Origin of the sequence: Morganella sp. Je.2.23, assembly GCF_051129855.1 — a bacterium.
In the GTDB taxonomy this organism is placed as follows: Bacteria; Pseudomonadota; Gammaproteobacteria; order Enterobacterales; family Enterobacteriaceae; genus Morganella; species Morganella sibonii.
Genome location: NZ_JBCPSQ010000004.1, coordinates 230,371 through 288,041 on the forward strand (window position 1 = coordinate 230,371; position 57,671 = coordinate 288,041).

Annotated in this window: 48 protein-coding genes, 1 tRNA gene and 7 pseudogenes (2 of these 56 only partly in view); 30 read left to right on the forward strand and 26 right to left on the reverse strand. The window is 46.9% G+C overall.

The window, feature by feature from the left end; genetic code table 11:
• The 8 genes from dam to AAZR23_RS15025 all read right to left on the reverse strand — a co-directional run.
• A protein-coding gene (dam, locus tag AAZR23_RS14990; RefSeq protein ID WP_107680157.1) for an adenine-specific DNA-methyltransferase crosses the window boundary here: on the reverse strand, positions 1-543 show its 5' portion. It extends 276 nt beyond the left edge of the window; the window shows 543 of its 819 coding nt (coding positions 1-543); its start codon is at positions 541-543; the stop codon falls past the left edge of the window.
• A gap of 87 nt (positions 544-630) precedes the next feature.
• Positions 631-1,584 (reverse strand): SPOR domain-containing protein, encoded by a 954-nt coding sequence (locus AAZR23_RS14995; protein WP_434693483.1) that lies wholly within the window; start codon positions 1,582-1,584, stop codon positions 631-633.
• A 148-nt stretch (positions 1,585-1,732) separates the two neighbouring features.
• On the reverse strand, positions 1,733-2,815 hold the full coding sequence (gene aroB / locus AAZR23_RS15000) for a 3-dehydroquinate synthase (protein WP_434693485.1): 1,083 nt from the start codon (positions 2,813-2,815) through the stop codon (positions 1,733-1,735).
• Between the two features lie 31 nt (positions 2,816-2,846).
• Complete coding sequence (aroK, locus tag AAZR23_RS15005) at positions 2,847-3,371, reverse strand: shikimate kinase AroK (protein WP_004237896.1); 525 nt, start codon at positions 3,369-3,371, stop codon at positions 2,847-2,849.
• A 515-nt stretch (positions 3,372-3,886) separates the two neighbouring features.
• A complete protein-coding gene (locus AAZR23_RS15010) occupies positions 3,887-4,945 on the reverse strand; it encodes a secretin N-terminal domain-containing protein (protein WP_434693488.1) in 1,059 nt (352 codons plus the stop codon).
• Positions 4,938-5,450 carry a hypothetical protein gene (locus AAZR23_RS15015; protein ID WP_434693491.1) on the reverse strand — a complete coding sequence of 171 codons (513 nt, stop codon included), beginning with the start codon at positions 5,448-5,450 and terminating at the stop codon, positions 4,938-4,940. Before AAZR23_RS15015 ends, AAZR23_RS15010 begins: the two co-directional genes overlap by 8 nt.
• The gene (locus AAZR23_RS15020) at positions 5,447-6,007 is read right to left on the reverse strand and encodes a hypothetical protein (RefSeq protein ID WP_434693493.1); all 561 of its coding nucleotides are present in this window, start codon (positions 6,005-6,007) and stop codon (positions 5,447-5,449) included. The genes AAZR23_RS15015 and AAZR23_RS15020 overlap by 4 nt, the downstream gene beginning before the upstream one ends.
• Complete coding sequence (locus AAZR23_RS15025) at positions 6,004-6,813, reverse strand: hypothetical protein (protein WP_434693496.1); 810 nt, start codon at positions 6,811-6,813, stop codon at positions 6,004-6,006. The genes AAZR23_RS15020 and AAZR23_RS15025 overlap by 4 nt, the downstream gene beginning before the upstream one ends.
• Before the next feature lie 150 nt (positions 6,814-6,963).
• Between AAZR23_RS15025 and mrcA the strand changes: the two genes are divergently transcribed.
• Positions 6,964-9,489, forward strand: a complete 2,526-nt coding sequence (gene mrcA / locus AAZR23_RS15030; protein ID WP_052927145.1) for a peptidoglycan glycosyltransferase/peptidoglycan DD-transpeptidase MrcA — start codon at positions 6,964-6,966, stop codon at positions 9,487-9,489.
• Between the two features lie 121 nt (positions 9,490-9,610).
• Here the strand turns inward: mrcA and nudE are convergent, their stop codons facing one another.
• Positions 9,611-10,165, reverse strand: coding sequence for an ADP compounds hydrolase NudE (gene nudE / locus AAZR23_RS15035; RefSeq protein ID WP_046895329.1), 555 nt, complete (start codon positions 10,163-10,165; stop codon positions 9,611-9,613).
• A 342-nt stretch (positions 10,166-10,507) separates the two neighbouring features.
• On the opposite strand from nudE, the gene AAZR23_RS15040 reads away from it, so the two are divergent.
• The 4 genes from AAZR23_RS15040 (at position 10,508) to pckA (ending at position 15,814) form a co-directional block, all read left to right on the forward strand.
• Entirely contained in the window at positions 10,508-12,631 is a 2,124-nt protein-coding gene (locus tag AAZR23_RS15040; protein ID WP_166706780.1) for an IgaA/UmoB family intracellular growth attenuator, read from the forward strand.
• Between the two features lie 28 nt (positions 12,632-12,659).
• Positions 12,660-13,076 (forward strand): ribosome-associated heat shock protein Hsp15, encoded by a 417-nt coding sequence (hslR, locus tag AAZR23_RS15045; RefSeq protein ID WP_052927143.1) that lies wholly within the window; start codon positions 12,660-12,662, stop codon positions 13,074-13,076.
• A gap of 25 nt (positions 13,077-13,101) precedes the next feature.
• Positions 13,102-13,992 carry an Hsp33 family molecular chaperone HslO gene (gene hslO, locus AAZR23_RS15050; protein WP_434693499.1) on the forward strand — a complete coding sequence of 297 codons (891 nt, stop codon included), beginning with the start codon at positions 13,102-13,104 and terminating at the stop codon, positions 13,990-13,992.
• A 202-nt stretch (positions 13,993-14,194) separates the two neighbouring features.
• Positions 14,195-15,814, forward strand: coding sequence for a phosphoenolpyruvate carboxykinase (ATP) (gene pckA / locus AAZR23_RS15055; RefSeq protein ID WP_218427110.1), 1,620 nt, complete (start codon positions 14,195-14,197; stop codon positions 15,812-15,814).
• Between the two features lie 68 nt (positions 15,815-15,882).
• Here the strand turns inward: pckA and AAZR23_RS15060 are convergent, their stop codons facing one another.
• Complete coding sequence (locus AAZR23_RS15060; RefSeq protein WP_434693501.1) at positions 15,883-16,581, reverse strand: pirin family protein; 699 nt, start codon at positions 16,579-16,581, stop codon at positions 15,883-15,885.
• A 687-nt stretch (positions 16,582-17,268) separates the two neighbouring features.
• The gene (locus AAZR23_RS15065; protein ID WP_434693503.1) at positions 17,269-18,471 is read right to left on the reverse strand and encodes an NAD(P)/FAD-dependent oxidoreductase; all 1,203 of its coding nucleotides are present in this window, start codon (positions 18,469-18,471) and stop codon (positions 17,269-17,271) included.
• Between the two features lie 253 nt (positions 18,472-18,724).
• On the opposite strand from AAZR23_RS15065, the gene pitA reads away from it, so the two are divergent.
• On the forward strand, positions 18,725-20,215 hold the full coding sequence (gene pitA, locus AAZR23_RS15070; protein WP_046895323.1) for an inorganic phosphate transporter PitA: 1,491 nt from the start codon (positions 18,725-18,727) through the stop codon (positions 20,213-20,215).
• Between the two features lie 73 nt (positions 20,216-20,288).
• Here the strand turns inward: pitA and uspB are convergent, their stop codons facing one another.
• Positions 20,289-20,624, reverse strand: coding sequence for a universal stress protein UspB (gene uspB, locus AAZR23_RS15075; protein WP_166706776.1), 336 nt, complete (start codon positions 20,622-20,624; stop codon positions 20,289-20,291).
• Between the two features lie 348 nt (positions 20,625-20,972).
• Here uspB and uspA point away from each other — a divergent pair, with 348 nt between their 5' ends.
• Both uspA and gdhA read left to right on the forward strand, forming a co-directional pair.
• Positions 20,973-21,410, forward strand: coding sequence for a universal stress protein UspA (gene uspA / locus AAZR23_RS15080; RefSeq protein WP_004904570.1), 438 nt, complete (start codon positions 20,973-20,975; stop codon positions 21,408-21,410).
• 368 nt (positions 21,411-21,778) lie between these two features.
• Complete coding sequence (gdhA, locus tag AAZR23_RS15085; RefSeq protein ID WP_166706775.1) at positions 21,779-23,119, forward strand: NADP-specific glutamate dehydrogenase; 1,341 nt, start codon at positions 21,779-21,781, stop codon at positions 23,117-23,119.
• Positions 23,120-23,242: 123 nt separating this feature from the next.
• On the opposite strand, the gene rsmJ is transcribed toward gdhA, so the two are convergent.
• The gene (rsmJ, locus tag AAZR23_RS15090; protein ID WP_046895320.1) at positions 23,243-24,001 is read right to left on the reverse strand and encodes a 16S rRNA (guanine(1516)-N(2))-methyltransferase RsmJ; all 759 of its coding nucleotides are present in this window, start codon (positions 23,999-24,001) and stop codon (positions 23,243-23,245) included.
• Between the two features lie 3 nt (positions 24,002-24,004).
• Positions 24,005-26,053: an oligopeptidase A gene (prlC, locus tag AAZR23_RS15095; RefSeq protein WP_283623283.1), complete on the reverse strand. Its 2,049-nt coding sequence runs from the start codon at positions 26,051-26,053 to the stop codon at positions 24,005-24,007.
• A gap of 241 nt (positions 26,054-26,294) precedes the next feature.
• Here prlC and AAZR23_RS15100 point away from each other — a divergent pair.
• Both AAZR23_RS15100 and AAZR23_RS15105 read left to right on the forward strand, forming a co-directional pair.
• Positions 26,295-26,389: transfer RNA gene (locus AAZR23_RS15100), tRNA-Sec, on the forward strand.
• A 164-nt stretch (positions 26,390-26,553) separates the two neighbouring features.
• Positions 26,554-27,762 carry a tyrosine-type recombinase/integrase gene (locus tag AAZR23_RS15105; RefSeq protein ID WP_243828359.1) on the forward strand — a complete coding sequence of 403 codons (1,209 nt, stop codon included), beginning with the start codon at positions 26,554-26,556 and terminating at the stop codon, positions 27,760-27,762.
• A 398-nt stretch (positions 27,763-28,160) separates the two neighbouring features.
• Here AAZR23_RS15105 and AAZR23_RS15110 read toward each other — a convergent pair whose 3' ends face one another.
• Positions 28,161-28,505: a hypothetical protein gene (locus AAZR23_RS15110; protein WP_434693508.1), complete on the reverse strand. Its 345-nt coding sequence runs from the start codon at positions 28,503-28,505 to the stop codon at positions 28,161-28,163.
• A gap of 464 nt (positions 28,506-28,969) precedes the next feature.
• Here AAZR23_RS15110 and AAZR23_RS15115 point away from each other — a divergent pair, with 464 nt between their 5' ends.
• From AAZR23_RS15115 to AAZR23_RS15130, 4 genes and pseudogenes are all read left to right on the forward strand, one after another.
• The gene (locus AAZR23_RS15115; protein ID WP_434693510.1) at positions 28,970-30,136 is read left to right on the forward strand and encodes a trans-sulfuration enzyme family protein; all 1,167 of its coding nucleotides are present in this window, start codon (positions 28,970-28,972) and stop codon (positions 30,134-30,136) included.
• 26 nt (positions 30,137-30,162) lie between these two features.
• Positions 30,163-31,425, forward strand: coding sequence for an aromatic amino acid transport family protein (locus AAZR23_RS15120; RefSeq protein ID WP_434693511.1), 1,263 nt, complete (start codon positions 30,163-30,165; stop codon positions 31,423-31,425).
• 258 nt (positions 31,426-31,683) lie between these two features.
• Positions 31,684-32,775: pseudogene (thrA, locus tag AAZR23_RS15125) on the forward strand (bifunctional aspartate kinase/homoserine dehydrogenase I); the annotation flags it as partial.
• Positions 32,776-33,024: 249 nt separating this feature from the next.
• Positions 33,025-34,245 (forward strand): helix-turn-helix domain-containing protein, encoded by a 1,221-nt coding sequence (locus AAZR23_RS15130; protein WP_434693513.1) that lies wholly within the window; start codon positions 33,025-33,027, stop codon positions 34,243-34,245.
• A gap of 511 nt (positions 34,246-34,756) precedes the next feature.
• On the opposite strand, the gene AAZR23_RS15135 is transcribed toward AAZR23_RS15130, so the two are convergent.
• From AAZR23_RS15135 to AAZR23_RS15145, 3 genes are all read right to left on the reverse strand, one after another.
• Positions 34,757-35,107, reverse strand: a complete 351-nt coding sequence (locus AAZR23_RS15135) for a DMT family transporter (protein WP_434693515.1) — start codon at positions 35,105-35,107, stop codon at positions 34,757-34,759.
• Between the two features lie 47 nt (positions 35,108-35,154).
• The gene (locus AAZR23_RS15140) at positions 35,155-35,466 is read right to left on the reverse strand and encodes a DMT family transporter (protein ID WP_434693517.1); all 312 of its coding nucleotides are present in this window, start codon (positions 35,464-35,466) and stop codon (positions 35,155-35,157) included.
• A gap of 419 nt (positions 35,467-35,885) precedes the next feature.
• Positions 35,886-36,572, reverse strand: a complete 687-nt coding sequence (locus AAZR23_RS15145; protein WP_434693519.1) for a B3/B4 domain-containing protein — start codon at positions 36,570-36,572, stop codon at positions 35,886-35,888.
• Between the two features lie 44 nt (positions 36,573-36,616).
• Here AAZR23_RS15145 and AAZR23_RS15150 point away from each other — a divergent pair, with 44 nt between their 5' ends.
• The gene (locus AAZR23_RS15150; RefSeq protein WP_434693521.1) at positions 36,617-37,219 is read left to right on the forward strand and encodes a helix-turn-helix domain-containing protein; all 603 of its coding nucleotides are present in this window, start codon (positions 36,617-36,619) and stop codon (positions 37,217-37,219) included.
• A 238-nt stretch (positions 37,220-37,457) separates the two neighbouring features.
• Here the strand turns inward: AAZR23_RS15150 and AAZR23_RS15155 are convergent.
• Positions 37,458-38,450, reverse strand: a pseudogene (locus tag AAZR23_RS15155) (IS3 family transposase); the annotation flags it as partial.
• Between the two features lie 66 nt (positions 38,451-38,516).
• On the opposite strand from AAZR23_RS15155, the pseudogene AAZR23_RS15160 reads away from it, so the two are divergent.
• Positions 38,517-39,232, forward strand: a pseudogene (locus AAZR23_RS15160) (IS110 family transposase); the annotation flags it as partial.
• A 219-nt stretch (positions 39,233-39,451) separates the two neighbouring features.
• A pseudogene (locus tag AAZR23_RS15165) lies at positions 39,452-39,666 on the forward strand (IS3 family transposase); the annotation flags it as partial.
• Positions 39,667-39,810: 144 nt separating this feature from the next.
• Here AAZR23_RS15165 and AAZR23_RS15170 read toward each other — a convergent pair.
• Positions 39,811-41,220 carry a hypothetical protein gene (locus tag AAZR23_RS15170; protein WP_434693522.1) on the reverse strand — a complete coding sequence of 470 codons (1,410 nt, stop codon included), beginning with the start codon at positions 41,218-41,220 and terminating at the stop codon, positions 39,811-39,813.
• Positions 41,221-42,049: 829 nt separating this feature from the next.
• The gene (locus AAZR23_RS15175; RefSeq protein ID WP_434693524.1) at positions 42,050-42,553 is read right to left on the reverse strand and encodes a DinB family protein; all 504 of its coding nucleotides are present in this window, start codon (positions 42,551-42,553) and stop codon (positions 42,050-42,052) included.
• Between the two features lie 676 nt (positions 42,554-43,229).
• On the opposite strand from AAZR23_RS15175, the gene AAZR23_RS15180 reads away from it, so the two are divergent.
• From AAZR23_RS15180 to AAZR23_RS15190, 3 genes are all read left to right on the forward strand, one after another.
• Positions 43,230-43,922 (forward strand): B3/B4 domain-containing protein, encoded by a 693-nt coding sequence (locus AAZR23_RS15180; RefSeq protein ID WP_434693526.1) that lies wholly within the window; start codon positions 43,230-43,232, stop codon positions 43,920-43,922.
• A 23-nt stretch (positions 43,923-43,945) separates the two neighbouring features.
• The gene (locus AAZR23_RS15185; protein ID WP_434693528.1) at positions 43,946-44,839 is read left to right on the forward strand and encodes a dihydrodipicolinate synthase family protein; all 894 of its coding nucleotides are present in this window, start codon (positions 43,946-43,948) and stop codon (positions 44,837-44,839) included.
• A gap of 126 nt (positions 44,840-44,965) precedes the next feature.
• The gene (locus tag AAZR23_RS15190) at positions 44,966-46,111 is read left to right on the forward strand and encodes an MFS transporter (RefSeq protein ID WP_434693530.1); all 1,146 of its coding nucleotides are present in this window, start codon (positions 44,966-44,968) and stop codon (positions 46,109-46,111) included.
• Positions 46,112-46,375: 264 nt separating this feature from the next.
• On the opposite strand, the pseudogene AAZR23_RS15195 reads toward AAZR23_RS15190, so the two are convergent.
• The 3 genes and pseudogenes from AAZR23_RS15195 to AAZR23_RS15205 all read right to left on the reverse strand — a co-directional run.
• Positions 46,376-47,065 (reverse strand): annotated as a pseudogene (locus tag AAZR23_RS15195) (tyrosine-type recombinase/integrase); the annotation flags it as partial.
• Between the two features lie 325 nt (positions 47,066-47,390).
• A complete protein-coding gene (locus tag AAZR23_RS15200) occupies positions 47,391-47,555 on the reverse strand; it encodes a helix-turn-helix transcriptional regulator (RefSeq protein WP_243828368.1) in 165 nt (54 codons plus the stop codon).
• A 273-nt stretch (positions 47,556-47,828) separates the two neighbouring features.
• Positions 47,829-48,848 (reverse strand): YagK/YfjJ domain-containing protein, encoded by a 1,020-nt coding sequence (locus tag AAZR23_RS15205; protein WP_243828489.1) that lies wholly within the window; start codon positions 48,846-48,848, stop codon positions 47,829-47,831.
• Positions 48,849-49,575: 727 nt separating this feature from the next.
• Between AAZR23_RS15205 and AAZR23_RS15210 the strand changes: the two genes are divergently transcribed.
• The 9 genes and pseudogenes from AAZR23_RS15210 to AAZR23_RS15250 all read left to right on the forward strand — a co-directional run.
• A complete protein-coding gene (locus tag AAZR23_RS15210) occupies positions 49,576-50,577 on the forward strand; it encodes a hypothetical protein (RefSeq protein WP_262862399.1) in 1,002 nt (333 codons plus the stop codon).
• A 203-nt stretch (positions 50,578-50,780) separates the two neighbouring features.
• Positions 50,781-51,509, forward strand: a complete 729-nt coding sequence (locus AAZR23_RS15215; RefSeq protein ID WP_243828488.1) for a DUF3944 domain-containing protein — start codon at positions 50,781-50,783, stop codon at positions 51,507-51,509.
• Positions 51,510-51,563: 54 nt separating this feature from the next.
• A complete protein-coding gene (locus AAZR23_RS15220) occupies positions 51,564-52,235 on the forward strand; it encodes a helix-turn-helix transcriptional regulator (RefSeq protein ID WP_243828487.1) in 672 nt (223 codons plus the stop codon).
• 13 nt (positions 52,236-52,248) lie between these two features.
• Positions 52,249-52,698: a hypothetical protein gene (locus AAZR23_RS15225; protein ID WP_214232846.1), complete on the forward strand. Its 450-nt coding sequence runs from the start codon at positions 52,249-52,251 to the stop codon at positions 52,696-52,698.
• A 26-nt stretch (positions 52,699-52,724) separates the two neighbouring features.
• Positions 52,725-52,937, forward strand: a complete 213-nt coding sequence (locus AAZR23_RS15230) for a hypothetical protein (protein ID WP_036410584.1) — start codon at positions 52,725-52,727, stop codon at positions 52,935-52,937.
• Between the two features lie 125 nt (positions 52,938-53,062).
• Entirely contained in the window at positions 53,063-53,503 is a 441-nt protein-coding gene (locus tag AAZR23_RS15235; protein ID WP_368889682.1) for an antirestriction protein, read from the forward strand.
• A gap of 14 nt (positions 53,504-53,517) precedes the next feature.
• The gene (locus AAZR23_RS15240) at positions 53,518-53,829 is read left to right on the forward strand and encodes a TA system toxin CbtA family protein (RefSeq protein WP_036408788.1); all 312 of its coding nucleotides are present in this window, start codon (positions 53,518-53,520) and stop codon (positions 53,827-53,829) included.
• A gap of 102 nt (positions 53,830-53,931) precedes the next feature.
• Complete coding sequence (locus AAZR23_RS15245; protein ID WP_243828484.1) at positions 53,932-54,768, forward strand: DUF932 domain-containing protein; 837 nt, start codon at positions 53,932-53,934, stop codon at positions 54,766-54,768.
• 200 nt (positions 54,769-54,968) lie between these two features.
• A pseudogene (locus AAZR23_RS15250) lies at positions 54,969-55,567 on the forward strand (integrase core domain-containing protein); the annotation flags it as partial.
• Positions 55,568-55,924: 357 nt separating this feature from the next.
• Here the strand turns inward: AAZR23_RS15250 and rlmF are convergent.
• Positions 55,925-56,890 (reverse strand): 23S rRNA (adenine(1618)-N(6))-methyltransferase RlmF, encoded by a 966-nt coding sequence (gene rlmF / locus AAZR23_RS15255; protein WP_434693535.1) that lies wholly within the window; start codon positions 56,888-56,890, stop codon positions 55,925-55,927.
• 77 nt (positions 56,891-56,967) lie between these two features.
• On the opposite strand from rlmF, the pseudogene AAZR23_RS15260 reads away from it, so the two are divergent.
• Positions 56,968-57,087 (forward strand): annotated as a pseudogene (locus tag AAZR23_RS15260) (transposase); the annotation flags it as partial.
• Between the two features lie 47 nt (positions 57,088-57,134).
• Here AAZR23_RS15260 and fhuB read toward each other — a convergent pair.
• A protein-coding gene (fhuB, locus tag AAZR23_RS15265) for a Fe(3+)-hydroxamate ABC transporter permease FhuB (protein ID WP_434693537.1) crosses the window boundary here: on the reverse strand, positions 57,135-57,671 show its 3' end. It continues 1,437 nt past the right edge of the window; 537 of the gene's 1,974 nt are visible here — the last part of the coding sequence; its start codon lies off the right edge, out of view; its stop codon occupies positions 57,135-57,137.

The window sequence follows — 57,671 nt, forward strand, 5'->3', positions numbered from 1 at the left end:
ATCACAATAGACAATATCCCCGGCGCCTGCATTTTCCATGCTGGTCACATAAGACTGGCAGACAAACGTGGCGTTGCGGGATTTTTCCGCGAACCATAACAGTTCGGCTTCCGGGAAATAGGGCTTGCGGTAGCGCCCGAAGGGCACATTAAACCGGCCTTTGGAATTGTAACGGCATAAACCGTTATAACAATGGCGGTTCAGATACAGGAACAGAATACTGCGCTCGAAATGATCCGTGCTCTGATTAAACTGTTCCCGCAGGGCATAGTATTGTAATTCATCATTAAATTGCGGCGTAAACAGCTTACGGGACTCATCGATAAATTCCTGAGTCCGCAATTTTACCACCGTGTAGAGGTGGATCAGATCACTGTTGATATCCGCCAGCACATAGCGCGGATAATCGGTATTGAGAAACACTGACCCCGCGCCGACAAAGGGCTCTATAAGACAATCACCCTCCGGCAGATGCCGTTTTATTTCATCTGCCAGAGTGTATTTTCCGCCGGCCCACTTCAAAAATGCGCGTTGTTTCTTCATGCTGTCTGTAATCATTGCTCAAAAAGGCCAGAGCCGCCGATTCTGCTCTGTTTCAGACAGCAAATCAGCACCTGACGGAATCCGTGTTTATTTTTTCATGTCCTGATGCACTTGCTGCATCTTTCTGACCCACGGCTTTTTCCCCTGAATTTCAGCAGGCAGACGCTCAACTTCCCGTTTTGCATCCCCGACTGTCGGGAAATTACCGTATACCAGGACATACCACGATTTTCCGTTACGTGTTGTTTCATAAACCTGATAGTTGGATAAACCGTGCTTCTGTGCAAACGCTTTCAGCGTATCCGCACGGCTCGCACTGCTCAGCTGCAGGGTATAGCTCCCGGCAGGGGCTTTGGCGATCGCAGTACTGCTTTTTGCCGGTGCGGCTGCAGCCGGTTTGGTGGTTTCACGCGGTTTAGCCGGAGTAGCTGTGGTGGTTTTCACCGGCTGCGGTTTCACCTGCTGTACCGGTTTCTTCGGCTCTTCCTGCGGAGTAACCACCGGCGGCAGATTATTCATATTCTGCTGCGCTGCATTATTGATACCGGTCTGTGTGCTTCCCTGATTCAGGGCATCGTTAATATCCCCCGGGATATCCACGCGCTGACCGGTGCCGCCTGTCTGTGACGGCTGTTGTGCCTGTGTCGGCAGGTTATTGATAGCCGGAAGATTCACGCCGGTCTGCCCGCCCTGTGACAGAACCGGTTCGGACGGCTGTAACGGTGTTGCCCCGTCATTACTGCCGGTGCCGAGCGTAATCGGGCGTTCGCCGTTTTGTGCCTGCTGTGGTGCTTCCGGTTCTGACGGCGATTTCAGCGCAGAGCTTATCGCAATAATCAGTAATACCAGGACCACAACCGCCACGCCAATCATCATCTGCTGGCGGGAGACGGCAAACTTAGGCCGTGACTGCGGCGGGCGCGGACGCGGATTACGGCGTTCCGGGCGCTCCGGCCTGTCAGATGCGTCCGGACGGATAGATTCATCATCCGGCTGGCTGAAAATCTGTGGTTCTTGCTTTTCGGGTTTAAAGCCGTCCATTTTGCCCTCCCATCAGAGCAGAAACTGTGTCTTTGGATATAACAGAAGAGAACTGACGCCCGGTACGCGCGTCATAATGCGTAGTGTAACCATTTTCCCGGCACTCAGCGAGACAGATATAAAAAAACATTCTGCCGCGCGTCTCCCGTTAAACGGACTGAATGGCAGCCAGCACCTTGTCATGCGGAATATCCGCACGGACAACCGACCGGCCGATAGTTTCCGGAACAATCAGATGCAGTTTACCGCCCTGCACTTTTTTATCCCGCATCATATGCGGCAGATAGGCTTCCGCCGGCATAGATTCCGGTCCGCGCACCGGCAGTCCGGCACGGGTAAGCAGCGCAATGACCCGCTCAGTCTCTTCCGGGCGGAAGGTACCGAGCAGTTCAGCGGTACGTGCCGCCATTACCATCCCTGCGGCGACGGCCTCGCCGTGCAGCCAGACACCGTAGCCCATTTCCGCCTCGATAGCATGGCCGAATGTGTGGCCGAGATTCAGCAGCGCACGCAGCCCGCTGGTCTCTTTTTCATCCGCAGCCACTACCTGAGCTTTCAGTTCACAGCAGCGGCGGATGCAGTACGCCATCGCCTGCGGCTCAAGTGCCAGCAGGCGGTCGATATTCTCTTCCAGCCAGAGGAAGAAATCGCGATCCAGAATAATGCCGTATTTGATGACTTCCGCCAGCCCTGAAGCCAGTTCACGGCGCGGCAGAGTGTTCAGGCAACCGAGGTCAATCACCACACTGACCGGCTGCCAGAAGGCACCGATCATGTTTTTGCCCAGCGGATGGTTCACACCGGTTTTGCCGCCGACAGAAGAATCCACCTGAGACAGAAGCGTGGTCGGCACCTGAATAAAACGGACGCCGCGCTGGTAAGAAGCCGCTGCAAAACCGGTCAGATCCCCGATAACACCGCCGCCCAGCGCAATCAGCGTGGTATCACGCCCGTGATTGTGCTCCAGCAGCGCCGTAAAAATACGATCAAGGGTAGTCAGGGATTTGTACTGCTCGCCGTCCGGCAAAATCACGGAATCCGCCTGCACACCGGCGTGCGCAAGGTTATCGGTCAGTGTCTGAAGGTACAGCGGGGCAAGGGTTTCGTTGGTGACGATCATTGCACGCTGACCGGCGGTCAGCGGCGCAAAGGTGCCGGAAAGGGAAAAGAGACCCGGAGCAATTGAAATAGGATAAGCACGCTCACCCAAAGTCACAGTCACTTTTTCCATGGCACCTCCGCATGTTGCCGGTAATATAAAATTAACTGTTGGTTTCTAACAGTTCAATGATTTGATTTGCAACCACTTTTGCACTCTGATCATCGGTGTGGATAGTGATATCCGCGATCTCTTCATACATCGGATTGCGTTCATCGGCCAGTTTGACCAGGACTTCCCGGACCGGCTCATCGACCTGTAACAACGGACGCTTTTTATCGCGCTGTGTCCGGGCCAGTTGTTTTTCAATATTGGTCTCAAGGTATACAACCACACCCCGCGCAGACAGGCGGTTGCGGGTTTCCCGTGACTTGACGGAACCCCCGCCGGTAGCCAGGACGATACCCTGCTTTTCAGTCAGTTCATTGATGATTTTTTCTTCACGCAGGCGAAAACCTTCTTCACCTTCGACATCAAACACCCAGCCCACATCGGCTCCGGTGCGGCGTTCAATTTCCTGGTCGGAATCAAAAAATTCCATATTTAATTGCTGAGCCAGCTGACGACCAATAGTACTTTTGCCGGCACCCATCGGGCCGACAAGAAAGATATTGCGTTTCTCTGCCATGTTTTTGGTATAACTAAGAATATTCGTTAATGATAACCCGCCCCGCTCACCCGATCAGCGGCGGGACCTCAAATGAAACCTCATGAGTGAATCTGCGTGAGTAACCTGAAATTATCTCCGCACATTCCGCCCGATTGCAACCATACCGGCACAAAACCGGAAAGATACCTCAGGTGCTGCTGTGTGATGCCTGTCGCAATCCGGCCTCTGAACATCCGCACATACTATCATAACGCCTGCGAAAAACCGCGCCTTATATTTCCGTGAATCCTCCTGCAAACAGGAGCTGCACAGAAACATAAGGCGCGATCTGAAAATCAGGACGTTGTCCGTCAACGAATTAACGGTCTGTTTTACGGCGGCAGTGATTTCATACCTGCTAAATTTGCTAACTCTTGTATGCTAAATCGTTGCAATCGTCAAATGTATAACACCGCAGAACCGGTAAAAAAACCCGCTATCCTGCGTATATTATCCGTGAATTATGATACAACATGCTGATATTGATACAGTTACTAAATATCGATCAACTGCGGTGTAATGAATATCACTAATTCACGGCGGCTGAGTTTATCGTATTGATGAGTAAAAAGCTTTCCCATCAATGGGATCGACGACAAATAGGGCACACCGGTTACCTGTCTGCCCTTATCCTGCTGAAAAATACCGCCGAGGATCAGGGTTTCCCCGTTGCGGACAACCACCTGTGTGGTGATCTCCTGTTTATCGATAGCGTACTGCTCGCTGCCGTTCTGTATCAGTGCCGCACCGGGTGCATTACGGCTGATATGCAGGGTCAGACGCACCTTGTTATCTCTCAGGATCTGCGGTGTGACCTCCATTCCCAGTACCGCCTCGCGGAACTGTACCTGTGAGCCGGATTCATGGTTTTGTGTGGTATAAGGAATTTCCGATCCCTGCTTGATACTGGCCGGGTGCTCATGGGCTGTGGTCAGACGCGGGCTGGCGATAATATCCAGTTGCTGCTCCTGCTCCAGTGCGCTCAGTTCCATCTCCAGCAGATGCCCGCCGAGACGGGCGATATTAAACGTAAACGTGTTGTTTCCCCGTGCCTGATGCAGTTGCAGGCGGTTGCCGGACTCCGGTGACGGCAATACCGTTCCCCACTGAAGCCCCAGCTCATGCAGCCCCTCACGGGAGCCGGACACAATATGTGCCGTAATCTGCACCTGCTGCTGCGGCTGATCCATCTGAGTCAGCCAGGCTTCCGTCCGCGACAGCACGTCCGGCGCTGCCTCTATAAAGAGGGAATTAGTCAGCCGGTCAGCTTCCGGCATCCTGTTACCGGCAAACCATTGCGCATGATGTTGTTTCAGCATAACCAGCATCTCTGCCGCATCCGCATATTGCAGGGAAAACGTGCGGCTTTGCCGGCTCTCAGCTGTCAGTGGCGGGGAATATACCGCAGGAGATTCTGTCAGTGCGGTCTGCGCTTCATTTATGATCACCGGCTGAAAAAGATCCCTCGGATGCGGCCCGCCACACGCCGCTGCCGCAAACAGCAGAGCGCAGCCGGTGATCAGTCCGGCTGCGGATTTTACGTTGTTAATCATCGCGCCATTCCTTATCTGAGTCCGGTAAATCAGAACCCGGTAATGCAAGATGCAGCGTCATCTGTAACAGCGGCGGCGATGCGGATGTTCCGGAGGTCAGCGGATGAAGCGAGAGCCGGGTAACCGGCAACTGAGTCAGCTCCCCGCAGAGGGTATCCAGCAGATCCGCCAGCGCCGGATAATGCGCCTCAAAGGTCAGTACCCAGCGCTCCGGCTGTTCCGGCGGTTCCTGCTGCCAGCCGGTCAGCAGCGGCAGCGCATTTTCGGGCAGCAGGGTAAATAACGGCGGAATGTCCGGTGCCGGTAATGTAATCACTTCCGGCACCGCCTGTTCTGACCGTGCGGTCAGCTGTTGCAGCTGCCGGAGCTGCATATCGGTTTCCCCGGCCGCCGGTTGCAGATAAAAACACCAGAACATCACACCGGCCGATAACCAGATCCCGGAAATCACACCCCACTGCACACGCCGGTACTGCACAAAATGCCACACAGTATTCAGGTTCATGGCAGTCTCCCCCCGGTCACCAATACGAACTGCCGGACATTGGCGGTTTTGTGATGATGCAGGCTGATCAGCCTGAGCGGTATCAGCCCCGGCGGTGCATGGTGTAATAAAGGATGGGACGGGGCGATCACCTGACGGCGGTTGATCGCCAGAGCATGGCGTACGGTACTTTCTTTATCATGCTGTTGCCGCTCAGCCTGATAGCGTGCCAGCCAGGCATCTTCCGGCAATTGCCTCTGCAAAAAAGACAGTAACTCCCGGTAACGGCAGTTTTCCCGGCCGGTTTGCTGCTGCCGCAGTTTATCTGCCTCCGCCTGCTGCTGTACGGCAAGCAGGCGGGTAAATTCAGCCCGCTGAAGCACCAGGCGGGCTTCCCGTTCATCAGAAACCGCCAGCAACAGCGCCAGATGCTGCACAGAGAGGGAATGAAGCAGATAAACCGGCAGCAACGCGGATAACATCACCCAGCCCGCCGCCAGAAACCGGACTGCTATCCCGCGGCAGATCTGCCGTTTCAGCCGGGAACGCCATGCGGTCAGATTCACCCGGAGTGTCATAACCGATCCTCCCCGCAGAACACCAGGCCTGCCGCCGCCGCATAGCCCGGCGGCACATCATCCGTCTCTGCATTCTCATAACACAGGCATTCCGCCTGCCATGCTTCCGGCAGGCTGCTGAGATCGTGCAGACAACGCAGTGCGGCCCGGGTATCATCAAAGCCCTGCTTTTTCAGTTCTGCCGGTAACGACGAAAGTGTCAGATCCACCCGTCCGCTCAGTACCGGCTGAGTTTCACCGGCAGTCCAGCAGACACTGTTACCCTGACGGAAAACCAGCCAGTCCTCTGCTGTCACGCCCCGGGTCCGGGCGAAACGGCGCAGTGCGCAGGGAATAATACTCAGCATCGTCAGCTCCGCCCGAAGCGCTGCCGCCAGCGCCAGCCACTGATCCCTGACAGCGCGGTGCAGCGCTGTCAGGATGATATCGCTGGAAAAGAGCCGGTAATCATAGATAAGATCCTGATGACGCCCCGGAAACGTGCGCGCCAGCCAGGTATCAATCAGCGGAACCACCGCAGATTGAGCGACACGGCTCTCCGGCAGGCGTATCTGCTGCTGAAGACAGAGTGACACCGGCAACGCCGCCCGGCATACCGGACACCCCCGGATACGCCGCCGCCATTTCCCCAGCGCAGCCGCAGCCACAGACAAACCGGGTACACCGTTTTCTGCTGATTCCGCTTCCGGCAGCGTCAGCGTGATAAAATCCTCAAAATCCCACCCCCGGCGCTTACGCCGCGCCAGAGCTATCCTTAATTCCCCGTCCTGAAGGGAAATTCCCGCCATCCGTGAAGCAATCTGCATAAATAATCCCTGAATTATTAATATAAAAAATAATCTTTTCTTTTAATTTTCCGATAGTTATAAAATACGTATTCAAGAAACGTATGAAGCTTTATACTACAGGGTCGCTGTTTATAAACTGTCCACCACACGGCTAACGGAAATTTTCAGGTGAAGTTCTTAAAGTATTTATTGATCTTTGTTGTCTGTTGCATTTTTCTTGGAGCAGCATCGATATATGGCATGTACAAATATGTCGAGGCCGATCTGCCCGATGTCGCCACACTGAAAGATGTCAAATTACAGACACCAATGCAGGTCTACAGTGCAGATGGTGAACTGATTGCACAATTCGGTGAAAAACGCCGTATTCCGCTGACACTCAGCCAGATCCCGCCGATGGTAAGAAATGCCTTTATCGCGACGGAAGACAGCCGTTTCTATGAGCACCACGGAATCGACCCGATCGGGATTTTCCGTGCCGCATCGGTTGCCATGACCTCCGGACGGGCATCACAGGGTGCCAGTACCATCACACAGCAGCTTGCCCGTAACTTCTTCCTCAGCCCGGAAAAAACCGTTATCCGTAAAGTAAAGGAAGCGTTCCTGGCCATCCGTATTGAACAGTTACTGACCAAAGACGAGATCCTTGAGCTGTACCTGAACAAAATTTACCTCGGCCAGCGCGCTTACGGCGTGGGTGCGGCGGCGTATGTCTATTTCGGTAAGAACCTTGATCAGCTGACACTCAGTGAGATTGCGGTGATTGCCGGTCTGCCGAAAGCACCGTCCACCTTTAACCCGCTTTACTCCAAATCCCGTGCCCTGGCCCGCCGTAATGTGGTGCTGACGCGGATGCTGGAAGAGAATTACATTACCCGCGCACAATATGATGAAGCGCGCAGTGAACCTATCGAGGCCCGTTATCACGCTCCGGAAATCGATTTTTCCGCGCCGTATCTGGCGGAAATGGTTCGTATGGCCATGATTGAAAAGTACGGTGAAAATGCCTATACCGATGGTTATAAGGTCTACACCACCGTCAAACGCAAAGATCAGCTCAGCGCCGAAGAGGCCGTTCATAACGGTATTATCGATTATGATATGCGCCACGGTTACCGCGGGGCTCAGCAGGTATTGTGGCCGCAGAACGGAATGCCGTGGGATACTGAACAGATCCTGAGCAAACTGAAGACATTACAGGTTTACGGCCCGCTGAATCCGGGTGTGGTACTCAGTTCAGATGCCGGGCGCGCGCAGGTGATGCTCAAAGACGGTTCCACTATCGACCTGACCATGGACAGCATGCGCTGGGCACGTAAATTTATCTCTGACCGCGCCATGGGCCCGGCTCCGCGGGCGGTAAACGGCGTGGTTCATGCCGGTGAGCAGATCTGGGTGCGTCAAAATAAAGACCGCTGGATGCTGTCACAAATTCCTGACGTCAACTCCGCCCTGGTGGCACTCAATCCGGCAGACGGTGCGGTGATCGCACTGGTCGGCGGGTTTGATTTTGAACTGAGCAAATTCAACCGTGTCACCCAGTCCCTGCGCCAGGTCGGTTCCAGCATCAAACCATTGCTGTACACCGCCGCGCTGGATAAAGGCCTGACACTCTCCTCCCTGCTCAATGACCTGCCGATTGTCCGTGCGGACGGCGCAGGCCCGGACTGGCGGCCGAAAAACTCACCACCGCGTTATGACGGCCCGATCCGTCTGCGCCAGGGGCTGGGACAATCCAAAAACGTGGTCATGGTTCGTGCCATGCGGGCTATGGGCGTGAACTATGCCGCTGATTACCTGCTGCGCTTCGGCTTCCCGGACAGCAACATTGTCCGGACTGAATCCATGGCCCTCGGCTCTTCCTCCTTCACACCGATGCAGATGGTGCGGGGTTATGCGGTCATGACCAACGGCGGTTATCTGATTGATCCGTATTTTATCAGCCGGATTGACAGCGCGGACGGCAAAGCGCTGTTCACCGCAGAGCCGAAAATAGCCTGTCCGCAGTGCACCAATATCCCGGTGATTTACGGCGAGGGTTCACATGACCTGGAAAGCAGTCTGAACAAAGACGCACTGGAAACGGATGTGGCGCAATCAGACAACCAGCCGCAGGAGAATGACCAGCCGGCAGCACCGGAAGCCGATCTGGAAAAAGCACCGCTGGCGGGCAGTGATTCCCCGTATGCTCCGCATGTGGTCAGCACTCAGGTCGCTTTCCTGATCAAAGATGCCATGAACTCCAATATCTACGGCGAACCGGGCTGGAGCGGAACCGGCTGGCGGGCAATGCGGGATATCAAACGCCGCGACCTCGGCGGTAAAACCGGGACCACCAACAGCTCAAAAGATGCCTGGTTTGTCGGCTACGGCCCGGACATTGTGGCGGCGGTCTGGATTGGTTTTGATGAAAACGCCCGTGATCTCGGCCGTGGAGAGGCAGGTGCGAAAAGCGCCCAGCCAATCTGGAACGACTTTATGAAAGTTGCGCTGGAGGGTGTGCCGGAGCGTAAAGATCCGCCGCCGCCGGGAATTATCTCCGTTCAGATCAACCGCAGTACCGGTAAACTGGGCTCCGGGGCCAACTCCCGTTCCGAATACTTTATTAAAGGCACCGAACCGACAGATTACGGTGTGTCTGAAGTGGGAACGACGATTATTCAGCAGGACGGCGGTTCCGAAGAGCTGTTCTGATTAAGCGGATAGAAACAGAAGGGCTGCCTGAGGGCAGCCCTTTTTTTCAATCGCCGTTACTTAACACAAATGTATGTCTTTTTTCGATGATTAACACAAATCAATTTGTGTTAAAAATAGTTCACTGACCGGTACGCTGTAAAAATTTCTGTGCCAGGAACAGCGCGGTAATATTGCGGGCTTCGTTAAAATCCGGGTGCGTCAGCAGATCCATCATCTTACTGACCGGCCAGCGCTCCTGAACCAGCGGTTCCGGCTCATCGCCCTCCAGCTTTTCAGGATACAGTCCTTCCGCCAGCAGAATATTCATCTGCCCGGAGAAATAGGACGGAGACATCGTGACGCGGCGCAGCGGTGTCAGAGTCCGGGCACCAAAGCCGATTTCTTCTTTCAGCTCGCGGTTGGCGGCAGTCAGCATATCCTCACCGGGATCGACCGCGCCTTTCGGGAAACCCAGCTCATAGCTGTCCACCCCGGCCGCGTATTCCCGGATCAGGATAAGTTCGTTATTAATGACAGGAACAATCAGGACAGATTCACGGGTTGCAGGACGCATACGCTCATAGATCCGTTCCGCACCATTACTGAATTTCAGTGCAACAGACTGGACAGTAAACAGACGGGATTGGGCAACAGTCTCGATGCGGATAATTTTCGGTTTTTGTAATTCAGCCATGTATGCCTCAGTACGTAATATAAAAACGCAGTACAACCATACAGCGTAAAACTGTACAGCATCAAACAGTACCGCTTTGCGAATAAGTAAAAACCGGGGTAAATTCCCTGGTTCACTCACTTATTGCTCTGCTTCATATTACCCGTTCCTGAGACAAAGAAAAGCGCCGGACGGGATGAATGAATAACAATAACCTACAGCATAATCAACAGGTGAATGTAAAAATAACCAGTTATAACAGACTGTTATTTAAAATGATTTTTTTTGCATAATCAGAAAAGGCCGATTTTTTAACAGCTTCTTTCACTGTTATGCTGCACAGGCAATTGCAACGGGGAAAAAATGAATATTACCCTCATTATAGCGGCCGCTCTGGTGATCGGTTGTCTTATAATGGTTTCGGTTATCAGCCGCCGGCGGAAACAGCACCGTGCGGGTTATGTCTTACCTTCACTGGCAAGTCTGACACATCACCGGCCGGGTACCGATGAAATTCAGGCTATTGAGTACCATCTGACCCGTGCGGCCCGGCAGGCCGTCAGTGATGATCTGCATTTTACATTACCGGCTTTCCCCGGAAAAAATGATCACGTCTATCGCCTGTGTAACCGCATCAACCGTTATGCTATCCCGGAAAAAAACGGACAGCAGTGGCATTACTACATTGAGGGCAACGAAGTTTATCTGCCCGCGGTTCTGGATGAATTCATTCAGGCCACGAATGTTATTGATGTCATGTTTACCGCCCGGGTGCCGATGATTGTCGGGCTGAACGGCCATGATTTACGTGAGTTTACGGATGACTACCCGCTGACAGGACTAATGACAAAAAATAATAACGTACCGGTACAGGCCGCGATACTGACTAACAGCAATGCTGATATTGAGTTTCTCGGCACACGCAGGGAGAGCAGGCAGGAATATAACCTGCAGCACAGTCACGGATTTATCAGCGGAACGCTGATTATCTGCGGCGTGCTGACGGCACTTACTGCTGTCTTTATGCCGCCGTTTTTATTTTACTGGATGATAGCGGCCGGCGCCGGATTGTTACTGCCGGGGATTATATTATCCCTGATCCCGATCCGTAACCGCCGCCGTCTGCGGGATATCCAGTGCTACCGGGGGATCCCGAAACGCTGGGGTCTGTTCGGCGATTTTGATCACAGCCAGAAACACAGCATTTCCCTCGGCGGTATTGACCTGATTTATCCGCGTCACTGGGAACCCTGGCTGCATCAGGATCTGGGCTCGGTTACTCAGATTGAAATGTATGAAGATCAGCAGGTTGTCCGCCAGGGGAAATACCTTTCCCTGCGTGAGGAATCCATCCTGTTTCCCTATCGCCGTTACGGAAAAAATCTGCTGATCACCCTGACCAGCGCCTTTGCCCTGCTGGTTCTGGCCTGTAATCAGCCGGTCAATCTGCCGCTCAAACTGGCCCTGAACTGGCTGACCGGCACAGACACCAAAGTCACCACAAACTTCAGTGAGCTCCAGAGTATGCCGCTCTATGTGGGGGATTTTCTGGAAGCCAAAGGTGTGGGGATGTGCTATATGCCGCCGAACCTCTCCGCCCAGGACAAACCCAATTTCCGGGCATTTGACTGCTCAGGGATTTACTGGAACAACACCTCTCCGCTCCCGGTTCCGGAATCCGAACAGGTTGATCGCGCCGCCGCACTGCTTACCGAACTGAATAACCAGCTGCATCCCGATGCCGGGTCCCGTAAAGTGAATGACAGTCTGCGCAATGTTATCACCCGCTCCGGGATGAGCCTGCTGGACGATTTCTCCTCACTGGTTCTGAAAACCCAGGCGTTATGTGAATTTGAAAACAGCGACTGCGTCCGGCTGAAAAACGCCCTCGTCAATCTGGGGAATTCCCCGAACTGGGAAAATTTATTAGCCCGCGCCAGAGCCGGTAAACTGGAGCAATCAAATGTTTTATTGCGTCCGGCAAGCGCCGAGGCCTTGGAAAAGCTGGTTATCGCCACCACATCTACTGCTATAAACAAAGAAGTGGAAAATGCGGCGATGCGGCTGAACAGTCCGCCGCCGGGTGGTGTGCTGCTGATCAGTGATGAAGGCAAATCGCTGGTGGAAAACGTCCCGGTCAATGAACAGACCGAGGAAATGACACCGCTGGCGCACTGGCAGTCCCTGCAGAAGCTCTCCAATATGCTGCTGCACACCCCGTTTGAGGTTCAGGGCATCATCACGGATGTGTCTGTGGATGCCAACGGCACCCGTCATATCCTGCTGCACTTCCAGCCGGATAATGTCATGCTGGCGCGCTTTATCGGCAGCTGTGTTTTACTGGTCGTCTTTTCCCTTCTGGTTATTATCAACGGTATATATACGTTTATCCGCTGGCGTCAGCGCCGCCGCCGGATGGCTGATATCCGCCGTTATTACGACAACTGTTTCCGGCACGACTACCCTTCTTCTGAGGTGCAGCCGTAACGGCTGCACTGTCTGTCACGGAGTAACCATGCAACAGGCTTTACAGGTCACAGAACCTGTCCGCCTCGATAAATGGCTCTGGGCGGCCCGGTTTTACAAAACCCGCTCCATCGCCAGAACCATGATTGACGGCGGCAAGGTTCATTATAACGGGCAGCGGACCAAGCCCGGCAAACTGGTCGAAAACGGTGCGGTTATCGTCCTGCGTCAGGGAAATGATGAACGGACAATCCGCGTGCTGGGCGTCACTGATAAACGCCTGAGCGCACCGCTGGCACAAAAACTCTGGGAAGAAACCCCGGAGAGCATCGAAAAACGTGAAAAAACCGCACTTGCACGTAAAATGAATGCCCTGACGATGCCGCACCCGGAACGACGTCCTGATAAAAAGGAACGACGGACATTGTTAAAATTTAAACACAGTAATTCAGATACCGCGGAATAACCGGCGGTTAAGACGAGAGAAAATTATGTCTGCACGACAAGATACATTACACCGGTTCCTGTTTAACAAAAGCGATGTCCGGGGAGAACTGGTCAATGCTTCCGGCACATTACAGCAAATCCTGGATAACCATCATTATCCGGAACCTGTCCGCCGCCTGCTCGGCGAACTGCTGGTCTGCACCAGCCTGCTGACCGCGACCCTGAAATTTGAAGGGGATATTACCGTTCAGATCCAGGGCGACGGCCCGGTCCGTCTCGCTGTTATCAACGGCAACGACCGCCAGCAGATGCGCGGGATCGCCCGTATGAACGGCGATGTTCCTGCCGGTGCCGGTTTCCACGATATGATCGGTAAAGGCTTTATGGTGATCACCATTACGCCGCGTCAGGGTGAACGCTATCAGGGTATTGTAGCTCTCGAGGGAGATACCCTTGAAGCATGCCTGGATGCCTATTTCCGCCAGTCTGAACAGCTGCCGACCAGCCTGTTTGTCCGCGTTGCGGAACACGACGGTAAAATGCAGGCCGCCGGGATGCTGTTACAGGCACTGCCGTCATCGGCAGAAGCCCGTACCCCGGAAGAAACACAGAATATGTTCAGTCACCTGATGCAGCTAACCGCGACTATTTCGTCTGATGAGCTCTTTACCCTGGATGCCGAGACCATTCTGTACCGCCTCTATCACGAAGAAGACGTTATGCTGTATGAACCGGCACCGGTAGCATTTCATTGCGGTTGTTCCCGCGAACGATGCGCTGATACACTGGTAACGCTGCCGGAAGACGATGTTAATCATATTTTGCAGGAAGATGGCAAAATTGATATGGAGTGTGAATATTGCGGTGCTCACCATATCTTTAGTGAACAGGATATCCGTGAAATCCGCAGTGAGAAAAACGCCTCTCTGCACTGATTCGTTTTAGCTGACGCAACACCAGGCCGCGCCGGGCTTCCCGGGCGCGGCCTTTTTGTTTATTTTTTCTTATGGTATCGAGTCAGCTCACAAAATAAAGTCAAATAAATTCCGGATTTTCATTTATTTGATAGCAATCGCTGTTAACCAGTCGTAAATAATTATGATATATGGAGATATTCCGACAACCCGGAGGCTTTGGATGAGCGTAAAAACAATGGCTGTGAATGAACTGGAGCAGTATGGTATCCGCGATGCCGCAGAAATAATCTATAACCCGAGTTATGACTTACTTTTTGATGAAGAAACCCGTCCCGGCCTGACCGGTTATGAACACGGCGTTGTCACCACCAGCGGCGCAGTCGCGGTGGACACCGGTATTTTTACCGGCCGCTCTCCGAAAGATAAATACCTGGTCAGAGATGATCTCACCCGCGATACGGTCTGGTGGGCAGATCAGGGAAAAGGTAAAAACGACAACAAACCCCTGTCACAAGAGACCTGGAACGCCCTGAAAAACCTGATCACCCGTCAGCTGTCCGGCAAGCGTTTGTTTGTGGTGGATGCGTTCTGCGGCGCCAATGCCGATACCCGCCTGAAAGTCCGCTTTATTACCGAAGTTGCCTGGCAGGCACATTTTGTCAAAAACATGTTTATCCGCCCGGATGAAAATGAACTGCATAATTTTGAACCGGATTTCATTGTGATGAACGGTGCGAAATGTGTGAACCCTGACTGGCAGGCACAGGGGCTGAATTCAGAAAACTTTGTGGCATTTAACCTGAGCGAGCGCATCCAGCTTATCGGCGGTACCTGGTACGGCGGTGAGATGAAAAAAGGCATGTTCTCCATCATGAACTACCTGCTGCCGTTACAGGGCATTGCCTCAATGCACTGTTCGGCAAACGTGGGGGAAAAAGGTGATGTGGCTGTTTTCTTCGGCCTGTCCGGTACCGGTAAAACCACGCTGTCCACTGATCCGAAACGTAAACTGATCGGCGATGATGAACACGGCTGGGATGATGACGGCGTCTTCAATTTTGAAGGCGGCTGCTACGCCAAAACGATTAATTTATCAGAGGAAGCAGAGCCGGATATCTATCACGCCATCAGCCGTGATGCGCTGCTGGAAAACGTGGTTGTCCGTCCGGACGGCAGTGTGGATTTTAACGACGGCAGTAAAACCGAAAATACCCGGGTTTCCTACCCTATCTACCATATTGAAAACATTGTTAAACCTGTCTCCAAAGCAGGACACGCCAATAATGTGATTTTCCTGACTGCCGATGCTTTTGGTGTGCTGCCGCCGGTGGCGGAACTGACACCGGAGCAGATGCAGTATCATTTCTTATCCGGCTTCACCGCCAAGCTGGCTGGTACCGAGCGCGGCGTCACAGAGCCGACCCCGACCTTCTCCGCCTGCTTCGGTGCGGCATTCCTGACATTGCACCCGACACAGTATGCAGATGTGCTGGTTAAACGGATGAAAGCGGCGGGAGCAAAAGCGTATTTAGTGAACACCGGGTGGAACGGAACCGGAAAACGCATTTCAATTAAGAATACACGTGCTATCATAGACGCCATTCTTAGTGGGGATATTGATAAAGCAGCGAAACATACGCTGCCGGTCTTTAATCTGGCCATTCCCCGCGAGCTGCCGGGTGTCGACAGTCATATACTCGACCCGCGCAACACATACGATAATGTGGCGCAGTGGCAGGAAAAAGCGGAAGATCTTGCGGGACGGTTTATAACTAATTTCGATAAATATACCGACACCCCGTCAGGTCAGGCTCTGGTCAGTGCAGGGCCTTCGCTGTAAACGGATAACAAGAAAAGTAGTGTGAGCAACACAGTAGCCCCGGGTCAGATGATCCGGGGCTTTCTGTTTTATTGTGCCGGCGGCAGGTCAAACAGCAGAATTTCACTGTCTTCCGCGGCTTTCAGGCTGATTAACGACTCATCCCATACGGCCACACCGTCACTGGTTTTTACCGTCTGACCATTCACAGTCAGTTCACCTTTTACCACCTGGAGCCAGATCATTCGTCCGCTCTGAGGCTGGTAGTCACCCTCTTCACCGGCAGCCAGTGTCCAGCGCAACAGTGTCATGTCCTGAAAGACTTTCAGCGAACCGTCACGGGCATCAGGAGACAGCACCAGCTGGCGTCCGTTCGCCGCATCAAACCGGCGCTGCTCATAGCGCGGGGTCAGACCGGTTTTTTCCGGGATAATCCAGATCTGGTACAGATGCAGCGGATTGTCATTACTCGGGTTGTATTCCGAGTGGCGAATTCCGGTTCCGGCGCTCATAATCTGGAACTCACCGGCAGGTACCTGTTCTTTATTCCCCATGCTGTCCTGATGCTCAACCGCACCACCCAGCACATAGGTCAGAATTTCCATATCTTTATGCGGATGGGTGCCGAACCCCTGGCCTTCCGCGATAAAGTCTTCGTTAATGACCCGCAGGGCGGAAAAGCCCATAAAATCCCGGTCATAGTAATCGGCAAACGAAAAAGTGTGCCAACTGTCCAGCCAGCCGTGGTTGGCATGGCCGCGTTCATTTGCAGGACGTACATAGATCATAATTTTTCTCCTCAATCTGATGAGGTTAAGTTTACGTCCTGCCGGTAATTTCACCAGTAGCCGGGTTTAACGCAAGGATTCAAAAAATTTGAATAAGTGCAGTATCAAACCATCTTCTTCCGGACCCGGGCGGCGGGATAACCGGCAAAGCGTAAAGACGCTGACACATCCCTGCCGCTTCACACTTTCCTTTTTTGCCGATTAATCCCTTATGTACTTCAACTCTGTCAAAAACAGAAAAACAGAAAAACAGGAAAACAGGAAAACAGGAAAATGAATCTGCTAAATCATCCGGTTTGTGGCAAGGCGGCGAAGTGAGGATATCCCCGGGAGCATACATCAGTATGTGACCGGGGTAGCCGAACAAAGCCAACACAGCCACAGGCCGGAGGATGACGCAGAAAAGCCAACGCACCTGCGGCGCGAATGGCCCCGGGGAAAAAGGGAAAAAAAAAAGCCAGCACTGGGCTGGCTAAATAAACACTGGAAGCAATGTGAGCAATGTCGTTCTTTCATCTGAACCCTGAAGGTGGTCATCTGAAAGTGATTTGATGATAATGGTTCTCAGTATCATTTGTAAAGCACTTTTTGCTCAATATTTCATATAATCACTGATGTTTTCTGTTAACCCACTGATACCGTGATTTATTTTAATAAAATTAAATAATTCCATAGGGTTATCATGGATTAAGCATCCGGCGAAAACGGCAGTGCCTGCGCACATGCCCACGCTGAACTCCATGCCCACTGGAAGTTATAACCACCAAGCCAGCCGGTGACATCGGTCACTTCACCGATAAAATAAAGACCGGGCACATCACGGGCTTCCATGGTTTTGGAGGAGAGCACCTGTGTATCCACGCCGCCGAGCGTCACTTCCGCTGTCCGGTAGCCTTCTGTACCGTTCGGCTGCACCTGCCAGTTCTGCAATTTTTCGGTGATCTCCTGCTGTGCGGCTTTGGATAACTGATTCAGGGTGATATCCGGCAGATCCCCGGTTGCCTGTAAGCACTCCGCCAGCCGTTTTGGTAACAGCTTCGCCAGCGCATTACGCAGGCTCAGATTCGGGTGTTTTTCCCGCTGCACGGTGAAGAACTCCGCCAGATCAGTGCCCGGAAGTAAGTTAATACTCACATACTCCCCGGGATGCCAGTAACTGGAAATCTGAAGAATTGCAGGGCCTGACAAGCCACGATGGGTAAACAAGATATTTTCAGCGAAACGGGTGCCGTCCTGTGCGGTAACGGTAGCAGGTACTGCCACACCGGACAGTGTCTGTAAGGCTTCCAGCAGCGGTTTATGCAGCGTGAAAGGCACCAGCGCGGCACGGGTCGGCAATACCGGCAGGCCGAACTGCTCCGCGAGACGGTAACCCAGCGGAGTCGCACCCAGTCCCGGCATCGATAATCCGCCGCTGGCCACCACAAGTGAGTGAGCACTCACAACTTTTCCGTTCACCGTCACACAGAAGTCGTTGCCCTGTTTCTGCACGTCCGTCACTTCACTGCGCAGGCGGATAACCACGTTCCCTTGTTCACACTCCGCCAGCAGGAGATCAACGATCTGCTGTGCGGAATCATCACAGAAAAGCTGACCGAGGGTTTTTTCGTGATACGCAATCTGATATTTCTGCACCAGGGCAATAAAATCCCACTGTGTGTAGCGGGCAAGCGCTGACTTACAGAAATGCGGGTTTTTGCTCAGATACGCCGCCGGTTCGGTATAAAGATTGGTAAAATTACAGCGCCCGCCCCCGGACATCAGGATTTTCCGCCCGGCTTTTTTGCCGTTATCCAGCACCAGCACCCGCAGTCCGCGCTGCCCTGCCTGCGCGGCACAGAACAGCCCGGCGGCACCCGCACCTATTACAATCGCGTCAAACTTTTCCAAAATAGTGTTCTCTGTGTCTTAAAATGTGGAGAAATTCCGATAAATGTCTTAAATTTGTCATGATGATTAAATCGGGCCTGAAATTTATTATTTCCAATAAAGGAGACTAATCCGATGATATACAAGGATTAATAATTCCTTAAGCTGATTTGATAAAGGTATCAAATCAAAAAAAGGCCATATTTCACTTCCCCGTGACGCATTTGTCGCTGATAATGCGCCGCGTTCATGTCCAACAACTGGCTTAACGTCTATGCTACATCTATTTACAGGCCTGGAATTTCACACCGGCCTTTTATTAGTACTGGCACTAATCTTTGTGCTGTTTTACGAAGCCATTAACGGCTTCCATGATACCGCAAACGCGGTAGCAACTGTTATCTATACCCGTGCAATGCGCGCGCAGCTTGCTGTCGTCATGGCGGGTGTGTTTAACTTCCTCGGGGTACTGCTCGGCGGTCTGAGCGTGGCGTATGCGATCGTGCATCTTCTGCCCACGGACTTACTGCTGAACGTCAGTTCGGCCCATGGTCTTGCCATGGTCTTTTCCCTGCTTCTCGCCGCTATCATCTGGAACCTGGGCACCTGGTACTTCGGTATCCCGGCCTCAAGTTCTCATACCCTGATCGGCGCCATTATCGGGATCGGCCTGACCAACGCGATTGTGACCAACAGTTCCGTGGTTGATGCGCTGAATATTCCGAAAATGATCAGTATTTTCCTTTCTCTGATTCTGTCACCGCTGGTCGGCCTGGTCATTGCCGGATTAATGATCTGGTTCCTGCGCCGCTACTGGAGCGGCACGAAGAAACGCCGCCGTATCCACTTAACACCGGCAGAACGTGAGAAAAAAGACGGCAAACGCAAACCGCCTTTCTGGACGCGTACCGCCCTTATCCTTTCCGCAGTCGGCGTCAGTTTCTCACACGGCGCAAACGACGGGCAGAAAGGTATCGGTCTGATTATGCTTGTTCTGATTGGTGTGGCACCTGCCGGCTTTATGGTGAATATGAATTCCAGTGATTATGAGATCGCCCGTACGCGCGATGCCGTGGTCAACCTGGAGCAGTATTACACCACCCACAGGGAAGCACTGGCGCACGCCATTGAGCTGACACCGGCACTGAACACTGAGAATACCGTTCTCAATGAGCAGTTCCACTGTGACAGCTCGCGTACCGGTATCGTATTGAGACAGGCTCAGGATCTGCTCGGTAATATTCATACCTATGATGACTTATTACCGGAACAGCGCAGCCAGATGCGCCGTCTGCTGATGTGTATTTCGGATACCGCCGCAGAAGTGGCGAAATTACCGGAAACCAAACCGGAAGATGCGCGTTTCCTGAAACGTCTGTCCAATGACCTTCTGAATACTGTTGAGTATGCCCCTATCTGGATCATCATTTCTGTCGCACTGGCACTCTCTCTGGGTACTATGTTCGGCTGGAAACGTGTTGCAGTGACTATCGGTGAGAAAATCGGTAAGAAAGGCATGACGTACGCCCAGGGCGTGTCTGCACAGGTCACCGCGGCTGTCTCCATCGGTGTGGCAAGTTATACCGGGATGCCGGTGTCCACCACCCAGGTGCTCTCCTCTGCGGTGGCAGGTACGATGATTGTTGACGGTGGTGGTGTTCAGACCAAAACCATCAAAAACATCATGCTGGCCTGGATTCTGACACTGCCGGTGTCTATCGTGCTGTCCGGCGTACTTTACTGGATCTCTCTGCAAATCATCTGACCGCAGATTGCCATCCTCTGAAACTGAAAAGCCTGACACATGTGTCAGGCTTTTTTTCGTATCCGGTTATCCCTTACGGCCAGATAATCATCATCAGCAGTGAAGCAATGACAATGCCGCATATCGCACTGATCATGGTGAACTGACGACGGATGCGTTCACAGCGTAAAACCACTTCAGGATCATGATGAGTGAGATATTCCCGCTGGTTGATATAGCGGATAAGGCGCAGCTGTTTCTGCCACTGAGTGTGGTCAGTGAACGCATGATTACCGCCGACAGCATGATACAGCAGCGGGTCGCTGTCACGCAGGACAGAAAGCAATGCCCGGGTGGATGAATAAAACCGGATCATGTTAATCAGACAGAGAAAACATAACGCCCAGAACAGTGTAAGTATACTGAACATAATCCACTCCTTAGACTATCTGCGGAGAAAGGACCGGTGATATCAGTGTCTATCACATCATACTGACAGTATTTTATGTATTCAGTATGGACAATGCTGTGAAGTTCCACAAACTCTCGTATTCTTTCACGATAATCTCCTGAAAATATCCGTTTTGCCACTCTCATCCTTGTGAGAAGTGTGCAGACTGGTATATCTTATAAATCAGACATTCTCTGCTGCTGATAAAAGCATTGAGTTGTGATCCGCATTACACTCTTTAATGATATTAAGCAGTTATAGTATTCATAAAGGATAGCGGCGCAAGCCCTGCCAACCCCTTAACCCTTTGAACGGAAGGAGTTTCTTATGGCATATAAACATATTCTGGTCGCAGTCGATCTTTCGCCTGAAAGTGAAGTGCTGGTAAGCAAAGCAGTTTCCATGGCAAAACCTTACAACGCCAAAGTTTCTCTGATCCACGTTGATGTCAATTATTCTGACTTATACACCGGACTTATCGATGTAAACCTGGGTGATATGCAGCAGCGTATTACTGAAGAAACCAGTAATTCACTGAAGAATCTGGCAAAAAATTCCGGTTACGAGATTCAGGAAATGCTCAGCGGCAGCGGTGATCTCGGCCAGGTATTAGTCGATGCCATCAGAAAATATGATATGGATCTGGTTGTCTGCGGACACCACCAGGATTTCTGGAGCAAACTGATGTCTTCCGCCCGTCAGCTGATTAACACCGTTCATGTCGATATGTTAATTGTTCCGCTGCGGGATGATGATAACGCATAATCATCTGCTGAAAAATTATTCATCTGAAATGCCTGCTTATGCAGGCATTTTTTTTGGCTGAAAATGCGGCAGCCGGATCAGTGAAAAAGGCCGTCAATGAATTTTTTTTGTTATATATGAAAAAAACAGCTTGAAAACAGGATATAAACAAGAGATAAATTCAAGTGGTAAATGCAAACACATCTCACATTATTCGAAAAATAAAACAAAAATGTTCGGGATACCTCACAAAGTAACGTAACCCGATATCATTCGTGTCACAGATATGCCGTACGCAGAAATATTCCGGAGAACCTGCCCCGGGAGACAAGTGTGGCCTGCATAACTGCTGCATGAAATGAGAAGGGCATGACAGACAGGAAATCAACATGAGTAACTTTATCTCTTTGGAATCGTTTCTGGAAAGTGTTCAGCGCCGTGACCCGTCACAGCCGGAATTCCTCCAGGCCGTGCGCGAAGTCTTCTCCACACTGTGGCCGTTTCTTGAAAAAAATCCGCAGTACCGTGATCAGAATCTGCTCGCCCGCTTTGTTGAGCCGGAGCGTGTGATTCAGTTCCGCGTGACCTGGGTTGATGATCAGGGTCAGGTGCAGGTAAACCGCGCATGGCGTGTGCAGTTCAGCTCAGCCATCGGCCCGTTTAAGGGTGGCATGCGCTTCCATCCGTCCGTGAACCTCTCCATCCTTAAATTCCTCGGCTTTGAACAGACACTGAAAAATGCCCTGACCACACTGCCGATGGGCGGCGGGAAAGGCGGCTCTGATTTTGATCCGAAAGGCAAAAGTCAGGGTGAAGTGATGCGTTTCTGCCAGGCACTGATGACCGAACTGTACCGTCATCTGGGTGCGGATACCGATGTACCTGCGGGTGATATCGGCGTCGGCGGCCGTGAAGTCGGCTACATGGCGGGGATGATGAAAAAACTGTCCAACAACACCGCGTGTGTGTTTACCGGCAAAGGTCTTTCCTTCGGCGGCAGTCTGATCCGTCCGGAAGCCACCGGTTACGGGCTGGTTTACTTCACTCAGGCCATGCTGGAACGTCACGGTATGAGCTTCGGTGGTATGCGTGTTGCGGTTTCCGGCTCCGGTAACGTGGCACAGTACACTATCGAAAAATGTCTGTCGCTGGGTGCGAAAGTGATCACCGCATCTGACTCCTCCGGTACTGTCGTCGATGAAGACGGTTTCACCGCCGAAAAACTGGCGCGTCTGACCGAAATCAAAGATCGTTACGGCCGTGTGGAAGAGTATGCAAAAGAGTTCGGACTGGTGTATCTGAAAGGTCAGACTCCGTGGGCTGTACCGGTGGATATCGCCCTGCCGTGCGCCACTCAGAATGAGCTGGATCTGGCAGATGCGGAAGTGCTGATCAAAAACGGTGTTAAAGCCGTGGCGGAAGGCGCAAACATGCCGACGACTATCCCGGCAACCGATGCCTTCCTGGCCGCAAATGTGCTGTTTGCACCGGGCAAAGCCGCGAATGCGGGCGGCGTGGCAACATCCGGCCTGGAAATGTCACAGAACTCCGTCCGTCTCGGCTGGAAACGTGACGTGGTGGATGAGCGTCTGCATCACATCATGCTGGATATCCACAATGCGTGCGTTGAGTACGGCAGTGAGGAAAAACAGACCAACTATGTGCAGGGTGCGAATATCGCCGGCTTTGTAAAAGTCGCTGATGCCATGCTGGCGCAGGGTGTGCTGTAAGTCTGTAAACTGTTACTGAACAATGTCACAGTGCCGAAGGGGGTATGACAAGCGGGAAGTCTCACTTGTTACCCCTTCGCGAAACGGGAACTGCCCTGTCCCCTTTTCAGATATTATTCAGTGTTATCCCTCTGCTTTCACGCAGGGATAGATATCAAAACGATGATTTTTTGTCTCAACCGCCGCCGCAGCTTTCTGCCCGGCTAACGGCTCCGCATAATCCGGCCGTTTCACCACCACACGACGGGTTGCCAGCGCCAGTGCAGGCGCCAGCAGAAGATCAGCATCCTCATCCGCGCCCACCAGCGACTGAAACACCCGCATTTCTTTCTTCACCAGCGCGCTTTTCTGCCGGTGCGGATACATCGGGTCAAGATAGACCACATCCGGCGGTGGTGTGATATCCGCCAGCGCATCAATCCCGGACGCATGGATAAGGATCATCCGCTCCTGCATCCATTCACCGATTTCACTGTCCCGGTAAGCCCGCTGTAAACCATCATCCAGCAGTGCCGCAACGACCGGATGGCGTTCAATCATCCGTACCCGGCAGCCCAGCGACGCCAGAACAAACGCATCACGTCCCAGACCGGCTGTTGCGTCCACCACCGACGGAAGATACGATTTTTTAATCCCGGCAGCCTTTGCCACCGCTTCACCGCGCCCGCCGCCGAAGCGGCGCCGGTGTGCCATCGTTCCTCCGGCAAAATCCACACGGATCCCGCCGAGCTTCGGTTCATCACACTTACGCAGCTCCAGCCCTTCCGCCGTCAGCACCAGCGCCATCAGCGCGGTATCGTCATGTTCCAGACCCCACCGCGCCGCCAATACATCAAGGGCGCAGCTGTCTGCGCCCTGTTCACACTGTAAACGAATCTTCACGTATTACCCGTTGATTCCGTAGCCTTTTAACATCGCATCCAGTTCCGGCTTACGGCCGCGGAAGCGCTCAAACAGGACCATCGGCTCTTCCGAGCCACCCCGGCTGAGAACGTTATCCAGGAAAGACTGCCCGGTCACCGGGTTGAAAATGCCTTCCTCACTGAAGCGGGAGAATGCATCCGCTGCCAGCACGTCCGCCCACAGGTAGCTGTAGTAACCGGCTGCATAACCCCCGGCAAAGATATGACTGAAGGCATGCGGGAAGCGGTTCCACGGCGCAGCAGGCACCACAGAGACTTTCTCTTTCACAGACAGCAGTGTCGGCATTACCTGCGCACCGGTTGCCGGGTCATATTCCGCGTGCAGACGGAAATCAAACAGCCCGAACTCCAGCTGGCGCAGAATAAACATCGCAGACTGATAATTCTTCGCCGCCAGCATATTATCGAGCAGTGACTGCGGCAGCGGCTCACCGGTTTCATAGTGACCGGAGATAAAGGCCAGTGCCTCCGGCTCCCAGCACCAGTTTTCCATAAACTGGCTCGGCAGTTCGACCGCATCCCACGGCACACCATTGATACCGGAGACATCCGCCACATCAATCTGTGTCAGCATATGATGCAGGCCGTGTCCGAACTCATGGAACAGTGTCAGCACTTCATCATGGGTAAACAGCGCCGGTTTGCCGCCGACCGGTTTGTTAAAGTTACAGGTCAGATACGCGACCGGTTTTTGCAGTGAATTATCTTTATGGCGCATACGACCGATGCAGTCATCCATCCACGCCCCGCCACGTTTGTGCTCGCGGGCATACAGATCCAGATAGAAACTGCCGCGTAATTCACCGTTCTTATCAAATAAATCAAAGAAACGAACATCCGGATGCCAGGTTTCCACCCCGAAACGCTCTTTGGCGGTGATCCCGTAGATCCGGCGGATCACTTCAAACAACCCGCTGATCGCTTTCTCTTCCGGGAAATACGGACGCAACTGCTCATCACTGACCGAGAACAGATGCTGTTTCTGTTTGTCGGCAAAATAGGCCATATCCCACGGCTCGAGTTTATCAACGCCGTAATGTTCTTTGGCAAAGGCCGCCAGCTGAGCGACTTCCTGCTCACCCTGATGATGAGCGCGTTCCGCCAGATCATTCAGGAAATCCAGCACCTGCTGCGGGTTTTCCGCCATTTTGGTGGCAAGGGATTTTTCCGCGTAGTTTTTAAAGCCGAGTAACTGTGCCAGTTCATGACGCAGCGCCAGGATCTCCGCCATCACACTGCTGTTATCCCACTTGCCGCCGTTCGGCCCCAGCTCGGAAGCACGGGTGCCGTAGGCTTCGCTCATCTCTTTGCGCAGTTCGCGGTTATCCGCGTAAGTCATCACCGGCAGATAGCTCGGCATATCCAGGGTAAACAGCCAGCCCTTCTCACCTTTGGACTCTGCCAGTGCCTGTGCAGCAGCAACCGCACTCTCCGGCAGACCGGCCAGCATGCTTTCATCAGTAATGAGCTTGCTCCAGCCCATAGTTGCATCCAGCACATTATTGCCGAACAGCGAACCCAGCTCAGACAGACGGGCCGAAATCTCACCGTAGCGCTTCTGTTTCTCCGGTGGCAGACCAATACCGGATAACTCAAAATCACGCAGGGAATTTTCCACTGACTTGCGCTGTGCCTGAGATAATGATGCAAACGCAGGGCTGTTTTTCAGTGATTTATACGCGTTATACAGCCCCTCATGCTGACCCATCCAGGTACTGAACTCAGACAGCAGAGGCAGACACTGCTCATAGGCTTCGCGCAGTTCGGGGCTGTTTTTGACCGAATTCAGATGACCGACCGGCGACCAGACACGGGATAATTTATCGCCGGCTTCCGCCAGCGGAACACACACATTTTCCCATGTAAAATCAGGTGCATGACTCACCACCTGCTCTACCGTCTGACGATAATTATCCAGCGTTTCTTTCACCGCAGGCACAATACATTCCGGATTGATGGCAGAAAATGCCGGTAACTGATTCTGGGTCGGGGTAAGCAAAGGGTTCATCATAAACCATCCTGTTGGCTGCTGGTGCACGTCCGCCGCGGCGCACATACACATGAAAAATGAATACTGAAACTCTCTATAAGATGGGGACACACACCGGCAAGTTCAATGATTTTTCGTGTTATTAAGCTGATTAAAAATCATTCCCGTAAAAAATCGCACGATACTGATGTACCTCAAAGGAAAAAACGAGAGAGAACTTTTGAATCCCTGCCGGAAAGCGTATACTGTGCAACCTCAAAACGGAAGATCATCGTCCCCGGTGGGGCGGCCGGACTTCAAATCCGGTTGGGGCCGCCAGCGGTCCCGGGCAGGTTCGACTCCTGTGATCTTCCGCCAATCAAGTTCAATATACCTCCACAAAGCTCAAGTAATCCCTTATAATACCTAATATTAATACACTCACCAGTCTCCTGATGTCAACCAAGGTCAACCTACATCAATAGGTTTTTGGGGGCATATCAGGGGGCACTAAAAATTAACCCCAAAATGAGGTGCCCCCAATGACATTAACCGCCCGTCAGGTAGAGACTGCAAAGCCTAAAGAGAAGTCATATAAACTCTTTGATGGTGGCGGTTTATACCTTGAAGTTACCGCTAAAGGCTCACGCTACTGGAGAATGAAGTATCGCTTTGGTGGTAAAGAAAAAAGATTAGCTTTTGGTGTTTTTCCTACCGTGACACTTGCTGAAGCACGTGAAATGAGAAACCAAGCAAAAAAGGTACTCGCTGCTGGTGGAGATCCGGGAGAAGTCAAAAAAGAAGAGAAGGCGATTCAAAAGCTCAGTACAGGAAATACTTTTGAAGCCATTGCCCGTGAATGGCATAAATCGAAAGCCGATCGCTGGTCACTGCGTTATCGAGACGAAATCATTGATACCTTTGAAAAGGATATCTTTCCTTATATTGGTAAACGCCCAATAGCGGAAATCAAGCCGTTAGAGCTGCTGGAAACGCTGCGTAGGATGGAGAAGCGCGGTGCCTTAGAGAAGATGCGTAAAGTCCGTCAGCGCTGCGGAGAGGTTTACCGATACGCGATTATCACGGGCAGAGCTGAATATAATCCCGCCCCAGATCTGGCAACAGCGCTTACTCCACCGAAGAAACAACATTTTCCATTCTTAACCGCTGAAGAGTTACCTTATTTTCTGAAGGATTTAGCTGGGTATACAGGCAGTATAATCACCAAAACGGCGACTAAAATTATTTTGCTGACAGCGGTACGGACACAAGAACTCCGTTTTGCTCGTTGGCAGGATATCGATTTAGAAAAAGGGATTTGGGAAATTCCGGCTGAAGTGATGAAGATGAAGCGACCGCATGTTGTGCCATTATCAAAACAGGTGATCAAGCTGTTTAACTCACTCAAACCACTATCAGGGCATTATGAGCTTGTCTTCATAGGTCGTAATGACCACAGAAAGCCGATCAGTAAGGAAAGCGTAAATCAGGTTATTGAGTTGTTGGGATATAAAGGTCGGCTAACAGGGCACGGCTTCCGCCACACGATGAGTACGATTTTGCATGAGAAAGGATATAACTCGGCATGGATTGAGACTCAGCTTGCACATATCGATAAGAATGCGATCCGTGGCACGTATAATCATGCTCAGTATATGGATGGACGCAGAGAAATGATGCAGTGGTATGCAGACTACATGGATGAGTTGGAGAGCAGTTTGGATAATGTTGTTAATGTGAATTTTAAGTAATATTTAATAGCCATCTTTACGCCTGAACGTAAAGATGGCTATTCCTGTATATTTTAATTTTTTATAAAAAATATATAAGATATCTAAGTAATATGAATGAAGATCTCTGGAAATAAATGTGACCTTTTGTTGGGATATTTATAATACCACTCAAAAATAATTTATTATTTTTCAACTATACTTTAAGTTCAATATAAATGTGGCAGCCTTTGCCTGATAACATTATGTTGCAGCAAACCAGTACCCCCTTGTTGCAAAGGAAATCAGACCACTGTTGCAGGTAAGCGGATTATTTCTGTATCAGTACAATGATGGCTAAAGGATTTCAGCATCTATGTACCTCTTGCTGAGTCACTACCCCCGTTATATAAAGATTAATTTAGTATTAGATACATATCTTAATTTTCTCCTTTTATGTATGCAATATAATTTTTGGACAGTGGATGTGAAAGATTGTGATTTTGTGCACCAATGATTTCAGCTATGATCGTCTGATAACCAGCTATCCATGCCTTATCGGTGGATTTAGCCTTTTGATGGTTGAGATTAAACATCAATTGCTCCATAGCTTCTTTATTTTCCCAATAATAATTGTTAATGAGCCGTCCAGAATTCTTATCTGTGTAACTTTCCATCCCAGCAAAACCAGGTAGCAAAACTGCAAAGTCTTCAATTTTCTTATCCAAGATATAAAATTCATCATCATATTGATTTTTCTCAAAAATAAAACTTGTTAAAAACATAGCACCTCCAGTTTATATGCTTATTTATTCATATCCAGCTCAGCTTTAGCCATTCCATATAAACATAATTACAAAATAAATATTCCTTCGGTTCATTTCAATGAGCTTGGTCAAATATTTCACTAAATAACCACTGAGTATATTATATATATAATACACATAAACAAAAAAAGAAATATATATAGAGAAATAAATATTACATAATAATTCTAATTAAATATTTTTATAAAAAAATCAATTCGTTACTCAAAGTAAATAATAAAAATTATGTTTATATAATGAAATGTGTTTTATACCAGATTTAAAAACTTGAGCCATATCTTAAAAAACAAAAATTCAAATCAAAAATGTTATTTTAAAACAAAAATGTTATTTATTATGACTGTACTTAATGTAATTATTAGGTATCCATTATCAGGATATAATGACGTAATAAAAAACACTAATATCAATTGCGAGGATTTATGAAAATTAATACTATTTGTGTCCATTCAGGAAATAAAGATGATGATACATATGGTGCTTTGCACACCCCAATTTACTTAACAAGTAACTACCGGATACCAACTGATGGAACACCAGTGGACTGGAGTGGTGTTCATTCAAATATTTATGCCCGAAACAGAAATGTGAACCAATCTGTTTTAGAGGATAAATTAAAAGAAATTGAAGGAGCGGAAGATTGTGTCACACTGGCAAGTGGTGTTGCTGCATTACATTCTGTGTTTGCAACACATTTAAAACATGGTGACCATGTCATCTGCTCTCAGGTCTGTTATAGTGCAGTTAATATTCTGTTTCGTGACATCTTACCTGAACAGGTAGGTGTTGAAGTCAGTATGGTTGATACTCGGGATATTGAAATAATCAGAGCAAGTATAAAGTCTAACACAAAATTAATTCATATTGAAACTCCGGGGAACCCTACAACTGGAATTAGTGATATAGCAGAAATTTCTAAATTAGCAAAAGAAAATAATATATTATTATCTGTTGATAATACATTTGCATCTCCTTTATATCAAAAACCATTATCTTTAGGTGCTGATTTAGTGGTACACAGCATGACAAAATATATTAATGGTCATGGTGATGCACTGGGTGGTTGCGTATTAGGTAGCCATGAGTTGATAGAAGATATTAAATTAAAAGCTATGGTTAATTTTGGTGGTATCATTAGTCCATTCAATGCCTATTTAATTAATAGAGGCTTGGTGACACTTCCTCTCCGTATGAAGCAACATTCCGAAACTGCAATGAAAGTTGCTGAATTTTTATCAACACTGCCATTTGTGAAATTTGTTTACTACCCAGGGTTAAAATCTCATCCGCAACATGATATTGCCTGTAAACAAATGACAGGTTTTTCAGGTATGATAAGTTTTGCATTACATACTACTGAAGAAAAGGTTAATTATACATTCCTTGATAATCTATCTCTTATTTCACATGCAGTTTCACTAGGTGATGGTGAAACATTGATCGTGTATAATGATAAATCATCAGAAAAACTGCCGTACTACCCAATTGAATTTCATGATGGATTTTTCCGCCTTAGCATTGGATTAGAAGATGCGGATGATTTAATTAATGATTTTAATAATGCATTTATTAAATGTAATTTAAAATAACATATATAATATATAGGGCCATTTAAATGATTAATAAATATAACTCTAATGATTTAGTTTGGTCACTAGGATGTTTTGGTACAGCTATTGGTGCCGGAGTTTTGTTTTTTCCAATTACAGCGGGTATAGCGGGAGCTATACCTTTTTTAATTATGATTGTAATTGCATTTCCAATAGCATACCTATGTCATAGTGCCTTAATTAAGTTTATTACTGCAGGAAACCGTGACGGAGTTAATGATATAACTAATGTTGCCACTATATACTTTGGTAAAAATGGAGGAAAAATAGTTACGTTACTATATTTTTGTGTTATCTGCCCTTTGTTGTGGATGTATGGAGTTGCATTTACTAATACTATTATTAATTTCCTTGAACATCAAGTGCAGATATCATCCCCATCACGAGCAATTATATCTCTTATGGGCATTATATTCTTGAGTATTATAATTCAATATGGTCGTGATTTAATTGTAAAAGTAGTCAGCTTTATTGTTTATCCATTTATTCTATGTTTGATAATAGTATCATTATCCTTGATTCCTTATTGGGATGGTGGTATTTTTCAGGGCGGATTTAAAAATAATATTAATTTTATAGATATACTGACAGGGGTATTTTTTGGTATTAGTGTAATGGTTTTCTCATTTAATCACTCCCCTATTATTTCATCAATGTGTGTTGCTTATAAAGAAAAATATCCTGATGAAGAGAATGATAAACTGATAAGTAAAATTCAGAAAACAGAAAAAATAGCTTCTATATTGATGACATTTGTAGTTATATTTTTTGCAATAAGTTGTGTGTTGACTCTTTCTAAAAATGATTTAGCTCTAGCTAAAGAACAAAATGTAACAATTTTGACATACCTGGCTAATTCATTTTCAAGTTCAAATGAAAATGAATTGATCCTATCATCTATTTTAATGTGGGCCGCACCGATAATTGCAATAATTTCAATTTTTAAATCATTTTTCGGTCATTACCTTGGTGCTTTGGAGGGATTAAATGGTTTAATAAAAGGAGTATTTAAAAATAATAAATTCACAAATTACTTTTCTCTTATTATTATTATGGGATCCACATGGGCGATAGCATGGATAGACCCTGGCATTCTTGATATGATAAATATTGTATCAGCTCCTCTGATTGCTATGCTTCTTTGTATTATGCCTGTTTATGGCATATTTAAAACAGAACGATTAAAAAAATATAATGGACTTTCTACATACTGGGTTGGTTTTATTGGTTTGGTAACATTGGTTACCAGTATAATTAACATGATTTAGTTTTAATAATCCAACAGTCATCACCATTGTGGAATGGTGATGACTATATTTATATGCCGTTAATTATAATAATAATTATCAATTTAAAACACCAAGTAAAATTAAAAATAAGTACTAATATCTTATATATTAAAATCACTTAATACAGTATTTTTAGCTATAAAACAATTAATGTCCAATATATTATTCACTCTATTAACAATATTTATTAATTCTTTATAGAATAATTATCCTAAGGTTTTTAATATGTATTTCTGTCACCAAAAATTATATGATACAGACTGTATTGTTGAGGTATTTGTGGTGGGTACCGGCGGGGTCGGTAGTGCACTATTAGAGCAAATCTGCCGCCAGCAGGCATGGCTAAAAGCCCGGAGTATCGATCTGCGGGTGTGTGGTATCGCCAATTCAAAAGCCATGCTGACCAATATACACGGTATTGATTTACAAAATTGGCGTCAGTTGCTATCTCAGGCAAAAGAGCCATTCAGCCTCAGCCGTCTGATCCGTCTGGAAAAAGAGCATCACTTCCTCAACCCAGTAATTGTGGATTGTACGTCGAATGAAGAGATCACCCTGCAATATGTAGATTTTCTGAAAGACGGCTTCAATGTGGTAACGCCGAACAAAAAAGCAAATACCCTGCCGATGGCGTATTACCATGAGCTGCGTAGTGTGGCAGCAGCATCGAAACGTCAGTTTCGTTATGACACCAACGTCGGTGCCGGTCTGCCGGTGATTGAAAACCTGCAAAACCTGCTAAATGCGGGAGATGAGCTGGTGCAGTTCAACGGAATTTTGTCAGGTTCGCTCTCCTTTATTTTCGGTATGCTGGATGAAGGAATGTCACTGTCCGAAGCAACGGAGGCAGCAAAAACCAAAGGTTTTACTGAGCCGGATCCACGTGATGATCTCTCTGGAATAGATGTGGCGCGCAAACTGCTAATCCTCGCCCGTGAAGCAGGACTATCCCTTGAATTATCAGATATTGAGGTGGATTCCGTGCTGCCGCCGGAGTTTGATGCCTCCGGAGATGTGAACACTTTTATGGCGAATCTGCTGTCACTGGATGTGGCCTTTACTGCACGTGTGGCGAAAGCCGCAGAAGCAGGTCATGTTTTGCGTTATGTTGGCATCATTGACCATGGCCGCTGTCAGGTGAAGATCACGAAGGTGGACGGCAATGATCCTCTATATAACGTGAAAAACGGTGAAAATGTCCTAGCATTTTATACCCGCTACTATCAGCCGATCCCGCTGGTACTTCGTGGTTACGGTGCGGGGAATGATGTAACAGCAGCAGGGGTATTTGCGGATATACTACGAATAAAAACCAGAAAAATTGTGTAAAATGTGGCATAGTATAGTGGAAACTGTTTCATTAATATTTTTAATTGATATTAAAACATCTAACTTTCTCTTTCTGATTATATGAATCTAATTTAATTTTAGTAAAGATAAAAAATGTATAAAGACATATACAAATACAGGAAAAAATTTTTTATATGTTAACTTATTATATTTATAGTGATTAATTTAGAATACTACACCATAGATTTATTAATTTTTTTAATAATTTTGCAAGAGTACAATATAACTATGAAAAAAATTACTAATGAAACAGAAGTTAACCTCAATTGCTGTGGGTATTCATTAGGCGTTAACTTAATAGCTAGTAGCTTTTACTCAATAGATACATCTTCGTGTATGTCATTTATTTTAAAAAAAGGGTATAGAGTTTTTTTTATCCTAAAAGGGACATGCACTTTTAGCTTGTTTGGAAAGAAACATTTTTGTCAACAAAATGATATTTTGATTCAGTTCCAGGATAGAAAATTAACGTTAGATATTAATGATGATATTGAATTTTATTATATTGATATTTCAGGAGAGTTCATTCATGAGGTAATAAATAACTTAATGATAAATAAGGAACACCCAATGATCCATGGTTTGGTTGACTCGAGAATAAAAGAATTATTTCAGTTTATATTATCCCACCATAATATTAACACATCAACTACAGATAAATCTGATATATTATTTTCAGTTGTTAAAATAATAGCTATATTAATTGAATCAAACCAATACCAATCATGGCAAAAAGTATTATTTTCTGATCCCAGAATTCTCTATACTGGTCACTGGGTTTCATGGCCCACCAGAGAAAAAGTTACAGCAGAAGAGTTTTATACAGCAAATAAATCATCTTATGTAGAATATAATTTTTATGGCTCAGGAATAAAATGGGTTGGAACCATAAATTTTGATTGTGGCTTAGCTGATATTATCATTGATGGGAATTATATAACAACTATTGATACTTACAATAGTGTAAGAGTTACAAAGCAAGTTTTATATATAAATACCAATTTAGATAAGGGACATCATATTATAAAAATATTTTGTACAGGTAATAAAAACCAATTATCAACTAACACAGATATTACTTTAGAGAGTTTTCACGTGTATAATGATGAATTGATTAATAATAACACTGGTAATAATACCTACAAAAGCATAATAAACTTTATATCATTAAACTTATCAACTGTTAACATTAATATTTTATCTGATAAGTTTAATATCAATAGAGGCAATTTATTAAAAATATTTAGAGATGAAATAAATATGACTGTATCTGATTATATTTCCAGTATGAAAATTAAAAGAGCTAAATCATTATTAATTTCCAGTAAGTTATCAATAAAAGAAATATCTGATACGCTGGGATACTGTAATTATTCATATTTTATAAAGGTATTTAAAGAAAAAGTAGGTATATCACCAGTTGATTATAAAAAAAGGAATAAGTCATAATAAATTATTAAATTTACCTTTATTTCATGAAAATAAAAAATATGCGTTATCAAAAATTTCAAAGATTGATAATGGCTTGAATTTATTAAAATATTTTTATTTCAATCATAGAATTAGGTAAATCAAATATCCTAAATTTATATTCATAATTATAATTAGAAGAAAATACATAAATGCTTGAATAGTTTTTAATCAACGTGTTATAAAAACAAATCGGAAAACCTTTATCAAACCATTATAAACAAATAGAAATATCTCTTTAGATTTATAAATATTAACTCTGCTATTTTATTAATTTTAATTATTATAACCTATAGTATTTAAATAACTTTCCATAATTAACTATTAATAATAAAGAATTCAATTAAATATAGTAAACATTAATTTTTTAGTTATATTCCCTTTAGTAAATAAATAATTAGTGATAATAAGTAATTCTATAAAATATAAAACCATCTTTATGTAAAAAGTATTATTTAACTTTATATATGAATTATTACCATTGCCAATTTTAATTACTATCAGATATTTTCAACCAAATTACACCAATAATAATAATAACCAACCAAAATATTTGAATTAATGATAATTGCTGATGAAATAAGACAAATCCGAAGATTGAAGCACCAATAGTTCCAATTCCAGCCCAAACAGCATAGCCAACCCCTACATTGATATATTTTAAAGAGATACTTAGTGTATATAAGGTTAATATAAAGAATACTAATGCTAAAATAGACCAATTAAGTTTTGTAAATGCATGGCTACCGGCCACACTTAATGCATAGCCAACTTCAAAAATACCAGCTAAAAATAAAACTCCCCAAGATTTTTTTAATTTATTATCTGCATATTTTTTCATTTCAATTCCTCTATTTAATTATAATTAAAGTTTGAGTATAACAGTCATTAACAAATACGGAGTCCAATAACACCAATCATTATTATTAAAATACCAATCAACTTTTTTATATTTAGTTTTTGCTTAAAGAAAATAACACCAAAAACACAAATACCTACACCTGAAAATGATGTCCATATTGCATATCCTACACCAACATCAAAAGTAAGTAATGATAAGCTAAGAAAATATGTTGCAATGACTCCACTGGTCAGAGTTATTGCAGTCCACCAAAACTGTTTAAATCCATTTGCATTTCCTGCAGAAATACCTACAATAATTTCAAAAATAACAGCTACCATCATATAGAACCAATACATTGCAACCTCTCTTTATCTTAAAAAATCACTTTCATATCGCTAATAAGCATTTAATAAAACCCCAATTAAATTTATTTAAATAATGCTCTAGTTAAGCCATCAACTAATGAAACTATATAGGTGGATAAATATTCCTGTATATGCATTATGAGCTTCTATGCATTGCAAAAACCTAAGTAATTATAAATTAGATGCATCATAGAGAAAAACACACCATACAAAAAACAAATTCTTTATTTTATTATAGAATATCCTATAGAACTTTATATTAAGTTAGATTTCTATCCATCAATCTGAAATTAGATAAAAATTCAGAATCACTATGTTATTTTTAACAACACCTATCTATTTTAATTTCTTATATTAAAATAGATATATATGAACCAGAGAAATTTATATTAAATCTTTCAGAAAAATAATTAATTCTGAATAAATTCAACCTCAAACCAAAGGCCTGGCATCATTCTTTCTAGTCCATCAGTTAGCATTCTCCCTGCTTCATGAAGTTGTTCAATTGGCATCTGTGGCAAACTCTCCAGAATGAACCACATATTTCTTACTTCTACATTCAATCGTGTTCTGATGCTTTGTTTCCAATTCCAGCAACGGCGGGTAACACCAATGTCATCACACCAGATAATTTCACCTTTCACTGGATATTCAGTAAAAGATTTACCATCCTTAATTGTATCAAATATTTCAGTACCTAATGCAAAGGTCAGCCTTGGTATCCCCTTATATCCATCTATATTTTCACCACCAACCGGAATGGCATATCTAAGACTGACAGCATTATAAAGATCAACAACAGGACTGAGGGAAGCTATCGTCCTATCCCGAAGTACTCTTTTATGCAATGCTTCTGCAGAACACGGGGTACGTTTAGGTTTAGCACCAAATTCCCAAAATACATCACTCCAAGCAGATAAGTGGGCTTCTGCCCACTCTGGATTGCCTGCTAAAACAGCTTTACAGGCTTCATTCAATGCTGCTTTACCAACAGTCGGATTTTGTATAGACATTCCTGTAACATAGATACTTAATGCTCTGAAACCAGGTGCAACAAGATAGATATCAGGATTGATTGACGGCGAGATAGTTAGCACACGATAATCCTATAACATGAATTAACTTTATAAAGGATACTATAGTGACTAAAAATGTCAACATAATGACCGAGAGTAAAAATGACGCTGATTCAGTTAATCAAGCTGTTTCCAAAAAAATTAAACAATATAGAAAACTAAAGCGCCTCTCTATTGATGAGCTATCTCAGCGGGCTGATGTAAGCAAGGGTATGCTTGTAAAGATCGAAAATTGCAAGGCTAACCCTAGTATTGCATTATTATGTCGACTTGCCACAGCAATGGGCGTATCTGTAGCTGATTTTATTAATGTTAACTCTGGCCCAGTTGTTAATATTATCACCGACGCGGATATACCAAATCTTTGGAAAGGTGAGCTCGGTGGAAAAGCCAGACTTTTAGCTGGGTCTAGTGGGCCTGATATGGTTGAACTCTGGTTATGGGAATTAGCTCCTGGTGAGAAATTCTGTTCACCTGGGCATTCACCAGGAACAATTGAGTTATTTCATGTACAGGCAGGTACATTAACATTAGGTATAGAAGATAGTATATTTCAGGTTAACGAAGGCTGCTCTGCCACTGCTAAAACTGATGTTTATCATTTTTATGAAAACAAAGAAAATAATACATTAATATTCATAATGACCGTTAATGAAAAGGCAATATAAATTAACTACTACATACCCATAATGCTCAAACTTTATGCAACCGTAGTTATATTCAGTAAAAAAACAGATATACAGAACGCTAAAAACTTCTCTGTAATCTTATCCGAGCCTCTGCAAATAACAAAGTTGTACCAATATTTATGTGGGAGATGGCAAAATCATTATGCTGTATTTTTCCGAGAGTAACAGAATTTTATTTCCAAACATCATTCTTGGTCTTGGTGTAAGTAGACCTGTTTTAGTTCCAGACACTTTTTGAGGTTTCCGGTTTTTCAGCCATCAACCAGCATTCTTCCAGCGTCAGGTTATTTAAGGATTTATGAGGTCGCTCGCTGTTATATTCTGTCAGCCAGCGATCTGTAATTTCCCACACTTCATTCAGTGTTCTGAACAGATAAAAATCCAGTATTTCAGTCCGGTATGTCTGGTTAAATCGTTCAATAAAAGCATTCTGAGTGGGTTTCCTGGGCTGAATAAACTCCAGATGTACACTATGCTCTTCAACCCATTGAGCCAGTGTCAGTGAGATAAATTCCGGCCCATTATCCGCCCTCATTTTCAGCGGGTAACCCCGGTGAGCAACGATCTAATCCAACCCCCTGATGACACGCTGAGCTGGAATATTCAGGTCAATCTCTATGGCCAGTGCCTCACGGTTAAAGTCATCCACCACATTGAATGTCCGGAAACGTCTACCACTGACCAAAGCACCGTGCATAAAATCAATCGACCAGCTCTGGTTTATTGCCTCCGATGCCGCCAGCCGTGCCGGATTACGCACAGGCAGGCGTTGTGTGCCTTTACGGCGAAAGTTCAGCTTCAGCAAACAATAGATCCGGTGAACGCGCTTATGATTCCACCCGTTGCCCTGCCTGCGCAGGATCTGAAACAGCTTTTTAAACCCGTAACTGGGATAATGTTCTGCCGTCTCTGTCAGCGCCTGTATCACCGGTTCATCCCGCCGGGTATCCGGTTTGTAAAAATACACCGTTCTGCTCAGCGATAAGGCCCGCAGGCGTGATGGATGCTCATCGAATACTATTCGATAAGATAACTGACAAGCTCCCGCTTTACCGCTGTTTTTAAAGCTTTTTTCAATAACATCCTTCAGAGCTCGGCACTCAAGACTCAGATCAGCAAACATCTGTTTTAAACGTCGGTTTTCCTCTTCAAGATCTTTTAATTTTTTAATGTCAGACACCTCCATCCCACCGTATTTGGCTTTCCAGTTAATGGGATAGACTACCTCCTCCCTCTGAGGTTAACTGAACAAAATATACTCAGCAGGAGCATTATCATGAATGTTATCTATCTCGGTATTGATCTGACTAAAAATGTTTTTCGGCTTTGTGGATTAAATCAGGCGGGTAAACCGGTTTATAAAAAACGCACTGATCGTAAAACGTTACTACAGACTGTCACAAATATTCCGGCCTGCCTGATTGGTGTGGAAGCCTCCACGGGCGCATTTTACTGGCAGCGTGAGTTCGAAAAACTGGGACATAAGGTAAAAGTGATCAGTCCCCAGTATGTAAAACCCTTTATCCGTGGGCAAAAAAATGGCGGTAATGATGCACAGGCTATCGCAATTGCTCTGATGCAGCTAACAATGCAGTTCGTACCACCCAAAAGCCCTGAACAGCAGGATATTCAGGCTCTGCACCGTGCAAGACAGCGTATTGTTAATCACCGCACTGTGACAGTCTGTCAAATCAGGGGACTGCTGCTTGATCGGGGAATAACGATCGGCGCGGCAGTCTCAAGAGTTCGTCGTGCTGTTCCGCTTATCCTTGAAGATGCTGAAAATGGTCTTAGTGCCAGAATGTGCAGAACGATCGCATAACTCTATGATCTTTTTAACGATCCAAGTCGTCAAACTTTTTTGATAACGAAATTGATACTGTTTTCCGACAATCTGAAGCTTGTCAGCGGATTGCCAAAGTTAAAGGTACTGGCCCTAAAACAGCCACTACAGTTGTTGCTGCGATCGGCAAAGGAACTGAATTCAAAAATAGCCACAGGTTGAACCTGCACGATCGGAACCTGACTATTATATTGGCCTTCGTGGTCGTCCAGTTGTTGAGGCGATTGTGTGCGGATTATCCATTTGGGCACAGATATTTCTGATACCGGATAGATGTAAGCAAGCCCATCATAAATCAAAATCAGTGTTGCAAAAACGGGGGTGGCCATAGATTTTTTCCGGGATACTTACACATGGGCTGTTGCAGTAACTTTCATGATAATATGGTTACAGAAAGCTTTTTCCAGCTACTGAAACACGAGCAGATAAATAAAAAGATCCACAGAACACAGGATGAGGCCAGCTGTGATATTTTGATTGTCTCGAAATGTTTTATAACAGTAACTGTCGGCATGGTTCAAGTGATAAGATGCCACCAACTAAATATGAAGATCAGTATTATCAACAACTCAGAAGTATCTAGATTATCCGTAGCAATTCATATTCAAACCTCATAAAGCTGGGCGTCTTGGAAGCCCAACTTTATTATGGCGATTTTGTGATGTCCATACTAAGTCTTTTTTATTACCGTCTTACCAGGATCAAATTCTAGCGACTACTCTGCAGACTAGCTTTTAAAATCCTCTTTAATTTTATTATCACTACGTATGAAAAAATAAGCCATTGCAAACATAATAATGATAAATCCAGCAGCAACAATCCAGTAACCAGGGCCGAATGGGCCTGGGTTAAGAACCATATACACTAATGAGCCTATTGAGCAAATAACGACACCAGTGCGTAAAATCCATTGAATGTATTTATTGTCATCATCCTTTAAAAAATGATGTGCAAGCAACATGACCACCATGACTGCTGGGAAAAGTATCAGGCTAACATCAAGATGTAACATCCTGAATGCAAAACCATAGTCCCCGAGTGGAACATCGTTTGCTGAGTTGTATAAATCAGCTCTGTACTCCTCAAGAAATCCCATACCTGCTACGGTTATAACAATACTACTCCACGTAAGAAACATTCCGCTGAGTGTGTATTTGGCTGTTTTGCTCAACGTGTGTCCTGGAAATTTTTTACCGAAAAGGATTGCTCCCATCATTAGCATCCCCCCCATCAAAAAGAATGTGCCAATGGTGAAGTCACCCAGATCAATCCCAGCAACACTTTGGCCTCTTTGGGCATAAAATCCTTTCTCCGTAAAAATGTGCGGAATTTGCAGACCGGAGCCACCAAACCCGGAGACAACCATTATTATGATCAGTAAAACCAGTCCCAGGATAGCCATCCATTCACCTGTGGCTTTTACTGATGATGATACACCTGCCATATTACGGCCATATTTCCAACTGATAACTGATAAGATGAGACCAATTATGGCAACAACCATCATATCTGAATGCGAACGCAACAGATTATCCTGCCATTCCTCTAACGTATAGCCAATTTTTCCAGCATACCATCCCAAAATACCCAGCCAGTCACCAAAATCAAGAATAAAACCAGCCAGATCGCCAATTAAGGCTGCGATAACGGCAGTTGCTGATGCAGACAGAACCAAATACCAGGTCCGTGATTGTCGGAGCTCCATGTCCTTTGTCAAAATAAGACCTACTGACATGGCAATTAAAATTATATCAAGTGCAATAAAAGCAAGGATCTGATACCAGAGAAATAGTTTGGTATATTCCATCGATCGGTTAACTGCCCCCCCGGTGACCCCAATAATTATCGTGACAACGGTGCAGAGAAAAATAATTTTTTTAAACTTTTTATCAAGAGAAAAAACCTGGCTGATAATCAGGGCGGTGATTCCAGCAAGACCCACAGTCATACCATGAAAATACATTACTCTTGAATAATCAACGGGTGTTGTTCTATCGACAAAGATTGAAAAAGGGTTGGATATAAATACACTTCCTATAGCATACAGGACCAGCAGGATTAAAAGCCATTTAATGACCTGCGGCCAGGAATACTTCCCTAATCCTATTTCCTGCTGGGTCTCAGGACGGCTATTCATATGCAAAGCTCCCACGGTTATGCATGTTTTGATATTGCAGTTTATCTGAGTTCATTTACTCCTCCATTTCCCGTTTGGGGGGTTGGGCAGACTTCCGGCATAAAGATATATTTATGCTCTTACCAGTTTTCCTGTCAGTAGCCACTCCTTCTGCTGTATTCAAAATGAAAACTACTGATAGCGTAGCGCACCATTAGGCCGCAGGTCGTCGGGTTGTTATATTATGGTCATTATATTGACCGATAATGATTAAAATATTGACCCAAGTCTATATTTTTAGTTCTGCCTAGTGATTATGGCCGTAATCACTCTCTTTCAGATGTTCAATGCAACTTTTTTTGGGCAAATCGACAATAGAGAAGCTACGTTTGAGAGGTGTACAAAGGAGAGGATGGTATGTTGAATCTGACAGATGATACTGGTTATTTGTGAAAACCGCGGAATTCCATCTCCGCCTTTCAATCACAATTTCGGTTGCTGGTAGATATCCGGGCGATTGATTTACCAGACAAAACTAAGTCGACTCAGTGAGGTATACCCACGTTTTTCGTATAACCACACTGCACTACCAGTCACCAGCCGAGTAAATCCTATTTGCTCTGAACCATCAAGTAAGCCACAACACAGACTATTTTTTTATTGATAGGTAAACTGTTTCTTCATCGATTCTGGGAACCCGGTGTGACTGTGAAAGATAATTCCAAATAGCATCAATCTGGAAAAACACAGGATCTATCATCACTGTATAGTGGTCTTTTCTAAAAGTAAGATGCTGATTATTCACAAACCAAAATCCTCATAGGTAACTGTCAGGCTTTCTCTTAACGCTCTAAAGAGAATCCGAACGAGTTGAACTCAGCATGGTGGTCAGCAACATTGGAGGGATCGTAAGTCCATTTTTTTCCAACAACGGACTGCAGGTACTCAAGTGGTAACAGGCATGCGTGAGCAAATGTAGGAGGATCTCTTCACGCGTCATATCACCAAGAGCCCCATCGGTAAATACGAATTGAACATGCTCAGTGGCCGTGTCTGCATCCAATGATCCGGCATAAGCAATCAGCCAGTCATTACTGTTTGCAGCCTCTTGTCTTAAGAGCTGCAGTTCAGGAATGTTATCACTCACCGTAGACGTCAAACCATGAACTTCTCCACACAGGTGAGCATGGAAAATTTTATCCACAATATGAATATGATTAAGCCAGTATGACCCAGTGCGAACAACCTCAGGTACTGCATCGCACTCTGCAGAAAGTAGCAGATCATAAAAGGCCATTTCCTGAAATTTCTTAAGTTCCAACAGGGTAACTAAAAGGCCGGATGGCTTACACATGATAATGTTCTCCTTATGTAAAGACTACTCATATTCTATAACAACCTATTCAGGATACTTTTTCGTTAACCATTATGATGAATTTCAGAATGCTTTCATCCTGGTTTTTATAGAAGTGGGGAGTATCCATCCGTTCTCACCGTCGCAGAGTAACCGGTCATCCCTTGGTAATAACTCTCCTCCACACCCCGCGTGAGTGTTACGAGCTGAACATAGAGCAACTCCAATGTTCCTAAAGGGTGTCCTGGCGAAGAAAATCTCTCCCAAGCGATATTTCCCACATCCAGAGCCCAGTTATATCAGGGCCACCCGACCCAGCAAACAATCTTGCTCTCCCATCTTTTTACCTGCCTATAATTCAAGGATGCTCGGTCGGTTTAAAACTGACATCTACAAAATCAGCCACTGAAACTCCATCACGGCAGCCAGGTGGCATAACAGCACTATGCTGGGATTCGTACGTTATCCCTTAATCTCAGCCTGCGCTCCTTTGCTGACGCTCGCCCGACGGGAGAGTTCACCGAGGGATATTTTCTTTTGCTTACAATACAGCTTAATCCGCTGAGATGTGACTCTATTCACGGTATTGACGATAGAATTTGCAACGGTCATTAAATTGACTGTTTTGGTCACTGGCTGTTATTATGGAATCAATTGGTCATTACAGGGTTATCTTATGTTAACAGTATCTCCGTCAATTGCTCCTGAAATTTATTGCATTGCACCTGGTTTTCGGGCACTCAGTATCTACGTAAAAGCTGCACCAATGCTTAATCCTGATATTGGAGGAGCGGTGTTGCGGGTAGCCTGTGAAGCGGTTCTGGCTGGTGAACCTGAATGGGCTGAATCTCATATGACCGCATGGGCCGATGTTTTTCAGAAATTTGGTGCTAAACCTAAACGTACCCCGTGTTCTGCAGAAGCGTTACGTAAGCGTGTATTACGTGACGGAACTATGCCAACACTCGATCCTATCGTTGATCTTTATAATGCCGTTAGCCTTCGCTACGCCGTTCCGGTTGGTGGAGAGAATCTCTCTGCCTATCAGGGTTCGCCACATCTGGCGGTGGCAAAGGGAACTGAACCTTTTGATACTGTCAAAGAAGGCGAAACCACTGTTGAATACCCTTCACAGGGAGAGGTTATCTGGTGTGATGATACTGGCGTAACCTGCCGCCGCTGGAACTGGCGACAGGGGGTTAGAACTCGCTTAGGCGCGAAGGCTCAGTACATGTGGTTCATTCTGGAGAGTCTGCCGCAGATGCCAATTGAACGACTTCATGAAGCAGGGAAAATGTTGACCGACAGCCTTGAAAAAATGATGCCCGGCCTTTGGTTTAAAGTGGCTCTCATCGAAGAGCAATGCTAGTAATATCATTCAGGAGAAATATAATGTTCACTGGCTTGTCTGCTTTCCCGTTAACCCCAATTACCGCCAGCGGCGTCGATGAACAGGGGTTCATTAAAATTCTGACCCGCCTTACGGCGGCACGTGTTGATTCTATGGGCATTCTGGGGTCAACCGGAAGTTATGCCTATCTGACCCGGGAGCAGCGCAAGCGTATCGCTACTCTGGCAAAACAACATGCCGGAGATATCCCAATGATGGTTTGTGTGGGGGCGGTCAGTACCGATGCCATTCTGCATCTGGCCGATGATGCGCAGGCGGCTGGCGCGAATGCCCTTTTACTCCCGGCGGTCAGCTATCAATCACTCAATGATGAAGAAGTCTTCTCGTTATTCGAGACCGTTACCCGGCACGTGTCTGTACCGGTGTGCATCTATGATAATCCGGGCACCACACATTTTACCTTTACGGATGAACTGCATGGGCGTCTCTCATCACTTGAAGGTGTTCGCTCGGTTAAGATCCCCGGTGTCCCGGGTAGTCCGGCGGCAGCGGCGGAACGGGTTGCGGTGTTACGTCAGCACCTGCATCCAGGCGTAACCATCGGTATTAGTAGCGATGCCTATGCTGGACTGGGATTAAATGCAGGCTGTGAAGTCTGGTACTCCGTGTGTGGTGGTCTGTTCCCGGAAACAGCAAAACAGATAACTGAGGCAGCAGCAGCACAGGACCATGAACAGGTTACTGCACTGGCAGCACGACTTGAACCGTTGTGGGTGTTGTTCCGTAAACATGGCGGAAGTATTCGCGTTATTGCCGCTGCAGCTGGCGTGCTTGGACTTACTGACACAGATTGCCTGCCTCGCCCTCTGCAGCCGTTGTCAGCGGATGATACCGCAGATATTGCCCGTGTGATAGCCACGCTGGGCCTGAAGTAACTGACCCACAGGGCTGACAATCTGCCGGCCCTTTTGAAATCTGACCTGGTAATAATCTTCATGACTATCCTTCGGTGTATAAACGCTCCAGTTAAGGCAGGCCTTACCCGCTATGCCTGTGCAGCAATGCTGGCACGCATTGCTGATGGCGGCGGAGTGCTGGCGGTGATTTTGCTGTGCCAGTCATCTGAACAGTATTTCACGATAACAGGGTGGATGGCGGCCTGCATAACTCTCCCCCATATGCTGGGGCCATTTATTGCCCGCAGTATAGATACAGCCAACGACGGGCGTAGGGTTATTGCAACTGCTTGCCTGGCTTATGCTGCTATCACAGCATTAATGACTGCGACTTTTGGCCACGTCCCTTTACTTTTGACCGTACTACTTCTTATAGCTGCAGGGCTTTGCGGCCCTCTACTGACAGGTGGAATTAGTACTTTCCTGCCTACCATTGCAGGACCAAGCCAAAGAAGCCAGCGCCGAGCTCAGGGTCTTGATGTGGCAACCTACGGTTTCGGCGGCACACTTGGCCCTTCCGCTGTAGCCACTATCTCCACTTGGGCTTCTCCTTCTGCAGCATTTTACCTTCTGGCCGTTGGTTCTGTCCTTGCCGCATTCTTTATCATGCGGCTACCGGTTTCACTGGTAGCGAATACCGGCAAGGCTGCAAAAATTACCAGTGCTATCGCAACAATGGGTTTGATGATCAAGCATACACAACTGCGCAGGACATTGTATCTAACAATGACTGTTGCTTTTGCCGTTGCTGTCCTGCCCGTTGCTGCGGTGAATCTGGCAAATGTTCTTGGTGTTCCTGCAGCCACGGCTGCTTTTCTTACTGTGGCCTATGGAGCGGGTAATCTGACTGGCTCAGTGTACTTGATGGTTATTCCGCTGAGAGGTGAACCTGACAGACTGATGCTGAGTACCGGCGGACTGATTGTTGCAGGGCTACTTTCCATTTTTATAGTCAGTAATTTTTTGCCAGCGTTGGTATGCTTCTTCATCACTGGAATGCTTAATGCCGCCTTCTTCGCCGCCACGCTTGCAGCACGCAGTGAATACTCTCCTCCTTCTTGTCGGGGGCAGGTTTTTGTCTGGGTTGGTGCAATGAAGATTACTGCAGGAGCACTTGGTACCGCTGCAGCAGGCCAATTGATGCTACTGGGGGCTTATACACCACTGATTTTAAGCTTGTGTACTCTCTCAGCAGTGCTGGTTTTTTCTCTCGCAGCTCGCACCTGGCCGTTTATTAAGTCTCATTACTGACGATTTAAGCAGGCATTCCACTGTATTCAGGCCATGACGGGACGACCAGTACATATATAGGAGTAAAAAATTATGGCACAGCTAATGCTGGCTGCTGCAGATTTACTTGAAGTTGTATGAGCTTATGCAATGAAGTTGTCCGATAGATTTACCCGTCTACTGTACTCGATAGTGTAATGGTTTAATAAATTTGGCCACCTGAACAGAGGTGATATGCTTACCTCAGAACAACACAGGTGCCTTAATGAATGAATCGCCACGGATAATCTGGACAAGCTTACTCCCGGTATAACCCTCTAAGGCACGCAGAAAATCAGGTATCTCATCAGCTTTTAGGAACGGGAAATGATTGGATTGATGTACTTCGAGAGCGCTGGAGAGATCCGCCGCAGGATTGTACTCCGCCCTGCCTGTTGCGATTGTGTAGCGAAACACTTCGGAGCAACGCTGACGCACTTTCCGCATTTTCTCCAACGCACCACGTTTCTCAATTTTACGCAGTACGTTTAGCAGCTCTAGCGGTTTAATCTCTCCCACAGGCCTTGTTCCAACATAAGGAAAAATATCGTTCTTAAACGCTTCCATGATGTCTGATGCATATCCTGCCGACCATTTAGCAGATTTAAGTTGATGCCACTCTCTGGCTATCTTTTCGAAGGCGTTCTCTAACTCTGTTTGCAGAGCCAGCTTTTGCTCTTTTCGAACCTCGCTAGGGTTCTTTCCTTGTGCCACAAGTTTTCGAGCTTCATCACGACGGGAACGAGCATCGGCAAGGGTGATCGTTGGGTAAACGCCAAGCGAGATCATCTTGGGTTTACCAGCAAAGCGATAGCGGAACCGCCAGCTCTTGCTTCCATTAGGTTCTATAAGCAATGACAAGCCTTACCCACCCCCAAGCGTATAGGATTTATCTTCAGGCTTAGCACGATGAATCTGCATATCGTTTAAAGGCATGTGTATAGGAATCCAAGACCGAACAGGTACATATACACAATCCTATACACATTCCGTATCGGATTCTACTGGATGGTTACGGACGATGATGGACTGGAAAGCAGTAAAATCTTTATAAATCAGAGTATTTATGGATGAATATGGACATTTATGGAAGTTGAGATGGTGCCGATAATAGGCGTCGAACCTCCGACCTTCACATTACGAATGAAAACAACACCCAATTATGCCTATATAATTCTGGTCTCTGATGGAAAACAGTTGTTCACGGTCGATTCTGCCGATCATTACAAAATGCCGGAAGCAAGGTGACTCAGCTTCATGATTACTCACGGGACTCTGCAATACGGGCCTGTAGCCAGGCTTCTACTTCACTTTTCTGCCAACGGGAACTGCGTCCGAATTTTATCGGTTTCGGGAACTGGCCTTCCTGAATCAGCTTGTAAAACCACTTGTCCGTTAATCCGGTTAATATGGTGATGAATTTCATGTCCACGAGTGGTTCGTCAAGCGGAGAAGGGGCATTGGTGGTATTGGTGGTATTGGTGGTATTGGTGGTATTGGTGGTATTGGTGGTATTGGTGGTATTGGTGGTATCGGTGGTATCGGTGGTATCGGTGGTATCGGTGGTATCGGTGGTATCGGTGGTATCGGTGGTATTCATGGGGAATCTCCTGTCTTTGTAAGTTTAAAAGTCAGAAGTGCTATCGATGACGCAGCGGATATCACTTCTATAAGATTCCCCTTGTCTGTAAAAAAAGATTTACCGGCGTGTTTTACGCCGTTTGTTTCTGATGGTTCCCCGCCAGAATGTCCGGTCGATCCCCGGTACCTGCAGTTTCACCCACTGATCTGTTTTGCAGATATAGTTCACAGCGGTCATCAGGCCTTCCCGCCGGAGGCTCTCACTGCGGTGCAACATCCCAATACCGCAGATACGGTAATCTGATTTATAGCGGTTGCAGTTAAAGTAGATCCCCTGTCCGTCAGTGATGGTTTCCTGCCAAAACTCACCGATAAGCCGGGCTATCGTGACATCCTGCCTGACATGCTGGCCGTTGAAGAAAAACAGGCAGTGGTAGTGAAAGCCTTTCTCACGACCGTATTCCAGCTTCAGGATATAACCGACGCAGTGTTTAAACAGGGGTAACCGCTGTATTGCTTTGTACAGGGCAATCCGGTGACGGGTTAAATCCCCGGCTGTAACTTTGTGGCTGACCCGCTTTCCGTAAGACAGGTCTGTCCGTACCACCAGCAGCTTTGCATGGCGCTCAAACAGGTTTTTAATATAGCGGCAACAGAACCGGTAATTCTTGCGGGCACTGTTCTTAAATGTACTGACAGCGTTTTTATACTCTCTGCCGTCTACTGACTGAATAAACTCACGATAGGCCTCATTTAACTGTTTAACTTCCTCCTCTGAGTCAGAATAGTATTCCGACAACATCGGAACAGGACGGATATGATATTTCTCAGCAAGAGAAACAATCAGCGGAATAACCGGATGTAATTTACGCCGGTTACCGGTGACACGGGAAAGAGAAAGAATGTTTTGTATTAATTCATAAAACAACTGACCGGTTTTAGTGGCCTTTATTTGTAATTTTTCACCAAAATAGTACGCGCTGAAAGGTAAAGGCTGACTCTTTCTTTTAATTAATGCAGTGGTGTGTAACGCTATCAGCTGGAATAACTCACGGTCTGTTGTGTCATCGGTAATCTCCGTACCGTTATTATAGGTTTGTGAAAGTGCCAGTATTTCACAGGTTATATCGTCTTTCATGATTAATCCTCTCTGATTAATGATGGTGTTTCTGTTCATATGACAGAGAGAAGCTTTTATTTTTTTACTGCCCCCTATATCTACAACAGGCGAGTTTTAAATGTGATTAACCGCATTTATTCTGAGTGATACCTCAGATGTGGACAGTAAGTGAACTCACCACTGAGATTAATTAACAAAAGTTATTGTTTATGAAGATGAATCAGTAATTCATGATAATGTCACTATCATCTGTATCAGTAACAGGAGTGTCATTCAATATGTTTGGTTATTTATTCGATAAAGAGATGATGTTATCAATAATGAAAGGGTTATCGTAAGAACAGAGGTGAATATTAACCTGATATAGAGAGTACCGGGTAAGATTAATATAATAATAAATAATCCTTTTTTGATTGTTACCTGAGTTTATTAAAACAGTATGCACAGACAGCATTTGCAGCAGGCTTCACGATGAACAAGATATCTGAAAGTTAGTCTCCTCACAGAAGTAGCCTCGGGAAAAAAAGATAAGTAACCGTGAGCATCATTTTTCCTGTAAAAAGTACTGTCTTAGCCAGTATTTTCAGGATAACTATTTAAATTACAGTATAAAAACACTTCATTTTATACTCATTAAAAAGATCATAAAACTATTCTTAATCTACATTATTACGACAATATCACTTTTTTAGAGACCAAAACAAATTACAATAACGACATATCAACTACACAGTGTGGACAAATAATGAACGATAAAAACTATGAGATTGATGAGTTGCTGAAAGTGAAAAACCTGAGGAAAACGGGTGTTTTTGTATTTTTCATGTCAACAGAGCCCGGATTTGAATGGGTTGAAAATAAATATTTCGCAGGTGACAGAAATGACAAATCACGGTTAAGAGATTTAATCCATGAAGTTATTGGTATGACGAATAGTAATTACCTTAACAATCAAGTTTTAAATGATGTAAACAATAACCTTATCAGTATTGATAAGTTTGAATGGATTAAAGAAGACAGTGTTGCCTCTGCATATTGCTGGGTAATGTTAAATAATATAAAACTCTTAACACCCATGAGCGATAAATATACTCATGTGATTCAACAGTCAAACGTGGTAAAACCCACTGTTAATAGTTGGTCAGACAATAAAGAACTCAGGAACTTACCTGTATCACAGCAAATAGAATTCATTAAAAGTAAATTTGGCATAAAAGAGAATCATGTCAGCACTGAAGAGATGTATCGCGACTTCCAGACTGTCTTTGATCATATGAACCTGAGGTTTGGTGAAAAAGAAAATATTATAAATATGCTTAAGGATAAATGGATAAAATCCTTCACAGCAATAAAAAATATAAAGTGGCTGAGTAAGGATGATGATGATGCCTGTAACTGGGCATGGGGTTATATTTGTAATTACTCTGTCGATAATATAAAGATACCTGTCTGGCCTCTCCGGTTCTTTAATCCCGTAAGTTCCGGGGATAAATATATTTGTTTTTATGCTGCCCTGCGGGCATGGAATGATAACCCCGGGGGAAAAAAGTATTTTTTATACTCTCTTAAAAAGGCATGGCAGCAGCGTACTCTCCGGAAAAAACAAAAAAATAAAAAAACACTGAGCTGCAGTCTGGATGATGAAGTAAAAAAACATCTGGAAGAATTGGCTGAAACCTATGAAATGACGATCACCGATTTGGTGACCCGGTTAATTGAGAATGAGTACAGAACACCGAAAAAATAATTTTACGGAATCAGTGATTTTTCAGATACACATTAACCAACTGATATGACAGGGGAAACAGTGGATCGGATAACTGACCGGCGACACACCCTGTCGTTTCCCCGTTTTTTACCCCCCGAAAACAGCGATTTTCCGCGTCATATCCTGTCAGACCCCCTTGTTATGCTGTGGTTGTCTTAAATCACCTGTAAGGAATTTCTGTTATGGCAACCTACCGTATCGACCCCGACCTCGCATTTATCGGTCAGTGCAGCAATGAGAACCTCGGTCTGCTGGTCTCCGTTCTGACACACGACAGCAAAGACGGCAAAAAACGTCTGGCGGAATCTCTGACCACCTCACCGGAATATCAGCTCTTTTACCCTGACCATCAGAAGTACTGGCCTGCCATCTGTGCCGAGCTGCAGGCCTTCGGGGCCAACAGTCTGGTCACGCTGCTGCGCGGCAACAAGGGCGTGCTCTACCGTGAAATCCTGCACGATGTCTGCGACAAGCTGAAAGTGAACTACAACAAAGAAAGTCCGGTGGAAACCACCGAACTGAACCTGCTGATGAAAGTACTGGAGAAAAGCCTGCGGGAGATGTCACAGGAAGAGCTGGTCCGTTTTGCGGACGGACTGAAACTGAATCTGTCCGCGCCGACTCCCCAGCTTATCCTGCTCGCGGTGCAGGCCGCCGTGACCAGCTCCGGTGTCGCTGCCCTGCAGTTTGCCACGATTGCCGCTGTCGGGGTGATTGAAGCCATGGGCGGTATTGCCACCTGGGGTACACTCTTTGCCGCCAACAGGGCGCTGGGGGTACTGGCCGGTCCAGTCGGGATTGCGCTGAGCTCCGCCTGGCTGATAGCTGATATCGCCGGTCCCGCTTACCGGGTCACCGTTCCGGCCTGCATCATTGTGGCGTACCTGCGCCAGAAGGCCCTGGCGGCCTGATTTCCGTATTCCGTTATTCCTGTTTTCTCTGACTGACTCACGGAGGCTGCGCTCATGCATACGTCAGATTCACGCCATGACCGGCTTGCATTCCGGCTGGCCATGATTATCAGCCGCCTGTTCCGCGGCGAAACACTGTATCCGGCACAGCTCGCCCGTGAGTTTAATGTCTCGGCCCGCACACTGCAGCGTGATTTCAGTGAACGCCTGGTCTTTCTGGACACGGAGCCGTATCAGGGCGGATACCGGCTGGCCGCCGGTCAGCGTCCTTACCGGACAGACAGCGATATTCTGTACTTTGCCGATATCACCCATATCACCCCGCTGTTCCCCTCGCTTGACCGCAGGCTGCTGTCTGTTCTGCTCAGTCCGGAAAACGGTGCCCCCTGTCTGGTCTACCATGAGCCACCGCAATCCGCCCCGACGCTCTTCGGCGGCTTTTATGTGGTGACGCAGGCGATTGTCCGCAGGCGGCTGCTCAGCTTCCGCTGTGACGGTCAGGAGCATGAGGGCATGGCTCCCTACAAGCTGATTTATTTTCAGCGGGACTGGTATCTGTGCGGGGAATGGCAGTCTGCCCTGCGGGTGTTCCGGTTCAGTCAGCTGCAGAACATTGCCGTGTCCGGACGCCGCTTCCGGCAGGACACCGTTATCGCACGGACGGTCACCCGGCCCGAATTTATCACCGCATTACCCCATTATCAGTTTATCCGTTCATTACCTTAATAAGGATGTCACCATGAAAAGAAGTCTGACACTGCTTGGTTGTTTACTGCTGTCCGCCCCGGTTTTTGCACTACGCATGCCCGGTGAGGTGCAGCCTGACCGTTACACTTATTACCTGACCCCGGAATACGGGCAGCAGCTGAAAATGCAGAACGACGGCAAAGGCCGGAAACCTGCGTGGCAGCCACTCCCTGCCGGAGAACTGAAAAGTGAGACAAGAGCGGATTTGTCCAAAGGCCATCCGGCTCCGGTGGCCATGACCTGTATCAGCAGTATTTATTATAACACCGGGGCTCAGGCCAACTGGCTGAAGGTGGGCTGTATCGACAATAACGGTATGGAGTACGAAACCAGTAAGAAATGGCCGCCGAAATCCGTCGCGGAGCGGGTCTGTAAAGCCGGAGAGGGAGACTGTGAGTCCTTCCTGCAGATGGATACTGACAGCTGGTCCGGTCCGCAGTAACTGAGGCATGCAAAAAGGAAATACAGATGTCTGTTTTTAAATTAATGGCCACCACGCTCGGTGTGGTAACGGTGGCGTTAGCCACATACTGCGCCTGGCAGGCTGCGGCTGAGGCGGCAGACAATGAAGATGCCTCCGCAGCGGAAAAGCTGGCGGCGGGGCTTAGTGCCGCGCTGGCCTGCTCAGCCGTGCTGGGCGGTACCCTTGACCGTCTGCTGGGCCGGCTCTTTCCCCGCTGACCTGCACAGAAGACCTGTTTATTACATCTCCTCTGACGGCAGACATTCACAGTCTGCCGTTTTTTTATGCCCATTCACAAATCAGTAACCCACTATTTTACCCATCAATATAAAGGAGTTTCACGATGACATTATCAGCCCTTCCGCTGCAGGAGCCCGCAGCCATCAAAAGCAATCTGGTTCATCCCCGTGGCAGAGACACATTCTGGCGGTTTTATTTCGGCAGCGTGCCGGGCTGGCAGCGCCTGGAAGGCGATATTTTTACCCGGATGAGCGAACTGTGTGATGTTTATTATGGTGCTTTCTGGGAATTCAGTATGCTCACCAATGGTGGTGTATTTATCTGGCCAGACATGATTGAAACATCACTTCCGATGGTTAACCCGCATAACGGTAATAATGCGGAACTGAGTCCGGAAGCCGCAGGCATTGCCGTGTGTTTAATGACGTTCAGTATCTGGTCATTCCGGACTGAAAGCGAAGTATTAGTTGAGTATTTTTATCAGTTACGGGACTACGCCCTGCAGCATGACGAGTGTGCCGCTATTTTTCATCTGATTGATTAACCGGGAGCTACGCCATGAACAATACAGCAGTACCCGCGTCACCGGCGGCCGTCTGGCAGACACTGCTGACTTACCTGCTGCAACAGCACTACGGCCTCACTCTGAACGACACGGAATTTAGTGATGAGCGCGTGATTGAGGCCTGCCTTTGTCGCGGGGTGTCATTGTGTGAGGCACTGAATGCCTTTGCGGAGAAATACGCCCTGGTCCGCACTGACCGGCGCAACAACGGTATCACTGCGACCGATATTCTGCGGGCACGGAAAGCAACTGGTCTGACAGTACACCGCAGAACTCACACCACCAGCCGATACACCTCTGTATAAAAAGCCCGCCTCCGTACCCCATTTTATCGCGTCCTTTACACCTTCGGCTCCGGCTTTTACCTGTCCACCCTTTTATCCGTTTAATTTTACAGGAGTATTACTATGACCCGTTTAGCTTCCCGCTTCGGCAGGGCGAATATCATTCGTCGTGACCGCCCGTTAACCACCGAAGAATTATACTGCACTGTACCCAGTGTCTTTTCAGCAGAAAAACATGAATCCCGCAGTGACCGTTATACCTATATTCCCACCATTACCCTGCTTGAGAGCCTGCAGAAAGAAGGCTTTTATCCGTTCTTTGCCTGTCAGACCCGTGTCCGCGATGACAGCCGCCGGGAGCACACCAAACATATGCTGCGTCTTCGCCGCCATAACCAGATTACCGGTGTCCAGGTACCGGAAATTATCCTGTTAAACAGCCACGACGGCACCAGCAGTTATCAGATGCTGCCGGGGTTATTCCGTGCGGTTTGTCATAACGGGCTGGTCTGCGGTGATACCTTTGGTGAGGTCAGAGTGCCTCATAAAGGTAATGTCGTCAATAAAGTGATTGAAGGGGCTTATGAAGTGCTGGAAACGTTTGATGCGGTGGCTGAAAAACGCGAACAGATGCAGTCGCTGTTGTTACCACCACCGGCACAGCAGGCGCTGGCGCATGCCGCTATCACGTACCGGTTCGGTGATGACTACCAGCCGGTCACGGAAGAACAGGTGCTGCAACCCCGCCGGTGGGAAGATAAGAAGGATGACCTGTGGACGGTGTACCAACGTTTACAGGAAAACTTAATTAAAGGCGGACTGTCCGGACGTACAGCCAAAGGGAAACGGTCACACACCCGGGCAGTGACCGGTATTGATGGTGATATCCGTCTGAATAAAGCGCTGTGGGTGATGACAGAGAAAATGTATGAACACTTCACTGATCGTCAGCAAATCTGAGTTGATACTCGGGTATGAGATTTAATATAAAGATTACAGTATAATTAATGGCTGTTGGTATTTATCACAGCCATATTTTTTTGATCATTTTTTATCAAAAATCAATCTGGGGGCATTAGTGGGGGCACCACTATTTATATCAAATAATAAATTCATTAAATATCAAAACATTAACCACCAAATGAGACTCCTGTGATCTGGTATATTGCCGGCTGGGCTTAAACCTGAAACGGCGGGTAAAGAAAAAACTACCTGAGCGAATAAGCGAATAAAAGTACCGTTAATTGCCGCAACCCGAATTAATGAAGGCTGGGCAATGGATTTTATGAGAGATAGTCTGTACTGCGGTAAATGTTTAAAAACATTGAATATTATTAATGAAAGTACCCGCGAGTGCCTGGCAATTGAGGTCGATACTTCATTACCGGCAGAGCGGATTATTCGTATTTTATCCCGGTTAAAAGAAGAACGCGGGTTACCGGAATATATCCGGGTGGACAACGGGCCTGAATTTATATCGGATAAACTGGTTCAGTTTTGTACAGAAAATGAGGTCACTCTGAATTATATTCAGCCGGGAAAACCACAACAAAACGGTTTTATTGAGCGTTTTAACGGCTCATTCCGCCGTGAATTTTTAAATGCGTATTTGTTTGAGTCACTGAGTCAGGTGAAAGAAATGGCCTGGTTCCGGATGCAGGATTACAACCGGAACCGGACACATGAAAGCCTGAGTAATCTTCCGCCTGAGCTTTACCGGAAGCAACCGGAAAACTCTAATCAGAACTGTTTCAGATAAGGGGAAATGGACACCTCAAGGGCTATCCGTTGTTCTGCGGTCAGTTCTATTTTTATGAGATGGAGCTTGATCCTCAAACGTCATAAAATCAAGTATCTTAATTAATCACGGATATATACCCTTATTCATTCAAACCGCAGGTTCGTTGGCTGCGCTCAACCTGCAGCTTGAATTACGTTGGGTATATATACCGGATTAAAATATCAATTAAGTAAGGTAACTATTGTATTTTGAATAAATAACTTTTTTAAGATTTTTAGTATTGGAAGACATATTGAGAATAACGCAACATGCAGAAATTGAAAGGGAAATTCGAAGTTTTATCGGTGCCGGTTAAATAACCGGCACCGGGGGAAATTAACGCCAGCGTTCTGTCGCCCAGGCGGCCTGCTGTTGTGCGTCGTGGAAAGTCCAGGCCACGAAGCGACTGATTTTTTGCCCCTGAGCCATTTCAATGGTACGGACTTCGGCCGCACCCACCAGCTTCAACGCGTGATAAATCGAAGGCAAGGTAGTGTTTTTAGAAATCAACGAGGTGAACCACAGGCAGTTTTGCGCCAGGCTAACGCTCTCCTCTACCATTTTACGCACAAAGGCTTCTTCACCGCCTTCACACCATAGCTCTTTATTTTTGCCGCCAAAGTTATGTACCGGCGTGTCGGCTACCTCGCCTTTACCCAGTTTGTGCAGTTTGCGGCGGGTGCTGGCTTGCGCTTCCTGTTCAGAGCTGTGGAACGGTGGATTACACAGTGTGGCATCAAATTTCTCCGCCACGCCGATGATGCCGTTCAAAATAAATTCGGGTTGTTTTTGTAAACGCAGGCGCACACCGTTTCTCAGTGCCGGATTCATCTCCACGATCATTTTGGCCGTATTGAGCGATACCGGATCAATCTCCGAACCGGTAAAACGCCAGCCGTATTCGCGCAGGCCAATAATCGGATAAATACAGTTGGCGCCAACACCCACATCAAGGATCGCCACGCCTTTACCGCGAGGGAACTCACCGCCGTTGCTGGTCGCCAGCAGGTCGGCCAGATGGTGTAAATAGTCGGCACGCCCCGGGATCGGCGGGCACAGATAATCGGCGGGAATGTCCCAGTATTCGATGCCATAAAAATGTTGCAGCAACGCACGGTTGAGCATTTTAACCGCCGCAGGATCGGCAAAATCTACCGAAATGTCGCCCCAGGCGTTCGGCTTGACGAACGGCTCCAGTGCAGAGCAACTGGCGATCAGCGCCGGGAAATCATAGCGTGAGCGATGACGGTTACGCGGGTGCAAGCCGCTTTTCTGCTGCAGGAAGGTTTTCTTTTTTTCCACCGTGAAGGGCTCTCTTAAAGGTATTTCTGGCGCGTACGATACCATATACCGGTACTGAAGAAAGGGAAGAGATCACTATGCACAAAGCCCGATTGACTGAACATCCGATTATCGCCATTCTGAAGTCCGCCGAAGCCGGACGGACAGTCAAAGATGTCTGCCGTGAGACCGGTATATCCGAAGCCAGCTACTACAACCGGGAAGCCGGTTTCCCTTTTCGGCTGTATCCCATTATATTTTATGATTATTTCCGAAAGCGGCTGACCAGCATTAACCCCAGGAAATAGCTGCCGCCAAGGACAGACACCAATGTTCCGGCTGCTATCTGTGACGGCCAGATAAGCGTTTGTCCCAGCCAGTCCGCCCATATCATCAGCACCGCGCCTGCCAGACCGGCAAAAATCAGCTGTGATTTCACTTTCTGAGCACCGCACAACGCCGCCATATGTGGCGCAATCAGACCGGTAAAGGCCAGTGGTCCGACCGTTGCTGTCACCAGAGCGCACAACAGGGCGACAAGTGTCAGCATCAGCAGAGCGGTACGCCCGGTATGCAATCCGCGGGCCTGAGCAAATGTTCTGCCGATGGATATCAGCGTCAGACGGCGGCTGAGCGCCAGTATGATAACAGTCAGTCCGGCAATCACGGATGCAAAAAGTACACTTTGCTCTCCGCTGACACGATAGGTGGAACCGGACAGCCACAGCAGTATCCGGTAATTACTCAATGCCCCCTGCGCCAGAAAGAATTGCACAAAGGCTTCCAGTCCCGCCGTCAGCGC

Coding starts and splice junctions, on each gene's coding strand:
- AAZR23_RS15190 (WP_434693530.1), top strand. CDS start 44,966: ATGCTGGCACGCATTGCTGATGGCGGCGGAGTGCTGGCGGTGATTTTG.
- AAZR23_RS15240 (WP_036408788.1), top strand. CDS start 53,518: ATGAACAATACAGCAGTACCCGCGTCACCGGCGGCCGTCTGGCAGACA.
- AAZR23_RS15200 (WP_243828368.1), bottom strand. CDS start 47,555: ATGAAATTCATCACCATATTAACCGGATTAACGGACAAGTGGTTTTAC.
- AAZR23_RS15210 (WP_262862399.1), top strand. CDS start 49,576: ATGAACGATAAAAACTATGAGATTGATGAGTTGCTGAAAGTGAAAAAC.
- hslO (WP_434693499.1), top strand. CDS start 13,102: ATGTCTGCACGACAAGATACATTACACCGGTTCCTGTTTAACAAAAGC.
- AAZR23_RS15110 (WP_434693508.1), bottom strand. CDS start 28,505: ATGTTTTTAACAAGTTTTATTTTTGAGAAAAATCAATATGATGATGAA.
- AAZR23_RS15205 (WP_243828489.1), bottom strand. CDS start 48,848: ATGAAAGACGATATAACCTGTGAAATACTGGCACTTTCACAAACCTAT.
- AAZR23_RS15130 (WP_434693513.1), top strand. CDS start 33,025: ATGAAAAAAATTACTAATGAAACAGAAGTTAACCTCAATTGCTGTGGG.
- aroB (WP_434693485.1), bottom strand. CDS start 2,815: ATGGAAAAAGTGACTGTGACTTTGGGTGAGCGTGCTTATCCTATTTCA.
- AAZR23_RS15020 (WP_434693493.1), bottom strand. CDS start 6,007: ATGACACTCCGGGTGAATCTGACCGCATGGCGTTCCCGGCTGAAACGG.
- gdhA (WP_166706775.1), top strand. CDS start 21,779: ATGAGTAACTTTATCTCTTTGGAATCGTTTCTGGAAAGTGTTCAGCGC.
- nudE (WP_046895329.1), bottom strand. CDS start 10,165: ATGGCTGAATTACAAAAACCGAAAATTATCCGCATCGAGACTGTTGCC.
- AAZR23_RS15235 (WP_368889682.1), top strand. CDS start 53,063: ATGACATTATCAGCCCTTCCGCTGCAGGAGCCCGCAGCCATCAAAAGC.
- uspA (WP_004904570.1), top strand. CDS start 20,973: ATGGCATATAAACATATTCTGGTCGCAGTCGATCTTTCGCCTGAAAGT.
- AAZR23_RS15230 (WP_036410584.1), top strand. CDS start 52,725: ATGTCTGTTTTTAAATTAATGGCCACCACGCTCGGTGTGGTAACGGTG.
- AAZR23_RS15225 (WP_214232846.1), top strand. CDS start 52,249: ATGAAAAGAAGTCTGACACTGCTTGGTTGTTTACTGCTGTCCGCCCCG.
- AAZR23_RS15135 (WP_434693515.1), bottom strand. CDS start 35,107: ATGAAAAAATATGCAGATAATAAATTAAAAAAATCTTGGGGAGTTTTA.
- AAZR23_RS15025 (WP_434693496.1), bottom strand. CDS start 6,813: ATGCAGATTGCTTCACGGATGGCGGGAATTTCCCTTCAGGACGGGGAA.
- AAZR23_RS15185 (WP_434693528.1), top strand. CDS start 43,946: ATGTTCACTGGCTTGTCTGCTTTCCCGTTAACCCCAATTACCGCCAGC.
- pitA (WP_046895323.1), top strand. CDS start 18,725: ATGCTACATCTATTTACAGGCCTGGAATTTCACACCGGCCTTTTATTA.
- AAZR23_RS15010 (WP_434693488.1), bottom strand. CDS start 4,945: ATGATTAACAACGTAAAATCCGCAGCCGGACTGATCACCGGCTGCGCT.
- aroK (WP_004237896.1), bottom strand. CDS start 3,371: ATGGCAGAGAAACGCAATATCTTTCTTGTCGGCCCGATGGGTGCCGGC.
- AAZR23_RS15120 (WP_434693511.1), top strand. CDS start 30,163: ATGATTAATAAATATAACTCTAATGATTTAGTTTGGTCACTAGGATGT.
- hslR (WP_052927143.1), top strand. CDS start 12,660: ATGCAACAGGCTTTACAGGTCACAGAACCTGTCCGCCTCGATAAATGG.
- AAZR23_RS15015 (WP_434693491.1), bottom strand. CDS start 5,450: ATGAACCTGAATACTGTGTGGCATTTTGTGCAGTACCGGCGTGTGCAG.
- AAZR23_RS15140 (WP_434693517.1), bottom strand. CDS start 35,466: ATGTATTGGTTCTATATGATGGTAGCTGTTATTTTTGAAATTATTGTA.
- AAZR23_RS15175 (WP_434693524.1), bottom strand. CDS start 42,553: ATGTGTAAGCCATCCGGCCTTTTAGTTACCCTGTTGGAACTTAAGAAA.
- AAZR23_RS14995 (WP_434693483.1), bottom strand. CDS start 1,584: ATGGACGGCTTTAAACCCGAAAAGCAAGAACCACAGATTTTCAGCCAG.
- AAZR23_RS15105 (WP_243828359.1), top strand. CDS start 26,554: ATGACATTAACCGCCCGTCAGGTAGAGACTGCAAAGCCTAAAGAGAAG.
- AAZR23_RS15180 (WP_434693526.1), top strand. CDS start 43,230: ATGTTAACAGTATCTCCGTCAATTGCTCCTGAAATTTATTGCATTGCA.
- AAZR23_RS15170 (WP_434693522.1), bottom strand. CDS start 41,220: ATGAATAGCCGTCCTGAGACCCAGCAGGAAATAGGATTAGGGAAGTAT.
- AAZR23_RS15040 (WP_166706780.1), top strand. CDS start 10,508: ATGAATATTACCCTCATTATAGCGGCCGCTCTGGTGATCGGTTGTCTT.
- AAZR23_RS15215 (WP_243828488.1), top strand. CDS start 50,781: ATGGCAACCTACCGTATCGACCCCGACCTCGCATTTATCGGTCAGTGC.
- AAZR23_RS15220 (WP_243828487.1), top strand. CDS start 51,564: ATGCATACGTCAGATTCACGCCATGACCGGCTTGCATTCCGGCTGGCC.
- AAZR23_RS15060 (WP_434693501.1), bottom strand. CDS start 16,581: ATGATCTATGTACGTCCTGCAAATGAACGCGGCCATGCCAACCACGGC.
- pckA (WP_218427110.1), top strand. CDS start 14,195: ATGAGCGTAAAAACAATGGCTGTGAATGAACTGGAGCAGTATGGTATC.
- AAZR23_RS15245 (WP_243828484.1), top strand. CDS start 53,932: ATGACCCGTTTAGCTTCCCGCTTCGGCAGGGCGAATATCATTCGTCGT.
- uspB (WP_166706776.1), bottom strand. CDS start 20,624: ATGTTCAGTATACTTACACTGTTCTGGGCGTTATGTTTTCTCTGTCTG.
- prlC (WP_283623283.1), bottom strand. CDS start 26,053: ATGATGAACCCTTTGCTTACCCCGACCCAGAATCAGTTACCGGCATTT.
- AAZR23_RS15115 (WP_434693510.1), top strand. CDS start 28,970: ATGAAAATTAATACTATTTGTGTCCATTCAGGAAATAAAGATGATGAT.